Here is a 57671-nt window from a genome sequence, read left to right on the forward strand (position 1 = left end):
ATAAAGCAAAAGTCCAGTTCTCTTCACAGAGAGCTGGACTTTTTACTTTTTGAAAAGCCGCCCTCCTAGGCAGCAAGCCTAAGAAGGAACAACTCCAAACCTAACACTTTATCGATTTTCCCCGTTTTCATTTGGAAATCGAGGTCCGCAAGCTGCGACATAATTCTGCTCAGCTTCTCAATATCGTATTTGCGCGCCTGCCCTTCAGCCACCTTCACGGCAAAGGGATGCAAACCGATCTGTGAAGCCATTTGCTGCTGGGAATAGCCTTGTTTACTTAGCTCCTTCACCTGCAGCATGATGCGGAACTGTCTTGCGATGAGCGCCGCGATTTTGATTGGCTCCTCACGCTGCTTCAGCAGCTCCTCAAGAATAACGAAGGCACGTTCCAGCCTTACATTTACAATGTCTTCTATAAGAATGAAGACGTTCTGTTCTGTACTGCGGGCTACCAATTGATCGATTACATCAACCGATGCTTCCGCACCGACTCCAACATATAAAGAAATCTTCTCAATTTCTGCGGATAAGGATTGCAAATTCCCGCCGGTGTATAAGATCAGTTGATCGGCGGCTTCCCCCGTTAACGTAAACCCCAGCTGCTGAGCTTGTTTGGCGACCCATTGCTGCAATTCTTCTGGGCTCAATGATAGGAAGGGAACCGCCGCTTCAAGGTCCTTGAGTGCCTTCACTATCTTCTTACGCTCGTCCAATTTATCTGCATCTACTGTAAACACCACGACGGTATGTTCCGCTGGAGATTTCAAATAATCCGTCAAACGATCCAAGTGATGTTCAATCTTCGAACTTTCCTTCGCCCCTGTGAAAAACAGTGCATTCTTCGCGATAACTAGCTTCTTCGGAACCATAAAGGGAAGGGTCTCCGCATCCTCCAGCACCGCAGCGAGACTAATCTCACTCAAATCAAATTTACTCACTGCAAACTCTTTGTGCTCGGGTTCAATGAGCAAATCCGTTAATACCTGAATAAATTCCCTCATCTTATATTTCTCAGGACCGTAGCACAAATAAACCGGTGCAGGGCGCCCTGCTTGTATATCTTTCAATGCTCTCTTTGCGTCCATAGCTAGCGTTCACTCCTTGCTTACATTTTACCAACAACAAAGGGATTACGTCAAAGCCCGAAGACCTTGAAGTAATCCCTTTGTTTGTCTATTTAAACACCGGTTAAAGGCTCTAGAAACCTTATACCGTGTGGACACCACCAAAGTATTGCCGCTTCCTTATCCTACAGCATACGCTAGAACCGTCACATTGGTGCATTCGTATCACAAATTTACTTAGCTACTTCCTCTTTCGCATTTAAATCAATGAGAAAAGTGTGAAGTGAGCCTTCGCTTTGAACTTGATAAAATATTTTGTCGTCCTTAGACCATTCTACTAGCGTGATAAGATCACCAGACTTCCAAACTTGCTTGGACGCAAAAACCACTTCGTGGGTAGAGCTGTTTCGGATCACGACATGCTGCTCTTCAACAACAGCCTCGAAAGCGCCCGTTGCTGATTTTAACGTATTCGCATCGATAGGTGCTGTCAAAGAATATATGCCTCCAACATCTCCACCCTTTTTGGCAACTGGCGTAGGAGTTGGATCCGTCGTTTTCAATACCTTTTGCTCTTCCGGCGGGTTATTTGGAGTTACATTGCTGGCCGGCGGATTCGTCGATACAGGGTCCGATTCCTTCTTCACATTAGTCCCAGCGGAAGCCGAATCTTTCATCCGTTCAGGCTCTGAGGTAGAAGGCGCCTGACGCAAACCATCCGTACCTTTCGTCGTCCCAGATGTACTCAGCGTTTGTGGCTCCTCCAGCTTCGCATCTGTTGTAGCTTGCGGCCCCACTAGCCCATTTCCCGTCGTTGAATCCGGCACTGCTTTCTCTTGCCCGAATGACTCAGCGGCCGGAGCATTAGGTGCCACCTGTTTCGCGTCTGCACTGTCTGCTGCCTTTTTCTTGACAGTATCTTGTGCGGCATTTGGATCGGAGGCTGCCGTACTGCGCATTTGTCCGGCACTCTGATTCTCAGATGCAGCCTTTGGCTGCAGCAAACCATCTGCTTGATCCAGTATAGGATGCTTCAGATTAAATGCGAAGAAACCAAGGATGAGACCTGCGGCAACGACACCACCAGCGAATTTCCAGGAGAACTGTGATCCTAAACGGCGTGTCCAAGGGAGTTTGGGAGGCTGCACAGAAGCTGTCTGGTTAGCATGGGTGCCGAAAGCAGCCACCTTGTCGGTAATGGACGCCGCGGCATGTCTATCTATATCAGCCAGCTGCGGCATGATAGCATCGACCAAACTGTATGGAGGAACGACCTTTGGTAACTGGGTCAGTTCATCGGACAATCTTTGTAAACGTTCAAACATCTGTGCACAGTCCAAACAATGCATCAGGTGAGCATGAAGTTCAGCTTCCTCTTTTGCATCTAAATCCCCATCCAGCTGTCTTTGCATAAATTCCATCACCTCTTGACAATTCATCCCCGAACACCTCCTTTCTGATATTCTTGGAGCAGCGACTGTAATTGCTGTCTAGCTCGAAATAAGTAAGACTTCACCGTGTTTAACGGTAAGTTAAGAGATTCTGCAATTTCATGATACGAAAAGTCCTGCAAATAACGGAGAACAACAACAGATCGATGGTGTTCGGGAAGCTTTTCGATTGCTTCTCTAATATCTTTGGCTAAATAGCCAATTAACATTTCCTGTTCAACATTATGCTCTGCTGTAAAGGTCATATCATGCTCATCAATCGAAACCGTTGGTTTCGCTTTGCGAAATTTATCGATGCAGATGTTCGTTACAATCCGCTGTACCCACGTCTTGAAGAGCGCTTTTTCTTCATAGGAATTAATTTTTGTATAAATCCGAAGGAGTGCCTCCTGTGAAGCATCGAGGGCATCCTGTTCATTATTCAAAATATAATAAGCGGTTCGGTAAACGTGAGACTCAATTTCTCGCAATAGGGTAATGAGAGCATCACGATCACCGGCTTGTGCAGATCTTACCAGTTCGGGTGCTACCACTGGGATCCCTCCCTCTTGCAATCTTACAGACGCAACAACGTCTCATAAGGTTGCAACTCTTTTAGAATAAAAAAACGATGGCAGTCTTGCAACTACCAGAATAACAAACTTCCTGAAATAAATACACTTGTTATTAGACGTATGCTAGACCGATTAGTTTCACGTTCTCCTCACAAACCGTCCTCCCCTCTCTCTCATCAATCAAATTACTCTCCATTGTAAGCTTTTTTAAAAGAAGGGAAAGTACTATGTTTGGATAGTACCGCCTAAGAAATTGCCATAACCGATTAATTCTAACGGAAGTGGTAAATATTACAGATGAGCTATTCGAAAGTGGAGGGGCTGCATCATGTTCAAACAATTATTTGGCAGAAGGAACCGAACCCCTCAGGTTCATCCCCAGCCAAACACTTCAGATTCCAGTAAACCGTTATCTTCGTCATTGCAAGAAAATTTGACTACTATTCAGACGATCCTACACCATCCAAGCGATCTACTCGTTAGACAGTTTACAATTGGTACAGACCAATATCCGTGTGCAATAGTCAGCATTGATGGTTTGGTCGACATAGCGATGATTAATGAGCAATTACTAAGCCCGATGCTTCATTCCTTTGATCACCCTGTTACCTCATCTTCGGAATTAATAAACGTACTAAAGCAGCAAATCCTAACGGCTTATGAGTTAGAAACAGTTGAACTTCTGGACGACGCTTTAATGGCCATTCTATCTGGCGATACACTTCTTCTATTCAACAATCTTGCACAATGCATCATCATTTCCAGCTGCGGTTGGAAAACTCGTTCGATTGAAGAACCACAAACAGAATCGATCATTCGGGGACCAAGAGCAGGTTTTACAGAAGACATACGTACGAACACCGCTTTGCTTAGAAGAAGAATTAAAGAAACCAACCTTGTTTTTGACACCTATCAAATCGGGCAAAGAAGTAGACGTGAAGTGATCGTCACTTATATCGCTGACATTGTGCATCCCGACCTTGTGAAAGAAGTTACTCGCAGAATAAAGACCGTAGACATAGATGATATCGAAGGGTCCGGTTACTTGGAGCAATGGATAGCAGACAGCTTCCTTAGTCCATTTCCACTCATTATGAATACAGAACGACCTGATCGAGTATCTGGCGCACTTCTCCAAGGTCGAGTTGCCATTCTTGTAGATGGAGACCCCTTTGTCCTCATATTGCCGATTACATTCGCTTCAAGTTTGCAGTCGCCCGAAGATTACTATCAGAATTGGCTCATCTCGACGCTGACTCGGGTTCTCCGATTAATATCAGCTTTCATAGCTACCTTTTTGCCAGCTCTTTACATTGCTTTGCTCGAATTCCATCATGGAATGATCCCTTCTAAGTTAGCTTTCTCCATCGCAGGAGCTCGGGAAGGCGTGCCATTCCCTGCAGTCGTTGAAGCCTTTGCCATGGAATTCACGCTCGAACTTCTTAGAGAAGCAGGACTCCGACTGCCCAAACCAATTGGCCAAACCATTGGGATCGTAGGCGGTTTAGTTATTGGAGAATCTGCTGTGGCTGCCGGCATGGTCAGTCCCGTTATGGTTATTGTTGTAGCTGTTACAGCAATATCTTCTTTCTCGCTGCCTTCTTATTCGTTTGCCATTTCACTGCGCGTCATGCGATTCAGCATTATGTTGGCCGCAGCTTTTTTAGGCTTATACGGGATCATCTTAGCCTACATCATGATCAATATCCACCTGGTAAATCTGAAGAGCTTTGGCGTTCCATACTCCACCCCTTTTGCGCCAATTTTATTACGGGACTGGAAAGATCTCATTTTAAGATCACCCCTGCAATTCGTAACAAAGCGGCCAAAAATGATGCAAACTAAAAATGATCAGAGAATGAAAGGAAGGAGAAACAGAGGATGAAATCTTTTGAATATGGCGATAGTGAGATCGGTTTCGTGGATATAGTCATCACGATTTCATCCATGATTATTGGCGTAGGTATACTCTTTCTGCCGAGGGCACTAGCAAAAACGGTACAATCATCTGATGGGTGGGTATCCATGCTTCTTGCAGGTCTTCTTGCGATCGGCTCAGCATGGTTGCTAGCCAAAATTGCGACTCATTTTAGCAAACAAGGTTATTTTGCTTATGCCTCAGCAGCCGTTACGAAGCCTATCGCCCTCATTGCCATCCTTTCTCTCACCCTTTACTTTATCCTGTATAGCGCCTATGAAGTTAGGGCTATTGCTAATATTTCCAAACAATATCTATTTGAGCGGACTCCTGTTGAAGCGATATCCTTAACCTTCTTACTGGTCGTCGTATATGCCGTTTCTGGCAGCCGAGTCGGTATTATTCGTCTTAATATTTTATTTTTGCCCATTGTTATCGTCATCTCAATTGTCGTACTCACTTTTAGCATGGGTATATTTCACCTGGACGATTTAAAACCGTTTTTGATCTCGGATTGGAAAGGTTTGGCAAAGGGAATGCAAACCAGCGCATTCTCACTCTTTGGTTTTGAAGTCATTTTAATTTACATCACCCTAATGAATCACCCAAAGAAAGCCCCCAAAGCGGTTGTCTTCGGTGTAGCTATTCCAGTTGTACTATATACAGTAATCTACCTTGCTTGCGTTGGTGTATTTTCACATTTCGCCCTTCAACAAATCACGTATCCCGCCATTGAGCTTGCCAAGGAAATGCAAATTCCAGGCGCATTCTTTGAACGGTTTGAATCTATATTTTTTACAATTTGGATTATGGCTGTCTTCACTACGACCATTATGGCCTTTGACTGTTCCATCTATCTGCTAATGTCTGTCTTTAATAAAACAAAGAAAAAAACATGGGTGTTCATATTAAATCCGTTCATTTATATACTTTGCATGTTTCCACGAAACTTAGCTGATTTCGATGAAATAAGCAGTATCATTAGTTATATCGGATTAATTGTCGCCATTATGTTTCCTATCCTCATACACGTTGCTGCCAAAATTCGAGGAGTGAATAGTGATGCTTCTTAAAAAAAGGAGCTGCTGGGCCAGTCTAATCTGCATCCTCTTCCTTTTAACAGGCTGCTGGGATCGTATAGAAATTGACCAGCGGGGGTTTGTAGTCGGTGTTGCGATCGATTACAGCAATACCCAGAAACACAAATTCAAAGGAACCTATCAGATTGTCGTACCTAGTGGGCTGAAACAAAGCAGTCAAGGAAAAAGTGGATCTGGCAGTTCCAATAAAGCCTACTTTAATTTATCCACAACCGAAAACTCCATGCCTGCCATTAGCTCGAAATTGGCAGGCAGGACGAGTCGCTCCCCTTATTTTGAACATCTAAAAATCATTATCATTTCCAGCGAATTAGCCAAAGACGATAAAATTTTCGCCGACTTGTTGGACTTCTTCTTACGAAATAGTGAAATGCGAAGAGGCGTTCAAATATTAATTGCCAATGGAAAAGCCTCGGATATATTAGATATTCCTACTTTTAATGAACCAACACCTATCGATTATATTACATCTATTGCCAGAAACGATCGAAAAACCAATTACATGTTACCCGAATCACGAATAGGTGACGTCCATGAATATTTGGTCAAGTATGAAAGCTTTGCTATTCAAACCGTTAAATTGGAAGAAAAAGGGGTTGCGATGACCGGATCCGCAATATTCGATGGTCATACCAAGGAAATGGTCGGATTCTTGACAGGTGATGAAACACAAGGGTTGAACTTCGTCACTGAGCAAGTGAAAGGCGGTATCATCGAAGGTAAGATTAAGGATCACACCTTTGCCTTCCGAGTGGAAAGAGCGAAAAGTAAAATTACAATGCAACAGCTTAATCCAACAAAGTTCAGGTTCAACATTAAACTCGCAACTGAAGGGGTTATTGATAAAGCGATTTCCGATTATGATACCTCTAAATCAGAAACAATTAAAAATTTGGAGAAAAGCCTGGAAGATGCAGTCCAAATCAATACCCTCAAAGCAATTAAAAAACTCCAACAAACTTATAAAAAGGATGCATTGGGGCTGGGTGCTTATCTATTTCAAAATCATTATAAATTATGGAAACCAATCGCAAATGATTGGGATCAGGGATTAAATATATTCACACAATCAGAGATTAACGTGCAGACAGAAGTCATTATAAGGCGAATCGGAAATATAATCAAAACGACAAAGGAGTAATGCAAGTATGTGGTTTTCTCTCATTGGAAGGTTCCCTTCAGGGATGATACTGATCTGTACCATTCTCTCATTCGTCATTCCCTTCGGTGTTCATTGGATATATAAAGAGCTGCATGCGCATGGGGATCCACCGTGGAAACAGGAGCCTATAGCAGAAGAACACAAAGATCAACAATCTAACAACTCTGGATAGAGGCCATTCAGATGTTAATTAATCCATTATTTTAACACGGGAGTAAATCCCTTCTTTGCGGACTTCAAGTTGCACTTCCCCCATTTGATCTGTTCGCAATACCTGCACCTCATTTTCATCCAAACGCCTTAATACATCAGGTGATGGGTGACCATAACTATTCATAGCTCCTACGGATATGACGGCCCAGGAAGGCTTCCAGAAGTCGAGCCACCCTGGTGTCGTCGATGTTTTGCTGCCATGATGAGCAATTTTCAGTACATCGACCTTGTGATTATGTTGTTCTTGATCAATTAACGAAGGATGTTCTTTTAAATAATCAACCACAACAGCTTCAGATTCTTTCTCCATATCCCCCGTAAATAACCAACGTGTACCTTGCATCTCGAGCAAAAAAACAACAGACTGCGCATTCTGTTCTTTGACAATTTCGATGAGCCGATTATCTTTTTCCAAAGGATACAGGACCTGCAATCTAGTAAGCGGATCGATCTGAATCCAATTGCTTATGTTCGCAGGCAAAAGCGGCACTTTTCGCGTTAGGAGGGTGTCAAACAATTTCTCTATGCTTGCCCCTGGCTTAAGTGTTCCATTAAAGAGAAACTGTTTGACGGGCATTTGCGCAATAACAGCCTGCAGACCGCCACTATGATCCGCATCTTCATGTGTGAGAACGACGAGATCAAGTTGATGAACACCACGCTTCTTGAGCAGCGGAACGAGCAGCTTTTGGCCAACTTCATAAGGATCCTTGCGAATTTTCCAAGCTTCACCAGGTTTCCTAAATGTAAGAGTCCCTCCACCATCAACCAGAATATGTCGACCATAAGGCGTCCGAATCAGTATAGCATCACCTTGACCAACATCGATAAATTGAACGAGACCGGATCGGTTGAAGCGCTCAGGCGAATACCCCATCCAAAGCAAAAGCAGGAAAGCTCCTGTCGCACATACTAACCATTTTGATAAGTTCACATTCTTTTTGCCTTTGACACTTACCAAAATAATCGGAGGCCTCCCTTCAGCTTTTTGAGACAAGCTCCGACATAATCCATATATCAAAATAAGAAAAGCATAATAAAAGGTAATCCAGGGTAAGCTTGGCGACGGCCACAGCATCTTAAACTGCTGTAAATGCTGAAGCTTGTCTGTCATCCAGAAAATCACTTCGTTTAACCAAGAAATAAGCAAACCGATGCTTTTTCCAGCAGGAACATAAACCATTCCCATAACTAAAGCAAGCAGGCCAGCTGGGAATACGATCATGCTGATAACAGGAACCAAGATGGCATTAGCTAGCCAAGACAATAAAGAAAACTGATTAAAATAATAGATAGATACCGGAAAGGATACCATTTGGGAAACAAGCGTGATGGAGGCCGTATTTCTTATAATTGGGGAAGAAATCCACGGAACGAATAAATCATTGACTCTTTGTACCCCAACTATGAGACCAAGAGTAACCAGAAATGAAAGCTGAAAGCTGACATCCAGCAGGAAGTATGGATCCCACAAAAGCATGCTCCATGCGACAATCGCCATAATATGCAAAACATCCTTAAAGAGCCCTCGCCGTGCTGCATAGAGGGCAATTATAGACATGAGTCCTGCCCGAACAATGGAGGGGGAAGCACCTGTCAGTAGGATATAGAATGGCAATAACCATATACAGATAAGCAAATAGGTCTCCTTTGCCAGCTTTAATCGGCGCATGATCCATATACATACACCCAGGAATACAGCAATATTCAAGCCGGATATGGCCAAAATATGGGTCAATCCCAGCTCCGAAAATTGCTGGAAGCGCTCGGGATCGAGATCGTCCGTCTGACCGATCAGCATGCTCTTCATGAACCCCGCCTGCTGCGCGGGGAAGATAAGGTCCATGCGCCTGCTGAGGGCGCCGCGCAGCTCGTCGTTCCAGCGCAGCACCTGGACGACGCTTAAGCGCGCAGCCGCAGGCTCGACCTGCGCCTGATCCACCCCTTTGGCTGAAAGCAGCCAATGGGTGTGGTGAAGGCGCAGGTATCGGCGGTAGTCGAAGCCGCCGAAGTTGCGGGCTGGGGACGGGCTGCGCAGCGTCCCGTGCAGCGTTAAGGCGTCGCCTCGGCGCCAGCCCGACGCCACCGCCTGCTGCTCCTGCTGGAGCAGGCGCAGCGAGACCTGCACGCTTTCCCCGCCGAGCGGGAAAGCTTCTGCGCCCCAGAAGCGGATGGATTCCGCTTCCATCGTGAAGCTGGCCCTGTCGCCGTCGACGGTGACAGGGCTGGAGAATCGGCCGAGCAGCGTGACCTCGCTGCCGTCCAGGGTCTGCTGCTGCGCCAGCGGCAGCAGCGCAGAGACATTGCGCTGGTCGGTCCATTGGAAGTAGGCATAGGCTACTCCGACCAGCAGCAAGGCGCACAGCGGCTGTCTGCCAGGCAGCCGCAGCGCATAGATGACGATAAGCGCGGCTAACAGCAGCGCGCTCGTCATCAGAGATAACCAACGGAGCTCGGTATAGAGCGCCAGCATGTAGCCAGTTATCCACAGACAACATCCTATAACAACTGGTCGTTTCATTAGCATTTGTAAATACATTTGCTTCCCCCTCCTCTTGAATGTTATAAAATCAAATTGTATTCATTTACAGTAGTTACGTAATTGAAGAAACCATCTGTACATTGAACTTCATCATTCATCTTTCATCCTTCATCCTTCATCTTTCATCATTCGCCTTCATCCTCATCCTTCATCTGCGCCATTGGATTTTTTACAATGCTTTTCATACTCAGGCTTCGAAAAACTGCTTCTGTTGGAGTAATTCCAATAGAAGTCTCTTAAAAAGCCAATTTTCAAGGAAAATCATAAATTCCATTGGATTATTCCAGTGAAAGCACAATAACCCAAGTCAGAATAGCCATTACACTGTATTTACTCCAATGAAAATGTAGGTACCGCACAGCTACCGCGCCTTTGATATACATACTTTTTCCAAGCTGCATAAACAAACAAAAAAACCTCTCCCCAGAGCAGCCCAAACGGCTGCTTCTAGAAAAAGGTTCTTCCTCTTGTTTCAGTAGACATATTTAATTCACAACATCAGATACAGTGCCTGGCGGAGGTTCATATCCTTCCATTCTACGAAAAACGATGCCTCTGTCCTCCATCAAATGGCTTACTTTCTCATGATCCTTAGGGTATCCCCGATGGAAAACGATTTCCATCACACCGCTATTGGCCAGCATATTAGCACATGTCCAGCAAGGCTGATCTGTAACGTATACAGTTGATCCTTCGCGATCTTCTCGATCAGTAAACAACAGCAAATTTTGCTCTGCATGAATCGTTCTAATACACCGCTGTTTACGAATAACTTCCTCGGTATCATCCACCACTTTAAGCTCAATTTCTTCTACAAGCATACAGCCTGCCTCTGTGCAATCGGGTACACCCATGGGCGCACCATTGTAAGCTGTCCCAAGCAGCTTCTTACCCTGAACCAACACTGCCCCCACATGCCGGCGGTTACATCTTGATCGTGTTGATGCCATGTAAGCTATATCGAGGAAATAAGTATCCCAATCTTTACGGTTGCTCATAACGGATAGCTGACTCCTCCTTCCGAAGACCCATATATAATCATCGGATCCCCTTTTTTTCATTTCTAGTATTCTCTCATATTTCCTAGCAAAATAAAAGAAAGGAAAGGACTATGATGAAGTTACATAAAGAAATGCTTTCAACTTCTCAAGCATTTTCTCCCCAATGCCCTTCACCTCTATCAGCTCTTCAATCTGGCTAAATCGCCCCTTCTTCAATCGATAGTCCATTATAGCCTTTGCCTTGCTCTCTCCAATACCCGGTATCTCATCTAACTGTTCGAGCGTAGCAGTGTTAAGATCCAATCGACCGTTAGACCGCGCTGCTGGCAAACTAGCTTCCGGTTTTTCATTAGTTACAACAGAAGGCGCAGGTATTGTTGCTTTCGGTTCTGTTTCACTTGTTACTTTCGGTTCAGTGGCTCTCGTTACTTTCGGTTCTGTGTCTATTGCTGCTTTCGGTTCTTTGCCTACAGTCGATTTCGCATCTAATTTTCCTGTTAGTATCGCCTCAGGTTCCGGTTCATCACCAGTATGAGAAATCATAGCCTGCATCTGAGTGTTCATAGGCATAAAATCTGTCTTTATCATAGATCTGCCTCCACGAAGGAATGGCCAAACGACAAAAGCAAATAAACAGATCACTGCCATGACGAGCAGTATCCTTCCTCTTTTGTAACCAAAAAAATCCACGAATTCCCTCCTAAGAGTTTTGCTTTTAGCAAAACTAACTTCGTAAGCATAAACTTTTGAGTTTTGCTTTAGCAAAACTAACTTCGTAAGCATAAACTTTTGAGTTTTGCTTTAGCAAAACTAACTTCGTAAGCAAAAGCTTTCCGAACATAATTGCTGACGTATGAACATATACATGAAAAAGCATCTGAATGGCATTTAAAACTGACCCCGTTCAATAAACTATGAAAGAAAGTGACTGATTTTTTCGGGAGGGATTACTGGATGAAAGCAGGGTTCATCGGTACTGGGAGTATGGGAAGTATTCTGATTGAAGCATTCATTCATTCTGGAGCTTTCAATCCGGAGCAAATTATAGCGGGAAATCGAACAATTCGTAAAGTTGAGCTTCTAGCGGAGACATATCCTGGACTTCATGTTGCCGGGTCGAATAGAGAAGTCGTACTGGGGAGCGATCTCATCTTTCTATGTGTGAAGCCGTCTGAATTTAAGAATGTTATTGATGAAATCAAAGAGGACGTGCTTCCCTCTCAACTCATCGTGTCCATTACAAGCCCTGTCCTGCTCAAACATTTGGAAGGTCTTCTGCCGGCGAAAATCAGTAAAATTATTCCAAGTATCACGAACTACGTGTTAAGTGGTGCTACACTATGTATTCATGGGAATCGAATGCAGCCTGAAGACAAAGAATGGCTTGAGAACCTATTTGCGCATATTTCCTCACCTATTCGTGTATCCGAAAATTATACGCGGATCTCTTCCGACATATCCAGCTGCGGTCCCGCTTTTTTAGCCAAATTCCTGCAATCTTTTATTGATGCAGCTGTTGAGGCAACCGGTATTTCTATTGAGGAAGCTACCTTACTTGCAAGTGAAATGACGCTAGGCACAGGAAAGCTGCTTACAACCGGAGGATTTAACCCTACTACCCTGCAAAAACGCGTATCTGTTCCCGGTGGAATAACAGCGGAAGGATTACGTATTTTGGATGATGAGCTTGCGGGGATATTCTCACGAGTCATTTGCGCTACACATGCCAAATATGAAGAAGACATTGAGAAGGCTGAGCTGCTGTTTACTTAGAAGCAGTAGCCTTCCCAAATTGCCAACTTCCCTTGCTATCCTACGACAATATTTACTAATTTGCCTTTTACAACAATCAATTTGCGAACGGCCTTTCCGGCGGTCGCTTCTTTGACTTTATCGAGATCAAATGCGATTTTCTCCATCGCTGGTTCATCTGTATCCTTTGAAATCAGCACACGATCAACAATTTTACCATTGACCTGTACAACAATCTCAATTTCATTGTCGACTGTCCACGCTTCATCGTAGGTTGGCCACGGCTGGTAGGTAATTGATTCTGTGCCGCCTAGCTTCTCCCAAAGTTCCTCGGCCAAATGCGGCGCAATTGGAGATAACATCTGAACGAAATTTTTCATCGCTTCAAGCGGTAAACGCTCTGTTTTATAGGCTTCGTTAACGAAAATCATCATTTGACTGATCGCTGTATTAAACCTAAGGGCTTCGAAATCCTCGGTTATTTTTTTGATCGTCCGGTGCCAAGTACGTTTGAACGCATCACTGCCCAATGTTTCGTCGGCGCTGATTTTAGCATTTATTTGACCATTCTCGTCAACAAACAGCCTCCACACACGATTCAAATAACGATAGATACCATCCACACCTGTTGTATTCCAAGGTTTTGTAGCTTCAAGCGGCCCCATGAACATTTCGTAAATACGCAGTGTGTCGGCCCCTTGATCGCTGACGATATCATCCGGATTTACAACATTCCCGCGAGATTTACTCATTTTCTCCATGTTCTCACCAAGAATCATCCCTTGGTTTACGAGCTTATGGAAAGGCTCTTTGGTATGAACAAAGCCAAGATCATAAAGCACCTTATGCCAGAAACGCGCATACAGCAAGTGAAGAACAGCATGTTCCGCTCCGCCGATATAAAGATCTACAGGCAGCCATTGCTGCTGAAGCTCATGCGAACAAAACTCTTTATCATTACGCGGATCGATAAAACGCAGATAGTACCAGCAGCTGCCGGCCCATTGCGGCATGGTATTCGTTTCACGGCGAGCCTTCATGCCGGTTTCCGGATCAATCGTGTTTACCCATTCGGATACGTTCGCAAGTGGTGATTCTCCTGTACCTGATGGTTTAATTTCATCAACTTGTGGAAGTAATAGCGGCAGTTGATCCACAGGAACAGGCTTCATAGTGCCATCTTCAAGATGAAGAATTGGAATCGGCTCTCCCCAATATCTTTGACGGCTGAAGAGCCAATCTCTTAAACGGTAGGTTACTTTGCCGCGGCCTTTGCCGTTCTGTTCCAACCAAGCGATCATATGACTGATCCCTTGTTCGATGTTCATGCCATTAATCGGACCGGAATTGACGTGTTCGCCATCCCCTGCATAAGCTTCCTTCTCAATATCTCCACCTTGCACGACTTCGATAATCGGCAAATCAAACTGTTTAGCAAACTCCCAGTCCCGTTGATCGTGTCCCGGAACAGCCATGATGGCTCCCGTACCGTAACCTCCAAGCACATAGTCAGCAATCCAAATTGGCACTTTCTCGCCATTAACCGGATTGACAGCATACGCCCCTGTGAAAACACCTGTCTTGTCTTTTGCCAAATCCGTACGCTCAAGATCGCTTTTGCGAGAAGCCTTTTCTTGGTATTCCTTAATGGCAGCTGCTTGATCTCCTGTTGTAATTTGCTCTACAAGCTCATGCTCAGGTGCCAGAACGCAGTACGTAGCGCCAAACAATGTATCTGGACGTGTAGTGAACACCGTCAGACTCTTCTCATCGTATCCATCAATGGCAAATTGGACTTCTGCGCCTGTTGATTTACCAATCCAGTTGCGCTGCATATCTTTGATACTTTCGGACCAATCCAGCTCCTCAAGATCTTCAAGTAGACGTTCAGCGTACTCGGTAATTTTCAGAATCCATTGACGCATCGGCTTACGAATAACGGGATGGTTACCGCGCTCGCTAAGACCGTCAATCACTTCTTCATTTGCAAGAACAGTACCCAGTGCAGGACACCAGTTTACGGGCACTTCATCCACATAAGCGAGTCCTTTATTGTACAACTGGATAAAAATCCATTGTGTCCATTTGTAATACTCAGGATCTGTTGTACTAATTTCACGATCCCAATCGTACGAGAAGCCTAGTGATTTAATTTGACGACGGAATGTATCAATGTTCTTCTTGGTGAATTCTCGCGGATCATTTCCCGTATCCAGTGCGTACTGTTCAGCAGGAAGTCCGAAAGCGTCCCATCCCATTGGATGAAGTACGTTAAAGCCTCTCATCCGTTTGAAACGTGAAACGATATCAGTCGCTGTGTAGCCTTCCGGATGTCCTACATGCAGACCAGCTCCAGATGGGTAAGGGAACATATCCAACGCATAAAACTTCGGCTTATCCGAATTCTCAAGCACCTTAAACGTTTTCTTCGCATCCCAATAAGCCTGCCATTTCGGCTCAATTGCTTGTGGATTATAGCCCTGCTGCTCTTTTGTTTCTTTGGTTTCTTTAATTTCCTGTGTCATGTGCAAAATCCTCCCTGTGTACAGCCATCCTCTTCATGATTCAAAAGCGCTATAAGCGCCAAAAAACCCCTCATCGCTAGCGGATATCGCTAGGGACGAGAGGTTAGATTCCCGTGGTACCACCCTAGTTAACACAAGACATTCTTTGCCTGTGTTCACTCTGCCCCTTAACGCGGGTGAGACGATCCAGCTAGCACCATATATAGGGATCTTTGAGCGTAGCTCAAAGTCTCTTCACTTTAAATGGTGATTTACCTTCTAGCTCCAAGGCGAGTTCACAAGACTGACATCTACCGGCTTCCACCCTACATCCGGCTCTCTGAAAGATGCTGTACAAGCTACTATTCCTCTTCTAAGCTTTAATCATCTAATTAGCTTTGATTATATGTAAAATAATGCCGCACTGTCAAGCCGCTATTGACTTCATTGCCGTTATTTCTTTGCAATAAAGAAAGCTCGCTCCGTCATAGAGGTAGGTTGCTCCCAAGTAAAGTCGGCGGCCATATGTACCTCTGCGAAACCGACAGCAAGCAGCATTTGCTTAAGCCATTGCAAAGAATAAGCCCGCTGCTGATGAGTTTCATCGATGCGTCGGAAAGTATCCTTTCCGCTATCTTTGACAAATATGGTCAACTCGTGCTCAATCTGCACTCTCTCTTCATCCAACTCGCTTGTCCAAATGTAAGCAACATCTTCTTCATTCAGGAAAAAGGGCTGAGATTCCGCATAAGCGAACAATTGCTCAGGAGTATGCACATCGAAAAGGAAAAGCCCGCCTGACTTAAGCCCCTCAAAAGTTTGACGGAAAGCATCAACGATATCTTCTTCCTCTAACAAATAGTTGAGACTATCACAGATCGAAAGCGCCACATCAACTTGTTCACCGAGGTCCCATTCACGCAGATCCTGTTGTACCCAATGAATGGCGCCACCGCGCAGTTGACTTTTGTACTCCCCCGTTTTTTGCTCAGCGACTGCCAGCATGTCTTCAGATAAATCAATACCCGTCAGCTGGTACCCTTCCAAGGCTAAAGGAATCGTTAAATTCCCAGTACCACAGCCCAGATCAACAATTGTAGATGGTTTCATACTAAATCGTTCGAAGCTTTCTTTCACGAAACGAAGCCAATCTTCATATGGCATGCTATTCATCAAGCGATCATAGGTGTATGCGAATTTTTCGTAACTCATGCTAACCTTGCGTCTCCTCTTGCTTCAGATAGGTCCAATCATCTTCCTGATAGATGAGCCCGTCCTTCATAAGCTTGCCTAACGCGCGTTTGAAAGCCGCTTTACTAAGGCCAAACCGATCCTTGATGACATCTGCCGACGTTTTATCCGAAAATGGCATCGCATTCCCTGGTCGTTCTTGGAGGACACTCAAAATGGTCTCTGCATCTTCATCGCGGCCTTTTTCCTTCGGGAGCCGCATCGACACATTGACCCGCCCATCCTCTTCACGAACGAATGCGACTCGTACTTCAACCAGCTCGCCTACACGCAGCAAGCGTGTCCGTTCCGGAGCAGCAATAAGTCCAATAACACCATAGCCAAGGACTCCTGCTTCGCAAATGACAAAGGTGCCAATTTGAAGCGGTCTGTACACACGTGCTTTGACCCACTGATTACTCCAACTCGAGGGTGCACGAACGCAAAGAGGAGCCAGATCCTCTTCCAGAGCCAGCTTAGCGATTAAACGTCCTTGCCGATCGTGAGCTAATGTGGCAAATACCTTATCTCCTACTTGTGGACGCAGCTCTTCTAGCTCCGGTACATGTCGGTAGGGAAGTAATAGGTTGCGACCCAGTCCCATTTCCAGAAAATATCCAAATCTAGGGTGAATATCTACAACTTCCAGAAGTCCTACTTCGCCCATGAGAAGAAGCGGACGCTTCATTGTTGCCATCAATCGATCCTGCGTATCGTGGAACATAAAGGCTTCAACATGATCTCCTGGTTGTATCTTACCTACGATTTCTGAATAAGGCAGAAGAACATCCTGCTGGCCGTCAGTAAGGAAATAACCGTTAGGAGGAACCTCCCTCGCTACCTCTAGGGTAACAAGGGATCCTGCTTCCATTCTCATACGCGCTCCACAACTTTAGCATCGGACCAAAGTCTTTCGATATTATAATATTCACGATCATCGCGGTGGAAGACATGAAGAACAACATCCCCTAGATCAAGCAGAACCCATCTTGCTGTATCAATACCTTCGTAGCCTCTGATATTAACGCCAAGCTCATGTGCTTTTTTTCTAGCCTCGCTGGCAATTGCTTGCACTTGCGTTTCCGAATTCCCGTGACAAATAACGAAATAGTCGGCGATTAGGGATACGCCTTTCAAGTTCAGGGTTACAACATCTGCCGCTTTTTTATCTTCAGCAGCCTCAACAACAAAAGCCAAAACTTCTTCTGGGTTTTTACTCATTCAATCAACCTCCAGGGTTATGTGTTTATTTGTGTAATCAAATCGTTCCGTGTAAAAATAGTAAGCGGATAAATCCGTTTGCCTTTGGCAATTAAAAAGCTAATCGTGGAATCAAAACCGGCGATCAGCGCCTTCTCTAAGCTTTGCTCAGCGATTTCGCGAATGATATCCACACCCGGAAAGTCGCGTCCAGGCTCCATATAATCCGCTAAACATACGATTTTGTCCATTAATGTCATCTGAACACGTCCGGAGGTGTGATACCGAATAGCATCTAGTATCTCCTCATCATGGATGCCAAATTGCTCCTTAGCAATAAAAGCTCCAGCATGGGAATGCCACAGCTCCTTATCATAGTCCAGCAAGTCTTGGGGCAAATCGTTCTCGCGGATAATCTTAGCTTGCTCCTGTACGGGCCAATACTTGCAATAATCGTGCAAAATGGCCGCAAGGTCGGCTTTGACCGGGTCTCCACCAAAGCGTTTCGCTAAAATAACGCTAGTTTCCATGACACCGAGTGTATGCAGCCAGCGTCGCTCAGGCATTTGTTCCTTTACCGCCGCTATCAGTTCCTCACGATTCATACAAACGGTTCACCTCCATATAACCATTCACCGCATCTGGGACAAGGTAACGGACTGAACCGTTCCTTTGCCTTTCATTACGAATGGCTGTTGACGAAATTTCAACAAGCGGCATGGGTACAATCGTAACTCGATTACGAATGTTACTAGGCATTTGCGACAAGTCAAGTTCATAGCCAGGTCTGGCTAATCCAATAAAGCGAATATGCCGCACGATGTCATCAATGCGATGCCACTGCGGCAAATATTGAACCATATCGGCACCTATAATATAAGCAAATTCCGTACCTGGATATTCCTTGCTGAGCAGCTCAATCGTATCGATACTATATGATACGCCGCCTTTGCTGATTTCGATATCCGTTGGACGAAAAAAAGGATTGCCTTCCGCAGCAAGGCAAACCATCTCCCAGCGCTGCTTCGTCGTCGCTTTTGGCGCATTTGGCTTATGCGGCGGTACATTTGCCGGCATCAACCACACTTCGGTGAGATCTGCTTCCACCCTCGCTCTCTCCGCCGCGATCAAATGACCGGTGTGGATAGGATCGAAGGTGCCACCCATTATTCCGACAAGCATACTTCCACCTCTTTAGCGCGGCAGTTCAATCTTCTTCTTGTCACGCGATTCTTTGTAAAGCACGACGATTTTACCGATAACCTGCACGAGCTCTGCGCCAGACTTTTCGGATAATTCAGTGCCGACCTCGTCGCGGTCTTCTCCACTGTTGTTGAGTACAGTAATTTTAATCAATTCACGTACTTCCAAAGCTTCTTGAATGTGACGGATTAAATGATCGTTCACGCCGCCTTTACCTACTTGGAAGATTGGATCTAAATGGTGCGCCATTGAGCGCAAATAACGTTTCTGTTTGCCTGTTAACATGGATGTCCCTCTATTCATTCTTATTCAGCTAACGACTGTTCTACCACCTGTCTCATCGCCGCAACGGGCGCAGGGGTACCAGTCCAATATTCAAAGGCAAAAGCACCTTGATAAATAAACATACCGAGTCCGCCATGTATGCGTGCTCCTCTTGCTTCCGCTTCACGAAGAAATCTTGTAATTCGCGGATTATAAATGAGATCACTGACCAGATGATGCGAACGCAGGAGTTCAAGCGGTAATGGAAGTTCTTCAACATGAGGATGCATGCCGGCCGAAGTTGTATTCAGAACGAATTGGACCTCATCTACAACATGTCCTAGCTCATCCATGCCAAGTCCAATCGCTTCGGTGTACCTACTAATCGTGTCGGCAAGCTCCAAGGCGCGTTCTTTGGTACGGTTCGCGATGTAGATACGGCCTGCTCCTTCTTTGGCAAGCGCATAGGCAACGCCTCTCGCCGCTCCACCAGCCCCAAGGAGAAGAACACTTTTCCCTTTCAGTTCAATACCCGTCTCTTCCTTGAGCGATCGCACATAGCCAATACCATCCGTATTGTAACCGATGAGCTTGCCAGATTCATTAACGATGGTATTCACCGCCCCAACGATGCTAGCCCCTTCATCGATTTCATCTAAGTACTGCATAACTTCCACTTTATGCGGAATCGTTACGTTGATACCTCGATATCCTAATGCCCGTATCCCGCGAACAGCATCCCCAAGTTCTTCAGGACGAACGTGGAAAGCAGCATAAACGGCATTAATACCCGCTTCCTGAAAAGCCCGATTCAACATAATTGGGGAACGGGAATGTCGTATCGGATCTCCGAAAACCCCATATAGAATGGTATGACTGTCAATCGTCGTCATCAGTTTCTCCATGTTCTCCTCTTGTCCCCCTAAATCAACGACTCACGCGTGATAACCTTAATCCCCTTCGGCGCATGAACGGCAAGCTGTGCTCCAGCTAAGCTGTTCACTTTAATCCAGCCTAAACCAGAGATTAACACATCCATCTGTTTCCCCTTCGGAATGTGCAGCGGATGCTTCACAAGCTTAGGCAGCTCGTCCAAGTCCGCTAGGTTAGGTGGCGCAAGCATGACACCTTTATGTTCTTCATACAAATCATCAGCCTTTTCTAGCTTTGTACGATGAATTTGAATGGCATTGGACGTGTAGCAAGTGAACGATTGATGTTCACCACTAATAAAATCAAATCGAGCTAAGGCGCCAAAAAATAACGTTTGCGCTTCGTTTAATTGAAACACCATCGGCTTAAGCGGTTTGTCAGGCATGATTCTAGTTAAATCACGCTTTTTCACGACTTCAGTTAAACGATGAGTGTGCACGATTCCTGGTGTATCAACAATAAACCGACCATCATCCAATGGGATTTTGACCAGATCCAGCGTCGTACCCGGGTACTGTGACGTCGTAAGCTCCGACTCCAGATCACTATAATCACTGATTAAGCGGTTAATAAGCGTCGATTTACCGACATTCGTTGCACCGACCACATAGACATCCATGTTGCCGCGATATTCCTGCACAGCTGTAATAACACGATCGAAACCAATGTTTTTCTTCGCGCTGCATAGGATGATATCAACAACCTTGAGGTTCTCCTCTTTGGCTCTGCGCTGTACCCAGTTAATGATTTTGTTTGCGTTCGTCACTTTTGGCAGCAAATCAATCTTGTTTACGACTAACAGAACAGGATTCGTACCCACAAAGCGTGCAAGACCGCTAATCATACTGCCTTCAAAGTCAAAAATATCTACGATTTTCACAACCAGAGCTTTTGTTTGGCCGACATGTCCTAATAATTTAAGGAAGTCGTCCTGCTGCAGTGTGATACTCGAAGATTCATTATAATGCTTGATGCGATAGCAGCGTTGACAAATAACCGGTTCCTTCTGCATCGCTTCAGCCGGGATAAAGCCCAGCTTACCCTTTTCTTCCGTTTGCAGCAATACGCCGCATCCCGCACAATGATTAATCGTTTCTGTACTCATGAATCCTCCTATTTCTTCATCCTTGCTAAAGCCCATTTCTCAATGCGGCGATTGATTTTCGTGAAAAAACCCTCATCCTTAATTGAAATGGGTTGAACTAGGATCGTGTATAGCCCCATCCGATTGCCGCCAAGCACGTCTGTTAACATTTGATCACCAATAACAGCTGTTTGTCTGGCATTCGTACCAAGCAGCTTCATGGCTCTGTGGAATGAAACGTTCGTTGGTTTCTTTGCTCGGTGAATGAAAGGAATGCCAAGCGGCTCCGCAAAGGCTGAAACCCGTCCATGATTATTATTGGACACGATGACGACCTTGAAGCCCATTTTTTGCAAATGATTCAACCACTCTATTAACTCCGGAGTCGCATGCGGATCTCGTGCGCCTACGAGTGTATTATCGAGATCTGTTATAATACCACGAACACCAAATCCCCATAGGTGATTGGCATCAATATCATAGATCGTATGTACAGACTGTTTGGGCACTAGCTTGTTCAGCAAACAAATTACCTCCAACTGCTTCCTCGCAAAGCGGAGAGACTTTGAACTTCATTCAAAGATCCCTAAGCGGAGAGACTTTGAACTACGTCCAAAGATCCCTAAGCAGAAAGACTTTGAACTACGTTCAAAGATCCCTATATTATATACGTGACTATACCATAGTGATCCACTTGTTGCAAAAAGAAAAGAACATATTTTCCCACTAGGAACGGGCTGGAAGCGGCAACCAGTTCAATACGTTTTGAATTTTACGATCCCAATAGCCCCACTCATGTTCGCCTGGCTCTTCTTCATAGGTCAGATCCATACCCAATTCACGGCAATAATCTCGGAATCGAATATTATCTTCATAAAGGAAGTCTTCCGTACCGCAGCATTGATAAAGTTTAGGGGATTGTCTAGTCGAGCCTGACAGCTGATCAGCCAAATAAAACAAATCATTCCCGCTGCCTTTAATCTTGGACACATCGCCATAAATCAATTTGAAATCGTCTGGAAAATTCAATGCTCTGTCCGATATATCTAATGCCCCTGATAAACTTGCCGCTGCTGCAAACCGATCTGGATGTGAAAGTGCCAATTTCATCGCGCCATAGCCACCCATGGACAGGCCTGCCACATAATTCAATTCTCTTTCCTCAGCTAGTGGGAAAAATGATCGTGCTAAAGCAGGCAATTCTTCACTAATAAACGTCCAGTATTTCGGCCCCAACGCCATATCGGTGTAAAAGCTGCGATTGACGGCAGGCATGACGACCGCTATCCCCAATTTCGAAGCGTACCGTTCAATCGAGGTTCTTCGCATCCAAATCGTATGATCATCAGATAAGCCGTGCAGCAGATATAGCGTAGGATGCTTAACCCCATAAACCGCGGATGCCAACCCGATTTGATTTTGAGCGGCTTGCGGCAAAATGACGTACATGGATGCTGAAACACCAAGGGAATCTGAATAAAAATGACAGTCGATAAAAGCCATAAATAATAATCTCCTCTCATAGGAAAACCACCCCCTCGAAAGGTGAGTGGCTTCATTGTCCTATTTCATTTGTTCTTTTAATCGAATAATAGATTGACTAACGGTTTGGTAGTCGCCTTCAGTGGAATTCTCCTGACTGTACTTCGCGCGCTCAAACAGTTCGAGCACCGTTTCCAGCTCTTTTTTCATCCACTTACTTTGGTTCGACCACCTTGCCGTCGCTTCTCGCATTGTTTCGTACTCGTGTCTCGTGTAGCCCTTACGACGGCTTAGCCGCAGCAGTTTTTCGAATTCAACGATAATTTTCTGATTAAAATTAACGACTTGCCTTTTCTTCCTGCGGGTTCGCCATGCTCGCCAATTGTCGCTTTTCAAGATAAAGAATAAAACAACTGCAACAACTGCGGCAGCTACTACACTGCTTAATGTCAACCACAACCATGTAAGGCTCGGAGCCTCTTTTGTTTCTTCTGGCAAAGTAACAGGGTCACTTTCCGTTGATAGATCAACGGGTGGAGGTGTTTGCTCTGGGAACACGTTCGGCAGTTTGAAGCCTGAGGTCGGTTCAAAAGGTATCCAGCCAAAGCCTTCAAAGTACACTTCAACCCACGAGTGAGCGTCTGAATTTCTAACCGTATAGGTACCTGCTCCATCCGTATCGATTTCAGCACCCAGTTGACTCAAAATACCTAAATCCCTAAATTCCTCAGGAATCGGTGAAGTGCCCGATGAATAACCTTTCACCCAACGAGTTGGAAGCCCAATAGAACGGGCTAGTACAGCCATAGACGATGAGTAATAATCACAATACCCTTGCTTCACTTCAAATAAGAAGCGGTCTACGAAATCCTTGCTCTTGCCCTTACTTTCATCTGGGGTATTTGTATACGGATAATGATCCGATAAATACTTCTCGATAGACTTCGCTTTGTCATAAGGATTCGTCGCTGACTTGGTAATTTCAACAGCCAACTGCTTCACTCGTTCAGGAAGGTCAGCAGGCACTTGTAGATACTCCGCCCACTCCAGTTGATTGGCATAGTCTGATTTGACTTCTCGCAATAACGCTTCTTCTAGAATAGGTTCCTGGGTAACAATTGTATAATCTTTAGGATAATTATTTCTTCCTACATAGCGCAGCTCTGACTGACGTGGAGACCATATCAGGCGTTGAAACGGGTTCTCACCTTTATTCACTTCCACAATCTTCTGGATGGCAAATCCCCCGAACAAGACGGGAAATGCTTCCTCTCTATCCATGACAACCGTTTGTGTCACTTCTTTGGTTTTTAAAAGTGACAGATCAAATCGCGGTTCTAGAGGCAGCGGATTACTGTTCACACGATAGACTGGCAATTTACGCTCTACGGGGCTAAGCTCCCAGCCTTTTCCGTTATATAACGATCTCGTTTCGCCTCGGAAATAGGTTCTCTTACTCGTTTCAACAGTCATAACCGGCGTGTAATCATAACGAAAACCGCCGCCAAGCCGGCTGTCATCCCGACTATAGCCGGAAGAAGCATCGGCGTTCGTAGATGATGTGATGCTGACTCCTTTTCCAAGTAGAGGGATAGTTTCACCACGGCTTACTTTCCAAGCTGTGTAAGGATCCGTTAATATCGGATTCACAGTTGGCGCTAGTAGTCCAACTAGAAAAGTGACACCAACAATCAATAGAACTGGAACAATGAGGGTTGACGGGTAATCCGTAATCGTTTCCCAAATAACCGGAGCCCGCCTCTTTAGTTGACTAAAATGCTGCACCATCAACAGTGAGAATCCGCAAAATATGACCATAGCTACTTGCGGCCACAAAAAGATCATACTGAAGGAATCACGCATAGCAAAAAATAAGATACTGACAAAAATAAGGACAAATACACGCAGTCTTGATTGGACAGACCACATCGCAAATAAATAAGTAATCCATGCAGTTAAACTAAACCAAATGTACGGCTCCAACTGCCCTGCATTCAGAGCAATCCATTTCACTGCATCTTTCCATGCCGTCACATTAACCGCAACAAAATGATAGTTCATACCAATTCCGTGCAGCCATATAATCAAACCGAATTGAATCAAGGAACGCCAGCCGCGATGTAAGTGCGGTATGAGGTAAGTAACCGCTACAATTAAGAGGGTTCCCGTCACAAAGGCGACCGTTTCAGGCAACCAAAGTCCATCTTCTTTCATGATCCAGATAACAAATTGATAAAGAAAAATACCAGTAAGAATTGCAGTTACTCGCTGTGACCAATCTGTTAGTAAAATCCTTTTCCATAATACGCTAGGCATAACGTTTCGCCCCTCCCAACAGGTTAGGCAAGTCCGTTAACTGACTAACCTCATAACCCATATAGCCTTGTGAGCGAATCGCCTTTATCCAATCCTCCTGATTGCCTTCAATGTCCACTCCTTGCGGTTTGAATGCATGGTTGGACTTCGCATGAACCCAGATATGGCATGGATTCATCTGAAGATGTTCCAAGTGATGAATCACCTGAATCATCGCTGAGCCCTTTTGCGGAGAAATAAGTACAAAGAAGCAGCCTGCTGGCCATTCCCTTGAGCGTTCCTTGATGATTTGGTGAAGAGAGTGATAACCATCTGCCTCTACACCAACCAAATGCTGTATGATTTGCTTGTGATGATTCTGACTTTGCTTCGGTTCAAAATACGTGGATTCCTTCCCAATCGAAAGTAATCCCAGTGCTAAGTCACGACTCGTTCCATAGCGAAATAAGGAAGCTGCGACAGATACCGCCAGTTCAAATTCGGCAGCGTCCCGATAGGCACGGGCATTCCGATCCAATAGAATAATCGTCTTGGGAAGGGATTCTCGCTCGAATTCCTTGGATTTCCATGTACCTGTCTTCGCAGTGGCATTCCAATGTATACGTGATAAGCGGTCTCCATAAATATATTCACGGACACCATTAATTTGCGTCGTTTCACGATGTGCTCGTGTCGTAGTGGAGTGATGCTGCATGCCTTTTAGCATTTGGTGAAATTGCGCCCATTCCCGAATAGCAACCGTTTGTGGATACACAGTAATCGGCTGCTGAAGCTCTAAACGGCCCTTATGCTGAAAGAAGCCAAAAATATCCTCGGTTAAGCACTCCGTTTCACCAAACCGATAATACCCTCTTCTTAATGGTGGAGTACTGTAAAGTAATTCGCCTCTACGTTTCCAATCCGGAACAATGGAGCCTTCGAAAATGGTCTCTTCCCCATTCTGTCGAACAAGCTGATCTTTAATCATCATATAAGGAATAGGCCAGTACCCCGGAATCTGCACGCCAATTCCAATCTGCAACGATTGCCCAGCTTCTATTTGAGTTTCTTGCCCAACATTCGCAAGCTTGCGTGTACCTTGCGCACGTTTAATTCCACTCCAGTTGCCAGAGAGTAAATAGGCAGACAATAACGTGATAATAATAAAAAGCATAGAGGCCAGCTTCCCACCTTGAAACAACAGGAACAATAAACTAGCTGTGAAACAAGAAATAAGAAGCCATAGAGCTGCCGGAAACCGGGGAAGTTCCCCGAATCGTTTGAATACCGGTCGATTCATAGGCTCACTTCTCCAATCGAACCGGCACGCGTACTTGCTCGAAAATCGCGCCGAGAACTGAGGAAACCGTCGCTCCGTCCATACGGGCTTCGGAATGAAGAATCATTCGATGACCAAGAACATAAGGAGCAAGGTATTTAATATCATCAGGTATCACATAGTCTCTTCCATGGAGGAATGCAAAAGATTTGGAAGCTAAAACCAATGAAAGCGTTGCCCTTGGACTAGCTCCGAGGAATACGGCCTGATGTTCACGTGTTTTTCTAGTAATGGTCACTAAATAATCAGCTACTGCTTCATCCAAGTGGACATGACGAACCTGTTCCTGGATGGCTAGCACTTGAGACGTATCCATGATAGCCTGCAGCGCCTCCATCGGATGCACTTTGCTTTGGGATATAATCATTTGCTTCTCGGCGGCTTCACTCGGATAACCTAGACTAAGCTTCATCATGAATCGATCAAGCTGCGCTTCAGGCAAAATATATGTACCTTCGAAGTCAATTGGGTTCTGGGTCGCCAGCATCATAAATGGGGAAGGAAGCTCGTGTATATCACCATCGACGGTGATATGTTGTTCTTCCATTGCTTCCAGCAAAGCAGACTGTGTTTTGGTTGTTGCCCGATTAATTTCATCGACAAGTAAAATATTCGTCATAATCGGTCCTGAACGGAACAGGAACTTCTCTTCTTTGGGATGATATATAGAAACACCTGTTATATCGGAAGGTAACAAATCTGGATTACATTGAATACGGCGAAATTGACCATCTATGGATCTAGCAAGTGCTTTAATCAGCACTGTCTTGCCAGTACCCGGCACATCTTCAAGCAAAACATGCCCACCGGCCAGCATCGCAGTTAGCAACAATTCAATCTCAGAGCTCTTGCCAAGAATGCATGATTCCAAATTCGATTTCAACCTAGCTAGAGCTTCTACATGATGATGGGTGGCAGTTTCCATGTGTGATCCTCCTTAGAGTTTTGCTCAGCAAAACTTTCTTCGAAAGCGCTACTGAGTTTTCGTAAGAAAACTTACGTCTTGAGCGTATGCTGAGTTTTCGTAAGAAAACTTACGTCTTGAGCAGTTGCTGAGATTTCAGAAAATTTACGACTTAATCATTAGCTGCATTTTTCTTGGCAAATTGCGTTTTTGCTGCCATTTATGGTGAAAATACTTCCATAAGTCCGTATTCCTCAAAAATGATAGGAAAATGAGCGTAAATCTAGTTTACAGTAAAGTTTTTCGTCCGTATACTTGTAAATCCTCTAAATTTATTTGTTAAATTTAACCATCCATAGCGGTATACGATGATAAGCAAAAAAAAGAGATCCTCAGCAACGTGCTGTGAATCCAAAAGTGATTGCTGTCTCAGTACTACCAAAAGAAAAACGGAGACATTCGGAAGAAAAATGGGCTCAGAGGGATTTTTGTCGATGTCGAATGACATCCCTTAAACCTCCAATTGTGCATACTCTTAAAAAGCTTGAGGTGTGTTACGAATTACCAGACAAATACACTTGTAATAATAACCAAAAGAATGAAGAGAACCAAGACAACAGCCGTACTTGTACCCACACCACCGGTATAACAACCTCCTGCAGCATAACCCATTCCATCTCGCTCCTTTCTGTTATCAGATGGTCTATTGTTTTTCAATGGCATTTGAAATGTATGGACAAATATCAGATAGTAAAAGCCTGTTTTGAGTTTATAATTGATAAGAAAAACGGCTTACGTCGTCCGTGGTTGAGAGTGTTTATAAAGATTGATGCAAATCAATCTACGCTCAAGTCACGTAATGCTGCAACATTCGCATACTTATCCGTGTAAAGCGCGGGATGAATGATGTTGTAGAACGTGCAACAATTGCTACCTAAATCTCGCTTTTTCCATTAGTTGTTGCATAATGTACAACAATTTGGTCCTAAAAAGGCCATTTCGCAACACCTGGGCTAAAAATGTTGTACAAACTGCAACTTCAAGTTGCAAAATAGCTTTTAGGCGTGCAAATTGTTGTATAAAATACAACATTGGTAACCACTATAGCCCATTTGCCCTAACGAAAGCTGAATGACTCTAAAATCGGATTTTTGGAGTTTTGTTGAGAGACATAATGAATCAATCGACAGTCTCCGTAGAAAAGCATAGTTACTTATCTAATGTCGAAAAAGCCCCTTCGGAAATACCGAAGAGGCTTGCTCAAGCTTTCATCTTATCCTTTGGGTTTGACAAATACAGCAGCTATGAAGGAGAAGATAATCGCCGCGGATACCCCCGCGCTGGTCACTTTAAAAATACCGGTGATGATCCCTATATAGCCATCCTTATGAAGTTCTTCTAACGCCCCGTGCACCAGGGCATTGCCGAAGCTGGTAATCGGAACGGTTGCACCCGCACCAGCAAATTCAATGAACGGATCATACAAATTACAGCCGTCTGCTATAGCGCCCAGCACGACAAGCGTGCTCATGGTATGAGCGGGCGTCAACTTGCCCACATCCATCAAAAGTTGGCCAAATACACAGATGGCTCCGCCAATCAGAAAAGCCCAAAAAAAGTTCATGCGTACAACCCTCCAGACTCAATTGAAACAGCATGTGCAATGCAAGGGATGCTTTCCCCTTGTTGGAAAGTAAGCGGTGAGAGCAAAGCTCCGGTCGCTACGACTAGGATTCGCTTCAATTCGCCACTCTTTATGCGCTTTAGAAGATGACCATAAGTCACGGTTGCAGAACAGCCACAACCGCTTCCTCCCGCTTGGACGGTCTGCTTCTCGCGATCATAAATGATCAATCCGCAGTCGTCATATGTCGTTTGATCAATTGGAAACTTATGCTTATCGAATAGTTCGCGCGCAATGTTCACACCCACTGTTGCCAAATCACCAGTGACGATTAGATCGTAATAACTAGGCTCAATGTTCAATTCTCGGAAGTGAGTTTGAATGGTGTCTACCGCTGCCGGCGCCATCGCAGCGCCCATATTAAACGGATCCGTGATGCCCATATCAACGATTCGTCCGATTGTGGCCGAGGTGACGACGGGGCCGTCACCGGTCTTACCCAGCACGGCGACCCCAGCGCCAGTGACTGTGTATTGAGCTGTCGGCGGCTTCTGCGATCCGTATTCCGTCGGATAACGGAACTGCTTCTCCGCCGTACAGTTATGGCTGCAGGTGCCGGCCATCACGTAGTTGGCGGCCCCCGAGTCCACTAGCTGCGCGGCTAGTGCGAGCCCCTCCATCGATGTGGAGCAAGCACCGAATATGCCGAGAAACGGAATATCTAGCGTGCGCACAGCGAAGGTATTCGAGATGATCTGATTCATTAGATCGCCTCCAATGAAGAACTGTATGTTGCCGCCCTCGAGCCCGGCCTTAGAAAGTGCTCGCTGCGCAGCTTCCTCTAGCAGCGCCTTTTCGGCTTTTTCCCACGTTTTTTGACCAAGGGTCAAATCACCGTGGACGATATCGAAATCTCCACTAATTGGCCCCTGGCCTTCATCAGGTCCAACAACCGTCCCCGTCGATAGTATCACAGGGCGATTCTCAAAGACCCAGCTCTGATGTCCCTTCAGCATACGGTCAACCCCCACCCGAAATAATAAGATGAACGATACCTACAACAAAAGCTGCGACGGTTCCGAATACAATGACGGAGCCAGCTAACTTGAACATATTACCGCCTACTCCAAGCACAAGTCCTTCTGCCTTGTGCTCAATAGCTGCTGAGCATAACGAATTTGCGAAACCTGTTACAGGAACGGAGCTTCCCGCTCCGGCCCATTGGGCCATTTTATCGTACACACCGAAACTCGTCAGTATGACGGATATGATAATTAACACGGCAACCGTTGGATTCCCTGCTGTTTTTTCGGTAAAACCAAACCAATTAACGAACATCTCCATGAAACATTCACCAATTAAACAGATTGTCCCTCCAACGAGAAAGGCTCGCATGCAATTTATTAGAACGGGTCTTTTTGGCTCTTGCCTCTTCGCTAATTTCTGATACTCCTGCTGCGTCATTGTCAAGTTCTTTTTCTTGTTGTTAGCCATGTTTTCCCTCCTGCTTCCTTAATGCCCTAAGTTCTTAAAATCATATGCAGATCCTGAATGACCTTCGTTAACTGTACCGAACATGCCTCGTACATCTTCTTTGCTTGCGGATGACTAGTCGTCAATGAAAATAGTTCAAGATCTGCCTCACATTTCTTCAAAGTGGCTAATAAGGCAGGCCTTTCACTCGGTTGAGGCACTTTTAATTTATCATCATAAAGATCGACCGTTAATTCGCCATGCGTGTCTACTTGTGCGAGGAACACATTCTCCTTCGTTACTCCTAGCTTATCCAGTTCCGTATGTAGCCATCCTCTTCCTCTCCCTGTTGCGGCCAAGGGTTCATCTTGAATGACGCCATCCATGATGACGGACTGCGTCGGTTTCTCAATGCTCAGCTTCATGCCCAAATGCTTTGGTGTCAGAGGCTGGAGTTCACTTTTGAGTAGAACACTTAAATCACCACTAGCCTCAAGCATAGCGAATTCAACATCTGCCATCTGAAAAACACTTTTGGTCCGCAGCTGCGCCAGCAGCTCATCCCCCGTGTAACGTTCTTTTTTCAAATTGTCCTCAAGAATTTTGCCATCTTTAATGACAACAGTTCCTTTGCCCTCAAACCAAACCCGTAGTGTCTTACTTTTGAGCGTCAGAATCTCCAGTGTTAAAGGGATGAGAACCCAGACGAGTATAGCAGTGACCCCATGCCAGAATCTGAAATCCACATCCGTGGAAATAGTCCCAGCTAAGTCACCAATCGTAATTCCGAGAACATATTCAAAAAAAGTAAGTTGAGATATTTGTTTTTTACCAAGAATACGCGTCAGTACAAACAAAAAGACTAGGGCAAAAAACGATCTGACTACGATACTCACCCAATCTGCCACAAGCTTTCCCTCCCCTTCCTAAAGCTCGAAACAACCTCATTATGTGCTATTTTGACAGCAAGTATGATCAATTTGAGTTGGATTTAAATGTTAACGATGCGAGTGAAAAAATAAACTTGCAGGATTAAATTTACACGAGTAAAATATATTTTATAATAAGTGGATAAAGAGTAAATTGCTCCTTATCCCTTTTATTTTCAACTAATTTTACACGAGTAAATTACAAGGAGGAAGATGAGAATGACGACAGTGACTCTGGATATCCCTGAGCTCTCACGACAATTTGAAAATGATGGTTACTTACTGCTTCGCAATGTACTATCAGAAGAAAGGATAGCAGAATTGAATAGAACCGTTGACGGCATCCTTTCCGATGAGCAAGAGTCGTTATCTTACAACATTTACAATAGCGTAGAACGAGCCCCCTCTATTTTGTCCCTAATGGACAATCCGGCACTTCTTCCGCTTATCGTTAATCTGATGGGTTATAACATCCAACTTCATATCTCCCATCTAACCGTGCGCAAACCAAATCCAGATGATCTCAAGACGGAGACCAACAGCTTCATTAACTGGCATCAGGATGGACCAGCGCCCAAATTCCCAAGTATTAATGGATTAACATCCACCTACTACATGAAAGTTTGTTATATTTTGAGTGATATGTCAGAGCCAGACCGCGGGAATACGAAAATCATTCCGGGCAGTCATAAGTGGCCAAATTACCACCCTATTCAAACCGACGTGAATGTCCCTTTACCAGGAGAAATGCAGATTTGCGGTAAGCCTGGTGACGTATTCATATTTGCACAAAATCTTTGGCATGCCGGTTCTCCGAATCGCTCCGACTTCACACGTCGCCAATTATTTATCGGTTATAGCCCGATTTGGATGAGGCCTATTGATTACCATACTGCTTCTCCAGCTCTACTCGAAGGGGCAGATCCGATACGCCGCCAACTGCTTGGGGCAATTAGTGAAAACTATTTCAAATTCTACGTTCCGGAAGAGTCAATGGTCCCGCTTAAAAAGCTATGGTTAGGCGATGCTGCTACGAAAAGTGAGTACATTTAGATTTGTCCAAATTTATGATACCCTTGAGGAAACAAGAAAAGGGAGTTCCTTATGATTACCAGGAAAGAAGTCGCAGACCGGGCGGGTGTTTCGGTAGCTGTCGTTTCATATGTGCTTAATAATCGAAGCATCGTCAAAGAAGAAACAAGGCAAAAAGTACTTGCGGTAATCAATGAGCTAGGTTATCGTCCTAATCAAACAGCCCGCAGCCTCAAAACCAGGAAAACAGGGCAAATTGCTGTCCTGGTCCATTTCGTGGGAAATCCATTCGAGGGTGGATTGCTATTGTATATTGAGAAAAAAGCTAAACTCAGCAATTATTCTGTTTTTTTCCATTCCTTTGAACCTGCTCGTGAAGAAGAATTAAAAAATACACTGATGGGGCGTGTGGATGGCATTCTTCTGCTCGGCCAAACGCTAAGTGAGGAAAGTCAGGCATTTTACAACTTGATGGAGCTCCCCGTCGTATCACTGATGCATCCAGGTGTTTCCATGCCGAGCATCCCTGTCGTTGATGTGGATTGGATAGCTGAAATGCGGCGGTTAATTGTTCATCTGCGTGAACAGGGGCATGAGCAGATTGCCTTTATGACCGCTGGCGATCCGCAGGATCCGATTGCTCATCGACTCTTTGCTTTCCGGGAAGCTATGCGTCTCGAAGGATTGAAACTGCCGGAGCCATTTATTCTCGAAGGAGCCGGACGCTTTGAGCGAGCTTTCGAAGCGTTAACCACAAACCTAACGCATGGTTTTGATTTTACTGCTCTCATAGCAGCAAATGATTTAATGGCGGCGGGTTGCCTCGCAGCTTGCCGCGAATCCGGCATTCTTGTCCCACAACAATTGGCAGTCGCCGGGTGCGAAGATATTTTAATGTCTTCGCAACTCTCGCCAGCTTTGACATCTATCTGTTATCCACGGATGGAGGTTGGCTTGGTGGCGACAGAACTTCTGCTATCACTCATTGATGGGGATAATAGGAAGACACCACAACTGGAAGGCAAGCTTTCAGTTAGAGCTTCTACAGTAGAGAATCCTTTGAATGTCAAATCAATATAGCAATTAAGATGTACTATTCAGCTAACCGCTATGAACAATATTTATTGGAATTAATTGTTATATATCTGGGTGAAAAATTAGGGCATATTAAAGATCGCAATCAATTGAAAAACGATCAATTTGCTTGCTATCCTACACAAATCTTAAAAGAAGAGGTGCACAACATGACAGTAGCTTCTCAAGTAAAAACAACATTGGCGTCACTTAAAAGTGCGCAGGCAAGCTTAGAAACATTTGCTCTAGGCACGCAAAATCAAGAAGCCAAACAGTTGTATGAAGCGGCCGCCTTATCAGCTCAAGACATCGTAAATCAAGTAGCCTCCCGTGTGCAGCAATTGGAAAATGAAGAACCTCAGTACAAAGGCTTCTAGTTAACAAACCAAACCCAGCCGGCTGCGAACACTCGCGGACGGCTGGGTTTGCATTAGAACATACTAACGAGTATCAGAGTAAGTAAAACGAACAGAATTAATATAAGCAGTATCAGCTTATCTTTTGGCATTCAAGCCGCCCCTCGTTTCGGATGAGATTCCTATCTATTCCAATGGTTGACCGGATGATTTCCTAAGCTCGTTGGCCAAACGATGAAATTCTACTCTTGCTTCAGCATCCTCGGTTGCCAAATAAGCCGCAGACAAGAACGCAATGATTTTATTTGCATCTTCCACACTTAACATAGATTCAGCACCTCCCTGAAGTCGGTTTATTTACCGGTCCAATAATCGAACGTCATCACGTTGTTTTTGAAAAAGGAATAGGGCATATAACAATAGCCTTGGTCTCCCCATGCTTTCCCCCATGAATTCCGCACGATGACTGTTCCCTGTCCCTTCTTCTTACCATCCTTATATCCGACGGCTAATAAGGCATGCCCGCCTAACAATCGCTCTTTTTGCCGATTCGGGTACGGAATCCTCCCTGTTTTTGCCGCCAATGGACTTTCGAAGGATTGATAAAGCCAGATTCCAAAGACAACAGGCTGGCCATCAGCTAATGCAGCTTTGATCCCTGCCAAATCATGAATCCGATGATACCCCTCGATACGGTAGGCTCCTGCTGCAGCTTCCGCCTCAGAATCAGGCTTTACTTTAAATTTGGCTATGCGATAAGGCCATTCGGCTTCCGGGCATACCCCTATTTTATGCAGCACCTTCATGCCATCACGTACTGAGGCTCCCGAGTCCCAGTTAATCGTTCCTTCTAATTTACGCTCATGCCAATAATGAAAAAGGCGAGATAGCCGTATCGTTGAATCTCGCTCTTGACGAAGCCAATACTCACGCAGCCCGCTTACAATGGCATTCGATGTGCAAGAGCCTAATTTCCCCTGATTTACGATAGGAGACAGCTCCTTGCGCAAATCTACTTTGCGAGGTAATTGCGATTCCCGAATATAATTGACGCTTTTGTAAAAATAATCCCGAAAATCTCTCTGGTCCCGTTTAACCGTGTATTTACGCATCCCATAGCCTCCCACGGTATGTTAGCAGAATTGTACTCCAGTATATTCACCCATAGGCTTCAGCGTGCAAAAAGCACGCATCCCTATGGAATGCGCGCAGTTTGTTGTAGATTACTTTCTCATTACTTTTTGATAAATTTTCAAGTAATTTGTTGTCATTTTGGACGTTGTAAATCTACGAATAACATAACGGCGAAGCTCGGCTGGATGCGGAAAATTCCCTTCTTTTACCTTTGCAACCATCTCAGAAACGGAATGGCAGATTAATTGCGGAAATCCCGCCATAACCTCGGGTACCGCCCCATTTTTCAAGGCGATTACTGGGGTACCGCAGGCCATAGCTTCAATCATGACTAGTCCGAAGGGCTCTTCCCATAGCGTTGGAAACAGCAAGCAGCTTGCATATTTGAGCAGCTTCTGTTTGCTTTTGCCTCCTACGGGGCCAACAAAATGGATATGGGGATTCCTTTTGATGCGAGGAGCAATTTCATTACGAAAAAAAGCTTTATCTTTAATCGGTCCAGCAATAATAAGTTTTTTATTCGTTCTCTCCGCAATCTCAATGGCGTGCAGGACTCCCTTCTCTCTCAGAATTCGCCCCATAAATACCATGAAATTGCGTTTTTTGTCACTGAATTCATATTCGTTTGGGTTAAGTCCATTATACACATAGTGCCCGCGATCTTTGCCCATCACCTTTCTAGCTCGTTTAGAAACATATACAGGATGTCTCACTCGCTGTTTTACAGGGAGATGCAAGGTACACACCGTAGGAAAATTATGATTGCTCCGCCCGAGTGCAGAACTGAACGTATGATCATGAATGACGTCAACATCCCGCGGCATCTTACTTAAGACATACCTTGCTATTCCTTGGTCACGAAGACCCTTTGGGTATGGAATAAGCTTAGCACTAGTTCGACTGCCCCTTGGTGCAAATACGGTGACTTGATGTCCTCTTTGCACAAGGTTTTCGGTCAATTCATGCACAACTTTCTCCGTTCCCCCCTGGTTCGTGGGTGGCAGTTTCTGTGCATCTGGAAAGTTAGAAATCACCTGCACAATGTGAAGACGTTTCATTCCCCTATCACTCCGTTTCTCTTAACATGTTCTCTATGTGCTCGCGAAGCCATGGCCTCAAATTAGCTCTCTTTTTCGCTTCTGAATGACCGCTTTTCGAATCTTCAAACATATCAGCATCTCTCAAATAAAAATTACTAAGCTTTATGTTCAAAATATGCAAAACAGTTTGGAATGCCACGGACATGTATCTTTTTCACTCAAAATGTACTGGTTAAAACAGGTCATAGGCACTTTGTAAATTTTCAGTTATGATGAAGGTGTGAACATGATTAATTGACAGAAAGGAACGATCACCATGACGATGACATCATTCACGAAAATGCTGCTTGGTTGCACCAGTCTCTTATTCATGCTGACTTTGGGGACTCAGACGACGGAAGCCAGAGAAAGTCAATTTACTAGAAATGGAACAGGGCCCCTATATTGGAGCACTTATGAATATCAATACACACGTAATGCCCCTATGAACGAGGCAGAATGGAAAAAAAACATTGATTGGATTGCAAGCGATTACAAAACATCGGGCTATGACATGATAGCCTCCGACGGTTGGATTGAAGGTGCTCAGCTCACAAATGAGAACGGTTACATTATATCCCACAATGATAACTGGCAGCACGATTGGGCTTATTGGTCAACCTACATTCAAAATAAAGGCATGAAGCTCGGGGTTTACTATAACCCCTTGTGGGTAACGCGGAGCGCCGCGGCAGATCCATCGAAAACAGTCGTCGGAACGAATTACAAAATTAGTGAAATTGCCAGCTCCGCAGATAAATTTAATGATGATTTGTATTGGGTAGATGTTACGAAACCCGGCGCCAAGGCGTATATTCAAGGGTATGTGAATTACTTCAAACAGCTAGGTGTTCCCTACCTGCGAATTGATTTTCTGTCATGGTATGAAACGGGAACTGATAAAGGCAAGACGATTGGGGTTAATCATGGCTCCGAGAACTATCAGACGGCTCTAAAGTGGATGCAGGAGGCAGCCGGCGATGATATGGAACTAAGTCTCGTAATGCCTCATTTGAACAATCATGCTGCTGGCGAACTGCCGTATGGTGATATGGTCCGAATTAATGAGGATCTTGCCCATGGCGGTTGGGAAAACTTAAGCGGTCAACGTCAAAATTGGGTGAACAGCTGGTCGCAGTGGGCCAATCCATTCCAAGGATTTACTGGATTTTCTGACATCGCTGGCCGCGGTTCCAATATGATTCTGGATGGGGATTTCATCCGCATGAATACCTTCAATACGGATGAAGAACGCAAAAGCATCATTCAATTATTCACCATGGCGGGTTCACCGATAGCGATCACGGATCAATATTCTACGATTGGCAATTCCGGCAGTTTTTACAAAAACAAGAACATGCTTGCGCTCCATAATCAAGGGTTCGTAGGCAAACCTTACTATAATAATGGGAATTCATTTAGCAGCGATCCAGGGGCAAGGAATTCAGAAAAATGGCTTGGACAATTACCAGATGGCAGCTGGGTTGTAGGGTTATTTAATCGATCTGATGAGACAGCCACTCGTTCGGTCAATTATCTGAAAGATTTGGGACTAACTGAATCAGCGAATACAACCGAGCTCTGGACAGGAACTAGCCTTGGCAAGCTTACTGCGTACAACCCGACTCTTGTGAAACATGCATCAAAAGTTGTGAAAATCGAACCAGAAGGCACGAAAGCGAGTTATGCTGCTGAGGTCGCTACTTGGATGGGCGGTACGCATTTTAACAATAATTATGCGGGTTATCAAGGGTTTGGTTTTGTGGATGGGTTGGGATTGACGGGGGCTAAAATCGTCTATGTAGTCCAAGCAAATGAAGAAGGTGATTATGCGCTTTCCTATCGTTATGCGAATGCGTCTGGGATGAACAGCACTCTTCATGTAAGCGCAACCGATGATAAGGGAGTTGTGGTTCAACCATCGCGGGTAGTTTCGTTTGGTTCGACTTCAGCTTGGCAGACATGGATGAACCAAAATGATCGCATTCATTTGAAAAAGGGTGTGAACCTGATCACCTTAGAACGCACAGCCTCAGATACGGGTGAGATTCACCTGGATGGTCTTGTGCTCGACAAGAATCGGTTAGCCGACATTGACTCTTCGCTCATGCAAAATGGGGATTTTGAAAGCGGTGACATTCGAGGCTGGTCGGAATGGCATCCAGCAGGTCAGACAGCAAAGTACGGCGTCGATTCCTACGATGCATATAAAGATAAATACAAGCTCTATTTCTGGGACACCAAAGCCTATAAGCAAAGCATTCATCAGAAATTAACTGGACTTCCGAATGGATCATATACCGTCAGCGCATGGGTCAAAGAGACGGTATATGGAAATAATCCGACGACAGTCCGGATGGAGCTTAGTAAGCATGGTGCAAAGACAATATACAAGAACATTAGTCCGACCAAAGGGTATCAACGCGTTCAAGCAACCGTTAACGTAACGAATGGTCGCTTGGATATCGGCTTCTATGTGGATTCACCGGGTCTAACTTCTTTGCAAATCGACGAAGTTTCGATTGAGAAGATGGACTGATTGAGCAGGAAAAAAGGAGCTCGCCAGCTAAAAACTGGCCTGAGCTCCTTTTTTAATTTTGCTATTTGAAAGACCTACTTTTAGACGGGTTGTCCGTGATAGGCTTTTACCTGTAATGGAGCATTGAGGAAATTTCCAGCTTTACCCACGAAAGAAGTGAAGTGATCACTAGCATTATGACTGGCAATTGCTGCTTGATCTTCCCAGACTTCAACCATGGTAAACTTATTTACAATTTCTGTATCTTTGTGCAAATCGTATGAAATATTACCATCTTCAGCTCTTGAGGCAGCTATTAAAGGTTGAATCTCGTTTAGAAATGCTTCATGTTTTGCTGGATCAACATTGAAATCTGCATGAATAATAATCATTGGACGTTGGTCCTCCATTCTTCGATTAAGTAGTGACTAGCTCCATTGCGTGATGGTTTCGATGGGAAGACGTACGGAGATGACCCCCATCATCTGCTTTACCGATTGAAATAAGCATAACAGGAACATAACGATTTTTATCTAAGCCAAATGCTTCGGCAATTTTATCTTTTTCAAAGCCACCGATTGGATTTGTATCATATCCATGAGCGCGCGCTACAAGCATCAGCTGCATAGACACAAGACCAGCATCAATAAGAACCGTTTCTTTATTCACAACCGGATCAAGAGCTGCGAAGTGTGGTTTTATTTTAGCAAGTGTCATTTCTTTTACCTCTAAAGGCATGTAACCCAACTCGACGGCCTTGCCGAAAATTTCATCGGCGTAATCCGAATTGTTTAAATCACCAAATACAGCGATCACAGCTGATGATGTTTCGACTTGAACTTTGTTAAATTTAGCAAGCGGCGCAAGTGTTGCTTTACCTTCGGCACTTTCGATAACAACGAATCGCCAAGGCTGCATGTTTATGGAAGATGGCGCGAGTGTTGCTTCTTTCAGGATGTCTGTCATCTCTTCACGACTAATTTTGACGGATGGATTGTACTTTTTTATGGAACGGCGTCCTGTAATAATTTCTTTAAAATCGTTCGTTGTCATAGTGTTATTCATTTATCATTTCCCCTTTAATATTGGCTAATATTCGTTAACATGCGTTGGAGCATATCGGAGAGCATATTGCGCTCTTCTTCGTTAAAATCTTTAAGCATTTGAGTAATGAATTGTGCTTTTTCTTCTTTAAAGGAAATGATTTCTGTTCGTCCATGATCGGTAAGACGTACGAGAGTGACCCGATTATCACCAGGATTCATACGCCGTGAAACCATTCCGTTTGCTTCAAGTTGTTTTAAATGCCGTGTAACGGCTGCGCTGTCAATGTTAACCTCTTTTTGAAGCGTTGTTTGACTAATTTCATTCACCTGATAAAGCTGATGTAAAAGACGAAGCCGCGACGGGCTAATACCCGTACAACGTTCAAATTTAGTGCTTATTTGTTTATTGAGGCTCAGAAATTTATCAAATAAACCAGTTTCGTTGACATCGGATTGGGTCAAAATATACCTCCTTGGAGACTAGTTGATAAGTCAATTGTTGATGCATCAATTATTGATATATCAACTAATATAGAGAAACTTCGTTAAAATTTCAAGTGTTCCCGAAAAATTAAGCCTTAGTAAATTGTGGAATTCTGCATCATTGCTGACTTTCTATAGCGATGAATAGCATCTTCTCGAGTCATATATTAGAATGGTCAAATCTACCGAATTTACACCAAACAAATAACCCCGCCAAGTGTGACTTTCATCACTCAAGGCCGGGTTAATATTTATTAGCTACTAACGAAGATAACGCATAAGCGGCTGGATATTTTGCTTCTTTATACTGTCTACGACCAGCTTGGCAACGGCAATACCGCCTCTTTCCTGGAAATGAGTATTATCCTCTGCGCCTTTGGGGAAGTTAGGGAACTCACCTGGCCACGCCCACATGAACAATGATTTCGTTTCCTCCGGACCTATTGCTTCAAACAATTGCATGCTCTCTTCTGCCAAATCTATCATGGGAACGTTCTCTTCCTCGGCAAGCTGCTTCATCGCGGTGATATAGTCACCATGCGTATCTATGATTTTACCAGCACTGTCAAAAAATCTTCGCTGAACTGGCGTTACTAGTACCGGGGCAGCTCCCCGCAATCTCGCCTCTTGAATGTAGATGTTCAAATGCTCTTTATACGTTGTAAAAGGGGAAGTAGCCCGCTCCGCATCCAGCTTCTGATCGTTATGCCCAAACTGAATGAACAGGTAGTCATTCGCATTCATGTGGTCAAGGATGGGTGCCAGGCGTCCTTCCTCCAAGAAGCTTTTGGAGCTGCGGCCTGATACCGCATAGTTGGCTACAGCAGCGTCCGCTTTTATAAAAAGCGGCAGCATTTGTCCCCAGCCTGTGTACGGATAACCATCTTGCGGTTGGTCGGTAACGGTGGAATCACCCACGATATATAAGGTAGCCGCTTGCGGTGCTGAGGTGATTTCCAAAGCATTTATTCGCGGGGCAACGCCAGAGAAATCAAGCTTTAGCTGTCCATCTGCCACATGAGCGGTAAAGCTGCTAGTTACAAACTCTCCTGCTGCCGTCAGAACATCGGCCAATACAAGTCTTCCAGGCCCCACCTTCAATCCTGTGCATGTTGCAGTTATCAGGTCTCCCATAAGTGTCTGAACCGTATAGCTGCCATTCGGCACATCCACTACGAAGACAGCACCAACCGGAATGCAAAAATCTTGACGAAGCGCCGCGGGAAGCCCACGATCTCGTCCAAACACAGTTGAACCATCCAGAAAGCCGTAGCCCATTTTTTCATTGTAATACGTTTGACCGCTAACTCTCGTATACCCTTCTTTCAAATAGCTTGAACTCATTTCTGGACCGAAATCAAACCTGAAGTGTACGCTCATAAACGTTTACCTCCTACCAATCTTTGCGATTAAGCAAGGATGCTAAGAAAGTAAGCCCTAACCCTTGTCCCCAGCCTTGAATCCGTTTGTAAGGAACCCCTTTGTAGCCCTCAATATCTCTCATTACCGCTGTTCCGGCTGAAACATGAGTGACTGTCCCATCTTCCGTGATGCGTGAAAGTATGCCTTGAATTGATTTATTCGTATATTTGTTGTAAAGAGGACCTGAACTGATAAGCGCCGCCGCGATACCCGCAGAACCGCTTGTTTCCAAATAAGCATCCTTGTCCGTCAATACGGTATGCCAGAGTCCACTCTCATCTTGCAAGCGGACAAGTGCGCTCAATTGATCACGCAGCGAGCCTTCGAGAATCATAAATGAAGGATGTGTCACATGCACCAGTCTCAACGCACGAGCCATCGTGATCGCTGCCCAAGCATTGCCACGGGCCCAGAATATGCCTGACATATGATTTTGTGCTAGATGATCCCAGCCGTGGTAGTAGAGATTAGTTGTCATATCTTGCAAATAATTCTCGTGACCGTGATATTGCTTCAGCCCATCTTCGAAATAATCGTCACGCTTTAGCACGGAACCGATCCGCAGAAGGAAGTAACCTGCCATGAACATGGTATCCACCCAAGCCTGCTGCGGAAAGTTATAGGTTTCCGAGTTCACCGTGTGCTGGAAAATGCCTTCTCCGAAGCGCTCAGCCTCATGCTGAAGGAATTCAGCCATTTGGGTAGCTATATCGATATACCGATCTTCGCCGGTTTCTTTATACAGTGTCAGCAAGGAGTGTCCAATTGAGATCCCATTAACGGACAGCTTAGGCAGGCCATCCTCCAGCTTCTCATCGATCCAATCTTTCAGCAGCTGCAGATATTCCTCCTTGCCCGTTGCTTCATAAGCTTCGGTTACGCCGTAGAAGGCTACACCGCCCGGCCAATCCCAATTAAAGTCCATCCGGAACGTTCTATGAACAACTCGGTCAATCACCTTGCGAATTTCATCTGGATCGAATTGTAAGGCTGGCATCTCTTCATTTCCTCCCTGTAGTTGGCTATTTTCTATGTTTGTAATCATCTTTTCTTATCCTTTCAAGCCGCTCGTCGAAATCCCGTCAACAATATACTTCTGGAATATGATGAAAACAACGAAAATCGGGACAAGTGATAACGTCGACATGGCAAACATGCCACCCCAGTTATTCAACGACTCGCTATCCAAGAAAAGCTTTAGGGCTAAGGAAACCGGATATTGACTCGGATTGTTCAAATAAAGCAGCGGCGTATAGAAATCATCCCATCTCCAATAGAAGGAGAAGATTGCCGATGTCACGAGTGCCGGAACAATTAAAGGTACGATGATTTTGTAAAAGATACTGTATTTACTGCAGCCGTCCATTTTCGCAGCTTCATCCAATTCCGGAGGAATCGTACGAATAAACTGCATGATCAAGAAGATGAAGAACGGAATCCCAAAGAACTGTGGCACAATAATCGGTTTAAAACTGGATAACCAGCCTATTTTGGCAAATAAAATATATTGAGAAATAATCGTTACGTCTTGAGGAAGCAGCAAAGTAAGCATAACCGCTGAAAACCAGAATTTGCTTCCGGCAAAACGAATCCGGGCAAATCCATATCCTACTAAAGCGGAGGAAACCACCGCACCTATCGTTGAAAGAATAACAATAATGAACGAATTTTTCATGAATGTAGCAAATGTATTGCCTGCAAACCCTTTCCAGCCTGTCACATAATTGTTCCACTCGAGCCGACTTGGGATCAGACTGGTAGCCGTTGTATAGATTTCATCATTCGGCTTCAATGAGCTGGCGACCAGCCACAGGATCGGATAAATCGCAGTTATCGCGATGATACAAACGATGAGATGATACAGCAGCGTTTTCACATTTTTGACCCGTAAAACCATTGTTTACCCCTCCTAGCTTTCGTAATGAACCCAATATTTCGATGTTTTGAAAATTACTAAGGTAATGAGTCCAATAAGGATCAGCATGAACCAAGCCATGGCAGAAGCGTAACCCATTTCGAAGAAAACGAATGCTCGATGGAATAAATAGAGTGAATACAGCAAGGTATTGTTCAATGGCCCGCCCTCCCCATTGGAAATAATGTAGGCCGGGGTAAAGGTTAAGAAGCCTGAAATCGTTTGCAGGATTAAATTAAAAAGAATAATCGGACTTAACAAAGGCAGTGTGATGTGAAAAAATTTGCGAATCGGTCCAGCGCCATCTACACTTGCAGCCTCGTAATAGGTTCCTGGAATATTCTTAAGTCCTGCAAGAAAAATCAGCATAGAGGAACCAAACTGCCAAACTGAAAGCAGTACTAACGTTCCCAGCGCCGTTGCCGGGTAACCAATCCAAGATGTACTGGTGTGAATGCCGATGTTTCCTAGAAAAGCGTTGATTAGTCCCTTATCTCCGAATATTTGTCGCCACATAATGGATACCGCTACGCTGCCGCCAATTAATGACGGTAAGTAATATGTGGCTCGGTATAAGCCAATTCCTTTTACCGCGCGATTCAGAAGCATGGCGACAAGCAATGCAATAATGAGTCGCATTGGAACGGACGTAAGTACATAGGTTAGTGTCACTCGGATGGAATCCATGATTTTGTCATCATCCATGAACATTTTCTCGTAATTGGAAAGTCCCACCCATCGTGGAGCCGATAGCAAATCGTACTCGGTAAATGAAAAGTACAGCGATGAAAACATCGGAAACAGCGTGAAGATCAGAAAACCCAGGATGAAAGGTGATATAAACACATAACCGACTATGTGATCATTTTCACGTAGTTTCATAGTTCCACTCCCTTACGTTCGTCAATTTCTGTTTATTTGGGGAGGGCGGCTTGCATGAAGCTACCCTTTTCCCCCTTTGTAAAGCTGCTTAATAAGTTCTTATTTCTTATTTTTGGCGAGAATTGCGTTAGCATCGTTCATAAATCTGGCTGCCGCCTCCTCCACCGTGAGCTTCCTGTACAAGATTTGCTCTTGCATATCCCGAAGCAGCTTGCTTACTTCTGCAGCCCCTAGCGGATCCGGTGGATCCATAACACTGCTGTTCAGCTGCGCCCAAGCGACGTAGTCATAGACTTTCTGATCAGCCTCTGTCAGTGTGGGTTTCAGACCTTCTTTAACAGCAGCCGAAATCGGAATCCCGCGGTCTCCATTTATGAGCTTATTCGCTTCCAAATCATTAATAATCCATGAAATAAATTTAGCTGCTTCCGTTTTCTGCTTCGAGTTTTTCGAAATTGAGAATAGCATGGTTGGCTTCAAATAGAGTCCTTGCTTCCCATTTGGCCCCGGCAGCCCAATCATGCTCAATGACTTCTTAGAGGCCTCCTGCAGAGTCACGAATTGATTCGACCACGCCATCGTCATGAACCCATCACCGAGGGCAACCGGATTCTCCTCCGGTGTCAATTTGGTTAAAGACTCTTTATCCCAGTTCCGCATGTAACCGGCATCGTACCATTTGAGATACATCGTGAAGTAATCTATAAAATATTGGGGATCGCTATAACCAAGACTCGTACCATCCGAGCTAAAATAGTGCTGATTTTGCGTACGCAAGTAGTAAGGAAAGAACTGATCGAACCGCATATGATCGAGCACTTTACCTTGCCCCTTCATTTGCTTAGCGATTTGCTCCAGATCAGACCAAGTCCAGTTCACAGGAATCGAAGCGATACCGGCCTGCTTCAGCAGCGCTGCATCGAAGGTCGCTCCCATCGCATTCACCCCAAGAGGAACACCATAAAGCTTGCCACCAATTCGTCCAGAGTCTATTGTTTCCGCTGAAGCTGAACGAACATCTAGCGTTCCGTTACTGGTAAGCTCTGTTAAATCTTCCAGCTGATTCTTCGAACTGTATTGATTTAAGTACGAGATATCCATCTGGATAATATCCGGTAGTTGGTTGGCCGCGGCTTGCGGTGCCAGCTTTTTCCAATAATCATCGAAGCCGGCATACTCCGTATCGATCTTCACGCCTGGATTCTGCTGTTGGTATAACTCTATCAGCTTCAAAGTGTAGTCATGTCTGGCTTGACCGCCCCACCAAGCGATTCGAAGCTTAACGTCATGCTTGCTTTCACTTTTCGCAGTTTCTATCGTTCTTGATGTCCCAGTTCCCCCATTCGCTGATTGCTGACTTGAGCTGCATCCGATTATGGTTAACAACAACATGACTAGGAGCAGGACTGGTATTGGTATGCGTTTCATAGTTAGCTTCCCCCTATGAGTCACCTGCGCTCCACACTTCTTATTATCAGCTTGGAAGAGCGAAAGTTGAATCTAATTTACCGCGATAAATGTTCAAAAAACAGTGAAAACAAGATTTATAGCGTCAACTTCTTATACTCGGAAGGAGCGCAGCCTGCAATCTTTTTAAACACTTGGGAGAAGTATTGCGGATTGTCGCCAAAACCCAGCTGTTCCGCTAGTTCGAACATTTTAACATCATCATGATGTCTAATAATCTCCATTGCTTTCTTAATCCTGACGGTGACCACATAGTTAGAGAAACGTTCTCCCGTCTCTTTCTTGAACAATTTCCCCAGATAATCCGGGTTCATATACAGCATCTGATGGGCTACCCAATTTAGAGAAAGTTCCGTGTTGGCTAGCTCCACATTAATAATATCAATAACCTTCTGAACGACTTGCGAATGTTTATTTTTATTTTGTTCGAAGTTAATTAGCGTGATTTCGGATGCGATTTGCTTCAGCAAATGGATGCTTGCTTGCAGGGTTTCCAATTGAGATATTTGACCGATCAGCCCCATGTAATGATTCATTTGCTCTTCCGCACATAGTCGCGTCATGGAAATAAAAATTTGAATAACATACGACTTGGTCGTTTGAATATCAAGTCGGGAATTGGCCAGTTGATCGTGAAACGCATCAATGCTCACTCCTGCTTCCTCCCAATTGCCTGCCCGTATCGGGAACAAAATCCGATCTTCGTCATAGACGAAATCAGTTTTGCTCAGCAGGGTGGAATCTAGGATATCACGCATCGTAATCAGACCGCCTTCACCGAGATAAAAGCGATGGCCCAAACAATCAAGCGCTTGCAAGTAAAGGCGTCTCGCCTCTACGATGTCTCCTGATTCACTTAAAGCGACAGTCGTGTCAATTTTGTAATAGAGCATAAAAATGCGCCGTATCTCTTTGATTTGCTCTTGTAATCGCTCCATATCTTCCTGATCCTCAATCATAATCAGAATTTGCTCGGCAATGGTTGAGCTTAGAAGAGGTTCATCGAGAATATCCTCAGCAATATTTTTCACGGCAAAAAGATGCTCATATTCGAACTTGTCTTCCAGACGGAAAAGCAATAAACGCACTTTCTTCCCGCTAACCTGCATACCAAATAAATCCTGATAATAATCCCAATCCCGGCTTCCATAGGATTTGTTCGTCACGAACTCCTTAAGAAACTGTTCCTTCACATGGGGCAGTACCTTCCGCAAATTCGCCTTCATCGACTGAATAAAGCCTTCCTTGCTCTCTTCCTGCTTATATTCCGCAGCAATTTCGCTTAATGCCTTCAGAATACTGTTCTCGTTGCATGGTTTTAATAAATAATGCTTCACCCCATATTGCATGGCGATTTGGGCATATTCGAATTCATCGAATCCAGAAAGCATAATGAACCGGATGTGCGGATGGGTTTCTTTTACTCGGGCTACAAGCTGAAGTCCATCCATACCAGGCATGCGAATATCACTAATAATAATGTCGGGTGTATGTTCACACACGAAGGCGTAGGCTTCAACACCATTTCGCGCAGTTCCAACTAACTGTGTATCCACCGAATGCCAGTCCACAATGGAAGAAATACCCTCCAGAATCATCCGTTCGTCATCTACTAACAGCACTTTATACATAAGCAGTCACCCTCTTTTCGTAATAGGAATACGGACTGTAATTCGAGCACCGCCGCCCGCGCGATTATCCACTTGGACTCCGAATTCATCGCCAAAAGAAAGCTTGATCCGTTCATCAATGTTTTTTAGACCGATACCTGTACCTCTGGATTTACGTTCTCCTGTCAGGATCTGCTCTAAATAGGCTTCATCAATTCCGGGTCCATTATCTTCCACGATGAGTAAAATGGATTCGCCTTCTTCTCGACCGATAATTTGAATCACACATGGTTCTAGCATGACTTCTACCGCATATTTAATCGCATTTTCCAAAAGCGGCTGCAGCGTCAGCTTCGGTATACGATTAGTTCTTAATGGTTCCGGAACATCGAGTCGAAAATCGAGCCGTTCTTCAAATCTGACCCTTTGAATCGTAATATAATGCTGCACAAGCTGAAGTTCATCTTCCACGGTGATGATATCCTGCTTCAAACTAATCGACGAACGAAGCAAATAACCGAGTGATTCAACCATTTGGGACACTTGCTTCTGTCCATTCATCTTTGAGATCCAGTTGATTGATTCTAGCGTATTGTACAGAAAATGCGGATTAATTTGCGCCTGCAGGGAACGAAATTCGGTTTCTTTGATGATCAACTGTTTGGTGTAGTTCTCTTTGATCAGCTCTTGAATACGTACTAGCATCATGCGATACGTACGCTGCAGCATGCCTACCTCATCCATCTGCTGGGATAATGGTGCGATCGTCGGCAGTTCGGACTTCTCTAGATCACTAATTTGTAGGCCGCGCATGTTGGTAATTAAGCCTTCGATCGGGCTTGTTACGCTTCTTGCAACCGTCATCCCAAACCCGACAAGGAGGAAAAAGCTAAGCAGGAATGCGGCAATCATCCAGTTTTTCATCAAAATAATATGATAAAAGATGGTTTGGAAGGGCAGGGTATTGTAATACGTCCAGCCCAAATAATCAGAGTGAATATGAGAAACGAAATATTTCTCTCCGTCTTGTTCCATAATGCGAAAGCCCTTGGATGCCGACTCCGCTGGATTGCCCTCACTAAGCAAGGATTTCATACTAGCTGCGCGCGGGTATACTAAATTCCTGTCTGATACAATGACGAGTTCGCCGTCCCTCGTTACAGCTTCTCTTGCGTATTGGTTAACAATTTTGTCTAAATTTACATGCAGCACCAAGGTGCCCAGCTTGTTTAGTTCCAATTTTTCGAAGGAACGAATTTGCCTGGCAGCAATTAAACTGTAATCCTGAGCGTCCGGGTTCACCCACCCCAGAGTGCCATTACCTCGGTCAGCCGTCGATTGGATAAGGTCTCTCCGCTCTGATGAGAGCGTTGTCAAATTTCCGCTGGAATAGCTGCTTCCCTTCACATCGGTTATATCTGCCGCAATGATATACGTCTCAGTATTAATGTATTGCACAAGCCGATCCACAAGTTTAGCACGTGATTGGATACGATTGTAATCAGATTCATCTGCGTTCATCACGATTAAATTTTGTTGGATTTGTTCATCCGACATGATACTAAAGGTCAATCGTTCCACTTTGTTTAACTCGTTCTCAATCAAGGTGGATGAAAGATTCAGAACCTGAGATGATTTCTCATAAATTTGCTGATCATAAATCGAATAGGCAATCTGGAGCCCCACCAATGAGATGCAAGAGCTGACAGCCATAGATATTGTAATGAGTAGAAACAGCTTCGCTTTAATACGCAGATTTCGTATTTCATTAAACCACTTGCTTATGCCTGATTTCATGCAACGTCACCACTTTTCTTCGCTGAATAAGGTTCATGTTGGAGAGAGTCTTCGTGATGGATGTTCCAATTCCCTTTAAGGGTAATAAAAAAGGATGCTGGGATTAAAAACCAGACATCCTCTTCTGTTTATGAAATTAGGCACTCTCCAACGAATTCTAGCGTTTACTTCTCTTCAGTATCCGAACTCCGTAAGGCTGAAGCAGCAAGCTTGAACTGATCTTCACAGACGATGCTGAATCCGAGGCTAGCATGTCCGTATATGCTTGTTCATCTAATGTAATGGTGTGGGTTTTACTGCTAAAATTCATGAGGAAGATGAACTCATTCACACCGTCCGTACGAATTTGAGCTGTTACCTCTGCAGGCAGCTCTGTCTGTAAAGCACCATCGATCCCCGTTTCTTTAAGGATCTGCTTATAGAAGCTGCTCTGGAAAGTTTGATCCGTACGAGCTGCGATATAGTAAGCTTTGCCTTTACCAACCGCATTGACTGTGAGCGCAGGCCGGCCTGCATAGAAGTCATCACCGTAGACGGCAAGAGTCTCTGCACCTTCTGTATGAATCAGCTCGCACAGCTCACGAACCTCATATTCACCTGTGATTTGAAGCGCGTTGCCCTCCGTGAAAAGGACACGATTCACCTCATGATCATGCAGTCCGTCGATTTCCTCAGACCAGATGCCCAGCGTTTTGCGAAGCGGTCCTGGAAACCCGCCCTGGAAGCAAAGGTCATTCTCATCCACGATGCCAGACCAATACGTCGTGACGAAAGTTCCCCCATTCGCTACAAACTGTTCGATTCGCTCTCCGACACTCGGACGTACCAAATATAACAATGGCGCGATAACAAGCTTATATTTGCTAAAATCACAGTCCATATCGATGACATCAACAGGAACGCCTTGTTCCCAAAAGGCACGATAGTGACTTAAAACCGTTTGTTCGTATTTGATCCCCATATTCCGAGGACCTTGCGAATCCTTAACGGCCCAGCGATTTTCCCAGTCAAAAATAATGGCTGTTTGAGCGGGCACTCGTGTCCCGATGAGATCAGTCAGCTTCTCCAAAGCGCCACCAAGCTCAGCTACATCTTGAAAAACTCGCGTATGCTCATGACCAACGTGATCAATCACCGCACCATGCAGCTTTTCGCTGGCTCCTCGGCTTTTGCGCCACTGGAAATATTGAACGGAGTCAGAGCCATGTGCCACTGCTTGCAGGGAAGACAGAAGATGCATGCCCGGCTTTTTCAGCTTTGAGACAGGCTGCCAATTCGTTAAGCTCGGTGTACTCTCCATTAGCAGGAAAGGCTTACCGCCCCCAAGCGAGCGAAACATATCATGATTAAGCGAGAACCATGCGGCTAGATTGCTCTGATCTGCCGTATCATGCCAAGTTGGATAAGCATCCCATGAGATAACATCCAGTACATCGGCGAACTTCCAGTAATTAAGACCTTCGTAAGCGTCCATGAGATTCGTCGTTACGGGCAGCTCGGTATTCTCCGCCTTCAGTGGAGCGATTTCATGACGGCAGAAATCAACCGTTTGATCTGTCACGAACCGTTTCCAATCTAAATTCATCGCATGGACCAGATTCTCGCCATGCGGTGCAGGAGATTCAATCTGAGACCAATTCGTATACGTATGGCTCCAAAATGAAGTCCACCACGCCATGTTAAGCGCATCCAGCGTTACGTATTTGCGCTTCAGCCATCCGCGGAAAGCTTCCTGACAATAGTTACAGTGGCATTCCCCTCCATATTCATTGGAGATATGCCAGCCCACTACGGCAGGATGCTGCGCATAGCGCTCCGCTAACTGCTTATTCATGATCGTGACTTTCTCCCGATAGACCGGGGACGTATAGCAATGATTATGACGCGCACCGAATAAATTGCGCACCCGGTTAGGCCCTACCCGCAGCACTTCCGGGTATTGCTCCGCCATCCATGCTGGTCTGGCGCCACTCGGAGTAGCCAACCAAGCATAAATGCCGTTGGCCGCGAATTTGTCCAATACACGGTCGAGCCAATCGAATGTGAAAACACCTTCCTCCGGCTCAAGCGCTGACCAAGCAAAAATGCCGACAGCCATCACATTACATTTGGCCAGCTTCATCATGCGAATATCTTCTTCCAGCACATGTGGATCGTGCTGCCACTGATCAGGATTATAATCGGCACCGTGCATGAAAACGGGTAATTTCGGGCTTATTGGCGGATATTTCTGTGACAAGATGATCACCTCTAGGATAATGTATGGACTCATATTAGGTTCATTGCATCCAAGTTTAACAGGTTCACCACCACAAAAATACCCGACAAATTATCGATTTCCCGTCATTTCTTTCGATTTAAGTACGAACCATTAGCGATCCTTTTGGACGCCCTTCATATTTGGCCCAAGCAATGTTGTATTTTGTACAACAATAAGTTAGCTAAGCCGCGTTATACTCTCGATTGTTGTAGTAAATACAACAATTTCTCCCTAAAACAGCTCTATAGAAGGAAATAAGGCAAAATTGTTGTACATCATACAACAATGACAGCTTAAAAAGAAGAAAACAACGAAATTGTTGTACTCCGTACAACAATCGCTCCTATTACCAAAGAAAAGACGGTCAGACTAGACTCCTCACTCCCCTACTCGCTCAAACCAGAAACCAATAATTAGGAACAGAATCACTTAACATTAAGAGTAAACAAAAAGAGCCTACCCGCAGGTAAGCTCCACATGAATCAATAAACTTATTGTTCTTCGTAAATCACGACGGACTTCGTTTCTTCTTCCCATTTAACCGTAGCTTTTAGAGCTTCGCTAATGAAACGAACCGGTACAACCGTGTTGCCTTCAACGATGGCTGCAGGAACTTCCAATGTTACTTCTTTACCGTCTACAGTAGCTTTTGTGCTATCGATAAATAGCTTCACGGTAATTCCGCCACGAGTAACTGTTACCGAACGTTCTTCGGCGTTCCATGTTACTTCGGCTTTTAGCGATTCGGAAATCGCACGGAATGGTACCAATGTGCTGCCATCTTTAATGAAAGGATTAACTTCCAAAGTAGGCTCCTCACCATTTACATACAAAAACACGCCTTTTTTACCTAGCTTTTCAAAAAGCTTGCCCAGCTTCTTATAGGAATTCAAGTTCTTTATGTTTACTTTTATTGCTTCCTTTTGAACATATACCGCATCGGTTACACTACCCTGCTCGTCCAAAACATCGGCAACAGCAGAAAGTGCAACATCTCGATCTTTAATCGCATCAAGTTCAGCCTTTAATTCGTCGCTAATGTGAGCACCGTAGTTAGTCAAAAGTAGATCAGCAATAACAGCTCCGGCAGGCTTATCCTTTACATTTTCAAGCGCATTAAGAAGACCATGAAAGCCGTTTTTACCATGGTTACCATATGTATCGGTGGTTACAGTTGCATCCTTATCTTCTTTAACTTTCACATTTAATTCTACTGCTGGTTTGGACGAATCCGCTTTATCAGCATTGTTGCCATTCTCGGATTTTGCAAATGCAGATCCTGTCATAAGGCTAGTTACAACAATACATGTAGCTGTGATCATCCAGGGCTTGTTCATTTTCATAATAACGACTCCTCAGTTGTTGGGATTTATTAACTCTCTTACATATTCGACATCTTTCCTATTTTTGGAGGGGTCAGGTACTTTCAAAGCTAATTTAAAAAAGTCCACCTCCTGAAATCAGGAAGCGGACCTCTCTTTAACTTATTTTTTCGCAATCAACGGATTAGCTTGATTCTGCATTTCAGCAACAACTTTTTCGATACCAGCTTGCTTCAGCTTATCATTAAACACTTTCAGACCATGCTTATCATCGTTAGGATCAACCAAACCGTAGAAGAGCGGTTTACCGTAAGTCTCCATAACGTTGCTAACTGCAGCAACTTCATTTTTCACTTTGGTATCATCAAACGTAAATGTCTCTAAAGGATGGTTGACAGTCACTGTCTTTTTCCAGTTTTCTGTGAATTTTTGCGTTTCAGCAGCTACCGTGGAATCCAAACGCTCATGTAAGGAGTTCCATCCCCATGGATCCGTACCGGACGGTGGGAAATCAGCAGAAGCAGGAAGCGGTTTGAACTGATCGTTGCCTACAGGCTCGTAGTGCTTGCCTTTAATCCCATAGTTCGTCAGGTCATGAATTTCTGGATCATAACGAAGTAAGTCAATCGCCATTAAACCACGTTCGTAGTTTTTGGAACCTGCATGGATGGACATCCCATTATTGATGAACGGATTGGAGAGACGTTTTTTGTCTGGACTCAGATCATACAGCTCTACTTTCCAATCTGGATGTGTTGTTTGCATTTCGGATTTTGCACGCAATAATGTTCCTAAATTCCATTCTACGGAAGCTAGCTTACCATCTTTGAATGCTTGTGTTTTGTCGACTTTATTGGCAATGGCATCTCGGGACCAAGCACCTGTTTTTTGGGTATCATTCATTTTCTTAGCAAAATCAGCGAACTCCTGCGTATCTACATAGTTGAATAGCTTGCCCGAACCATCCGTTACTTTATAAGCAACTGGCAGTTGCGGAACGACGAAGTTCCACTCATTCGGTTGAACCAACTCAATAGCATTAAACTCACTTACACCGATACTCGGTTTGAAATCCTTCTCTTTCTCCGCAACCGTTTTCAAATAAGTCACATAGTCATCATACGTTTTCAGCTCCGGCAAATTGTACTTTTGACGCAAGTCGCCACGGATACCGACCATATGGTAGCTGTACTCAAAATTGTTTTGTGGTACCATATAAATTTTACCGTTGATTTTCGCTTGCTCCCAAGCTACTTTTGGCTCTTCCGCCCATGTTTTTGGGGCAAACTTCTTAATCATATCCTCTGTCAATTCCATATAGCCGTTTTTCGTAGCTTGCTGCGCATAGTAGGACCATGTCGCCGAGAAGACGAGATCGAAATCCTCATTAGCTGCGAACATAAGCGGATATTTCTGTTGATACTCGCCCCAATCTAGGAAGCTAACATCCAGCGTTGCATTAATCTTTTGCTTCATTATTTTATTAACTTCACCATAAACCTCATCAAAAGCTTTTGGCTTGGAACCAAGCAAAACCATTTTCAGCTTTACTTCTTTACTTGTATCAATACCATTGCTTGAAGTTGCGGAAGCGCTTGCTTGAGGTGCCGCAGACGTAGCTGGTGTTGGTGATGCATCCTTCGTACCGCAAGCCGTCAGAACAGTACCCATCACGAAAAGTGATGCTAGACTGAGTTTAGCTAATTTCTTGGTGTATGCCATTTTTTTCTCCCCTTATAAAATGATAGATAATTTATGATAACCGGGAATTTGAATTCCCGGGGTTACCCTTTTACTGCTCCAACAGTTAAGCCTTGCACGAAATAACGCTGAACGAACGGATATAAGAAGATGATCGGTCCTGTGACAAGAATGGCGAGCGCCATTTTCAAACTTTCACCTGGCAATTCCGTAACCTGCATGCCTGTAATGGCCATAACCTTGCGAATGCCTTCGAGATTGCCCAGCATTTTATAAAGTAAATATTGCAGGGTATACAGTTTCTCATTCTGTACAAACAGCAAAGAGTTAAACCAATCGTTCCAATAATTCAGTGCGGTGAACAGTCCAATCGTGGCCAATCCTGGTTTGGCTAGCGGTAGAATTAAACGGATAAAAATCGTGAAATCCCCTGCTCCATCAATCTTCGCAGATTCCGTAATGGCGTCTGGTATGCTCCGCAAAAACGTTCTTAAAATAATGATGTAGAAAACGTTCAAGAGCGGCGGTAAAAGCAGCGACCAGAAGGTATTCTTCATGTGTAAATAGTTAACCATTAAGATGTACCAAGGTACAAGTCCACCATTAAAAAGGGTTGTGAAGTAGAAAAAGAAGGAAAATCCGCCACGCCACTCAAAATCCTGACGTTGAAGAACATATGCAGCCATCGCTGATATGAATAGTCCTACAATCGTCCCCGTTACGGTTAAAGCAATCGTCAACAGATAAGAGCTAACAAATTGCTGTGGATGTTTGAGCGCAAAGGCATAGGCATCCCAAGAAAATTCCTTGGGCCATATTCTAAAGCCATCACTCGTAATCGAGGATTCGCTCGTTAACGAGCCGCTAATAATAAGGATAAAAGGGATTAAACAAGCCAAACTGATCAAACTGATAAACACATAGCCAATGACATCCAGCATCCGCTGATCGATGTGACTCTTTTTAACACTCGTCGTACTCATAGGTTCACCCCGCAAATTACATTCTGTTTAAAATAAGGCATTCTCTTTATCCGATTTACGTACAAGGAAATTCGTTACCATAATGGTCGCAAAACAGAGGATGGATTGATAGAATCCAATCGCGGAAGACATCCCGATTTCATTGTTAACCAATAGAGAACGATACACATACGTGTCAATGACATCCGTCGTTTGATACAGCAGACCATTGTTGCCCACGAGCTGGTAGAATAGTCCGAAATCACCGCGGAAAATACCGCCAATCGCCAGTAAAACAAGAATGGTTATCGTTGGACGTAAGGACGGAAGTGTAATGTATCGAATCCTTTGAAACACATTGGCGCCGTCAATTTCAGCTGCTTCGTACGTTTCTCGATCAATACTAAGGATTGATGCCATGTAAAATACAGCGCCATAACCAACCGCTTTCCACGCTGAGAAAAAGATCAGAATATACTTCCAATATTCAGGAGTGGTGTAAATATCAAGCTCAGGAATATGTAGGGAGCGAAGCAGTGTATTCACAGTTCCGTGCTCGTAATTGAATAGATTGTACGCTACGGCACCAACCACGACCCAGGATAAAAAATACGGTAAAAACATAAGAGTTTGCGCCGTTTTGCGAAACAGTTTCGAACCGATTTCGGCCATCAGGATCGCCACCACAATTTGCAGCAGATTGTTAATAATGATAAAAGCCGCATTGTAAAGCATCGTGTTCCTCGTAACTCTAAACGCATCACCTGTCATGAAGAAGAATTTGAAGTTATCAAATCCTACCCAAGGCGAACCCATAATGCCCAAATCATAGCGGTACTGCTTGAACGCAAGCACGATACCGGCCATGGGCACATAGCTGAAAAGCAAAAAGTAAAGGACTGCCGGAGCAATCATGAACAGCAGTGTTTTCTTAGACTTGAGTCGATACAGGAGTCCTGTTCTCATCTTTATTCGTTCCCCCATCCGGTTCTAGTTGTCTCTCCTGTTACTAAATTAACAGGTTCCATGCAGCGTAGTAACCCGACAAAATATCGATTCCCTGTAACTTTTGCAGATAGCACCTAAGTTAGTGGCTTTGCTGTCTAATATGCGCTAATCTTAAGCTACATCTAGGATAAACGATTCCGCCGTCCTCCAGGACGAGCGCGTTTGTCAAGGTTGATGCAAAGCCAAAGTATAAAACTTATACTTTCTTATCAACTCTAGAGAAGCTTACGCTTACATCATAAGATTCTTCGAAAATTCTTGGGGGCGATTTTAACTATGAAACTTCTTTTCGCAGAGGATGAAAAATTCACGAGAGAAGGTATTCGTAAATCCATTGCATGGGGAGAACTCGGGATTACTGAGCTTGTCGAGGCGGTCGATGGTCTAGAAGCGGTGGCTATTGCTGAGCAATTTCATCCCGATATTGTGCTGACAGATATTCGCATGCCGCGCATGGATGGCATTGAGCTTGCCACGCACCTTCGCCGGAAGTATCCACTGTGCAAAATTGTTTTTATGAGCGGTTACGCAGATAAAGACTACTTAAAAGCAGCGATATCGTTGAAAGCGGTCAGCTATGTAGAGAAGCCGATTGATATCGAAGAGCTGGAAGAAGCGTTGCGTAATGCAATAGCCATTTGTTTGGAAGAGCAGCGGCATTTGGCGAACGACGCAGTAGCCAGAGATAATAAGAGCTACATCAAGCAAGAAGCAGCGCTCCAGCTCATTCGCGGGGGGTTTGACGAGGAATTGCTAGTTAAGCGACTGTTGGCCGTTGGTTTCGAGGCATCTCTTCACGCCCCGGCAGTTACGATCATGGCCAAGCTAATCACGCCGCAACCATCCAAAGAAATCATCAGTTCCATTATTGAGTCTGCGCTGACTGATTGCGAGCCCCCATACTTATATGCACTGAAAGATGACAATCACGTCATCCTGCATTTATTTTCGAGCGGCATAGAGCCTTTAGAAAGTAGTGGATTGCATCACGTTTGTTACGAGCTCTCTTCTGCTTTAAAAAAGGAATTTCATTCCTTCTCCATTGCCGCGGGAAAAATAGTACCTACAGTTAAACGGCTGCAGGAGTCGTATACAAGTGCTGTCCTTCGTCTTCAGGAGTCATTTTTTCATAAACCATGCTCCGTCATTCTGCATGATAGCCATGGCAGTGAAGTGCATTCTGAGCATTATCAGGTGCCGACTGAGTTATTCAACAGGTTCCAAGAATCACTTGTTGAGGAAAACTTTGAGGAAATTTCCCGTTTACTGAATACGGTTACCACGGATATTCATCAGCATCCTGGAACGCTAATTGTCAGCGTCAAAGAACTCTATTATCGTTTTGCTTTGGAAATGGACAAATTTGCTCGCAGCCGAAATGT

General features: G+C 44.6%; 51 protein-coding genes, 1 pseudogene and 1 other annotated feature (1 of these 53 cut by a window edge). Of the genes and pseudogenes, 9 read left to right on the forward strand and 43 right to left on the reverse strand.

Features of this window, described 5'->3' with window-relative positions; genetic code table 11:
• Positions 1–65: 65 nt before the first annotated feature.
• The 3 genes from holA to AC58UU_RS08740 all read right to left on the reverse strand — a co-directional run bounded on the left by holA (position 66) and on the right by AC58UU_RS08740 (position 3048).
• Positions 66–1085: a DNA polymerase III subunit delta gene (gene holA, locus AC58UU_RS08730; protein WP_497314729.1), complete on the reverse strand. Its 1020-nt coding sequence runs from the start codon at positions 1083–1085 to the stop codon at positions 66–68.
• Positions 1086–1297: 212 nt separating this feature from the next.
• Positions 1298–2503 (reverse strand): anti-sigma factor, encoded by a 1206-nt coding sequence (locus tag AC58UU_RS08735; RefSeq protein WP_497314730.1) that lies wholly within the window; start codon positions 2501–2503, stop codon positions 1298–1300.
• Positions 2500–3048 carry an RNA polymerase sigma factor gene (locus AC58UU_RS08740; protein WP_056838612.1) on the reverse strand — a complete coding sequence of 183 codons (549 nt, stop codon included), beginning with the start codon at positions 3046–3048 and terminating at the stop codon, positions 2500–2502. Before AC58UU_RS08740 ends, AC58UU_RS08735 begins: the two co-directional genes overlap by 4 nt.
• Before the next feature lie 349 nt (positions 3049–3397).
• Here AC58UU_RS08740 and AC58UU_RS08745 point away from each other — a divergent pair, with 349 nt between their 5' ends.
• The 3 genes from AC58UU_RS08745 to AC58UU_RS08755 are packed head-to-tail and all read left to right on the forward strand — an operon-like array spanning position 3398 to position 7228.
• Positions 3398–4954, forward strand: a complete 1557-nt coding sequence (locus AC58UU_RS08745; RefSeq protein ID WP_497314732.1) for a spore germination protein — start codon at positions 3398–3400, stop codon at positions 4952–4954.
• Positions 4951–6060 carry a GerAB/ArcD/ProY family transporter gene (locus AC58UU_RS08750; protein ID WP_497314734.1) on the forward strand — a complete coding sequence of 370 codons (1110 nt, stop codon included), beginning with the start codon at positions 4951–4953 and terminating at the stop codon, positions 6058–6060. The genes AC58UU_RS08745 and AC58UU_RS08750 overlap by 4 nt, the downstream gene beginning before the upstream one ends.
• Complete coding sequence (locus AC58UU_RS08755; protein ID WP_497314736.1) at positions 6050–7228, forward strand: Ger(x)C family spore germination protein; 1179 nt, start codon at positions 6050–6052, stop codon at positions 7226–7228. Before AC58UU_RS08750 ends, AC58UU_RS08755 begins: the two co-directional genes overlap by 11 nt.
• 211 nt (positions 7229–7439) lie before the next feature.
• On the opposite strand, the gene AC58UU_RS08760 is transcribed toward AC58UU_RS08755, so the two are convergent.
• The 3 genes from AC58UU_RS08760 to AC58UU_RS08770 form a co-directional block, all read right to left on the reverse strand.
• The gene (locus AC58UU_RS08760; protein ID WP_497314738.1) at positions 7440–10001 is read right to left on the reverse strand and encodes a DNA internalization-related competence protein ComEC/Rec2; all 2562 of its coding nucleotides are present in this window, start codon (positions 9999–10001) and stop codon (positions 7440–7442) included.
• Between the two features lie 488 nt (positions 10002–10489).
• Entirely contained in the window at positions 10490–11002 is a 513-nt protein-coding gene (locus tag AC58UU_RS08765; RefSeq protein WP_047672253.1) for a deoxycytidylate deaminase, read from the reverse strand.
• Between the two features lie 111 nt (positions 11003–11113).
• A complete protein-coding gene (locus AC58UU_RS08770; RefSeq protein ID WP_497314740.1) occupies positions 11114–11695 on the reverse strand; it encodes a ComEA family DNA-binding protein in 582 nt (193 codons plus the stop codon).
• Positions 11696–11959: 264 nt separating this feature from the next.
• Here AC58UU_RS08770 and comER point away from each other — a divergent pair, with 264 nt between their 5' ends.
• Positions 11960–12778, forward strand: a complete 819-nt coding sequence (gene comER, locus AC58UU_RS08775) for a late competence protein ComER (protein WP_497314742.1) — start codon at positions 11960–11962, stop codon at positions 12776–12778.
• Between the two features lie 35 nt (positions 12779–12813).
• Here the strand turns inward: comER and leuS are convergent, their stop codons facing one another.
• The 19 genes from leuS to AC58UU_RS08870 form a co-directional block, all read right to left on the reverse strand.
• Positions 12814–15282, reverse strand: a complete 2469-nt coding sequence (gene leuS, locus AC58UU_RS08780; RefSeq protein WP_497314744.1) for a leucine--tRNA ligase — start codon at positions 15280–15282, stop codon at positions 12814–12816.
• Positions 15283–15370: 88 nt separating this feature from the next.
• Positions 15371–15646 (reverse strand) — a binding site (T-box leader).
• A gap of 68 nt (positions 15647–15714) precedes the next feature.
• Positions 15715–16473: a class I SAM-dependent DNA methyltransferase gene (locus AC58UU_RS08785; protein WP_497314746.1), complete on the reverse strand. Its 759-nt coding sequence runs from the start codon at positions 16471–16473 to the stop codon at positions 15715–15717.
• Between the two features lies 1 nt (position 16474).
• Positions 16475–17368: a CvfB family protein gene (locus AC58UU_RS08790; RefSeq protein ID WP_497314748.1), complete on the reverse strand. Its 894-nt coding sequence runs from the start codon at positions 17366–17368 to the stop codon at positions 16475–16477.
• Positions 17365–17712: a ribosome silencing factor gene (gene rsfS / locus AC58UU_RS08795; RefSeq protein WP_497314750.1), complete on the reverse strand. Its 348-nt coding sequence runs from the start codon at positions 17710–17712 to the stop codon at positions 17365–17367. Before rsfS ends, AC58UU_RS08790 begins: the two co-directional genes overlap by 4 nt.
• 17 nt (positions 17713–17729) lie before the next feature.
• Positions 17730–18296, reverse strand: a complete 567-nt coding sequence (gene yqeK, locus AC58UU_RS08800) for a bis(5'-nucleosyl)-tetraphosphatase (symmetrical) YqeK (RefSeq protein WP_497314752.1) — start codon at positions 18294–18296, stop codon at positions 17730–17732.
• Positions 18286–18873 (reverse strand): nicotinate-nucleotide adenylyltransferase, encoded by a 588-nt coding sequence (locus AC58UU_RS08805; protein ID WP_497314753.1) that lies wholly within the window; start codon positions 18871–18873, stop codon positions 18286–18288. The genes yqeK and AC58UU_RS08805 overlap by 11 nt, the downstream gene beginning before the upstream one ends.
• Positions 18874–18885: 12 nt before the next feature.
• A complete protein-coding gene (gene yhbY, locus AC58UU_RS08810) occupies positions 18886–19179 on the reverse strand; it encodes a ribosome assembly RNA-binding protein YhbY (protein WP_029193567.1) in 294 nt (97 codons plus the stop codon).
• 20 nt (positions 19180–19199) lie between these two features.
• Positions 19200–20063 (reverse strand): shikimate dehydrogenase, encoded by an 864-nt coding sequence (aroE, locus tag AC58UU_RS08815; protein WP_497314755.1) that lies wholly within the window; start codon positions 20061–20063, stop codon positions 19200–19202.
• 17 nt (positions 20064–20080) lie between these two features.
• The gene (gene yqeH / locus AC58UU_RS08820) at positions 20081–21196 is read right to left on the reverse strand and encodes a ribosome biogenesis GTPase YqeH (protein ID WP_497314757.1); all 1116 of its coding nucleotides are present in this window, start codon (positions 21194–21196) and stop codon (positions 20081–20083) included.
• Between the two features lie 8 nt (positions 21197–21204).
• Positions 21205–21699, reverse strand: coding sequence for a YqeG family HAD IIIA-type phosphatase (locus AC58UU_RS08825; RefSeq protein ID WP_497314759.1), 495 nt, complete (start codon positions 21697–21699; stop codon positions 21205–21207).
• A 202-nt stretch (positions 21700–21901) separates the two neighbouring features.
• Entirely contained in the window at positions 21902–22678 is a 777-nt protein-coding gene (locus AC58UU_RS08830) for an alpha/beta hydrolase (protein WP_497314761.1), read from the reverse strand.
• 60 nt (positions 22679–22738) lie between these two features.
• Complete coding sequence (locus AC58UU_RS08835; RefSeq protein ID WP_497314763.1) at positions 22739–24973, reverse strand: transglutaminase TgpA family protein; 2235 nt, start codon at positions 24971–24973, stop codon at positions 22739–22741.
• Positions 24966–26252 carry a DUF58 domain-containing protein gene (locus tag AC58UU_RS08840; protein ID WP_497314765.1) on the reverse strand — a complete coding sequence of 429 codons (1287 nt, stop codon included), beginning with the start codon at positions 26250–26252 and terminating at the stop codon, positions 24966–24968. Before AC58UU_RS08840 ends, AC58UU_RS08835 begins: the two co-directional genes overlap by 8 nt.
• A gap of 4 nt (positions 26253–26256) precedes the next feature.
• Positions 26257–27216, reverse strand: a complete 960-nt coding sequence (locus AC58UU_RS08845; RefSeq protein ID WP_497314767.1) for an AAA family ATPase — start codon at positions 27214–27216, stop codon at positions 26257–26259.
• 540 nt (positions 27217–27756) lie between these two features.
• Entirely contained in the window at positions 27757–27867 is a 111-nt protein-coding gene (locus AC58UU_RS08850) for a YjcZ family sporulation protein (RefSeq protein WP_497314768.1), read from the reverse strand.
• 601 nt (positions 27868–28468) lie between these two features.
• A complete protein-coding gene (gene spoVAE, locus AC58UU_RS08855; protein ID WP_171643680.1) occupies positions 28469–28819 on the reverse strand; it encodes a stage V sporulation protein AE in 351 nt (116 codons plus the stop codon).
• A complete protein-coding gene (gene spoVAD / locus AC58UU_RS08860) occupies positions 28816–29835 on the reverse strand; it encodes a stage V sporulation protein AD (RefSeq protein ID WP_497314770.1) in 1020 nt (339 codons plus the stop codon). The genes spoVAE and spoVAD overlap by 4 nt, the downstream gene beginning before the upstream one ends.
• A 4-nt stretch (positions 29836–29839) precedes the next feature.
• A complete protein-coding gene (spoVAC, locus tag AC58UU_RS08865; RefSeq protein WP_171643678.1) occupies positions 29840–30313 on the reverse strand; it encodes a stage V sporulation protein AC in 474 nt (157 codons plus the stop codon).
• A 26-nt stretch (positions 30314–30339) separates the two neighbouring features.
• Positions 30340–31200 (reverse strand): DUF421 domain-containing protein, encoded by an 861-nt coding sequence (locus AC58UU_RS08870; RefSeq protein WP_497314772.1) that lies wholly within the window; start codon positions 31198–31200, stop codon positions 30340–30342.
• Positions 31201–31440: 240 nt separating this feature from the next.
• On the opposite strand from AC58UU_RS08870, the gene AC58UU_RS08875 reads away from it, so the two are divergent.
• The 3 genes from AC58UU_RS08875 (at position 31441) to AC58UU_RS08885 (ending at position 33704) form a co-directional block, all read left to right on the forward strand.
• Positions 31441–32274, forward strand: a complete 834-nt coding sequence (locus AC58UU_RS08875; RefSeq protein ID WP_497314774.1) for a phytanoyl-CoA dioxygenase family protein — start codon at positions 31441–31443, stop codon at positions 32272–32274.
• Between the two features lie 51 nt (positions 32275–32325).
• The gene (locus AC58UU_RS08880; RefSeq protein ID WP_497314775.1) at positions 32326–33333 is read left to right on the forward strand and encodes a LacI family DNA-binding transcriptional regulator; all 1008 of its coding nucleotides are present in this window, start codon (positions 32326–32328) and stop codon (positions 33331–33333) included.
• Positions 33334–33497: 164 nt separating this feature from the next.
• Positions 33498–33704, forward strand: coding sequence for a DUF1657 domain-containing protein (locus AC58UU_RS08885; protein ID WP_057303170.1), 207 nt, complete (start codon positions 33498–33500; stop codon positions 33702–33704).
• Between the two features lie 165 nt (positions 33705–33869).
• On the opposite strand, the gene AC58UU_RS08890 is transcribed toward AC58UU_RS08885, so the two are convergent.
• The 3 genes from AC58UU_RS08890 to AC58UU_RS08900 all read right to left on the reverse strand — a co-directional run bounded on the left by AC58UU_RS08890 (position 33870) and on the right by AC58UU_RS08900 (position 35875).
• Entirely contained in the window at positions 33870–34010 is a 141-nt protein-coding gene (locus AC58UU_RS08890; protein WP_497314777.1) for an N-acetylmuramoyl-L-alanine amidase, read from the reverse strand.
• A gap of 26 nt (positions 34011–34036) precedes the next feature.
• Positions 34037–34795: a C1 family peptidase gene (locus AC58UU_RS08895; protein ID WP_497314779.1), complete on the reverse strand. Its 759-nt coding sequence runs from the start codon at positions 34793–34795 to the stop codon at positions 34037–34039.
• Between the two features lie 111 nt (positions 34796–34906).
• A complete protein-coding gene (locus tag AC58UU_RS08900) occupies positions 34907–35875 on the reverse strand; it encodes a glycosyltransferase family 4 protein (RefSeq protein ID WP_497314781.1) in 969 nt (322 codons plus the stop codon).
• 298 nt (positions 35876–36173) lie between these two features.
• Between AC58UU_RS08900 and AC58UU_RS08905 the strand changes: the two genes are divergently transcribed.
• Positions 36174–38435, forward strand: a complete 2262-nt coding sequence (locus AC58UU_RS08905; RefSeq protein WP_497314783.1) for a carbohydrate-binding protein — start codon at positions 36174–36176, stop codon at positions 38433–38435.
• Between the two features lie 80 nt (positions 38436–38515).
• Here AC58UU_RS08905 and AC58UU_RS08910 read toward each other — a convergent pair whose 3' ends face one another.
• The 15 genes and pseudogenes from AC58UU_RS08910 to AC58UU_RS08980 form a co-directional block, all read right to left on the reverse strand.
• Complete coding sequence (locus AC58UU_RS08910; RefSeq protein WP_497314785.1) at positions 38516–38806, reverse strand: putative quinol monooxygenase; 291 nt, start codon at positions 38804–38806, stop codon at positions 38516–38518.
• Between the two features lie 36 nt (positions 38807–38842).
• A pseudogene (locus AC58UU_RS08915) lies at positions 38843–39479 on the reverse strand (nitroreductase family protein).
• Between the two features lie 14 nt (positions 39480–39493).
• Positions 39494–39922, reverse strand: a complete 429-nt coding sequence (locus AC58UU_RS08920) for a MarR family winged helix-turn-helix transcriptional regulator (RefSeq protein ID WP_497314787.1) — start codon at positions 39920–39922, stop codon at positions 39494–39496.
• Between the two features lie 282 nt (positions 39923–40204).
• Entirely contained in the window at positions 40205–41323 is a 1119-nt protein-coding gene (locus tag AC58UU_RS08925) for a rhamnogalacturonan acetylesterase (RefSeq protein WP_497314789.1), read from the reverse strand.
• 13 nt (positions 41324–41336) lie between these two features.
• Positions 41337–42362: a glycoside hydrolase family 88/105 protein gene (locus tag AC58UU_RS08930; RefSeq protein ID WP_497314790.1), complete on the reverse strand. Its 1026-nt coding sequence runs from the start codon at positions 42360–42362 to the stop codon at positions 41337–41339.
• 54 nt (positions 42363–42416) lie between these two features.
• On the reverse strand, positions 42417–43262 hold the full coding sequence (locus tag AC58UU_RS08935) for a carbohydrate ABC transporter permease (protein ID WP_497314791.1): 846 nt from the start codon (positions 43260–43262) through the stop codon (positions 42417–42419).
• Between the two features lie 12 nt (positions 43263–43274).
• Positions 43275–44162: a carbohydrate ABC transporter permease gene (locus AC58UU_RS08940; RefSeq protein ID WP_497314793.1), complete on the reverse strand. Its 888-nt coding sequence runs from the start codon at positions 44160–44162 to the stop codon at positions 43275–43277.
• Between the two features lie 99 nt (positions 44163–44261).
• Positions 44262–45590 (reverse strand): ABC transporter substrate-binding protein, encoded by a 1329-nt coding sequence (locus tag AC58UU_RS08945; protein WP_497314795.1) that lies wholly within the window; start codon positions 45588–45590, stop codon positions 44262–44264.
• Between the two features lie 116 nt (positions 45591–45706).
• Complete coding sequence (locus AC58UU_RS08950; RefSeq protein ID WP_497314797.1) at positions 45707–47260, reverse strand: response regulator; 1554 nt, start codon at positions 47258–47260, stop codon at positions 45707–45709.
• Between the two features lie 6 nt (positions 47261–47266).
• A complete protein-coding gene (locus AC58UU_RS08955; RefSeq protein WP_497314799.1) occupies positions 47267–49036 on the reverse strand; it encodes a cache domain-containing sensor histidine kinase in 1770 nt (589 codons plus the stop codon).
• 157 nt (positions 49037–49193) lie between these two features.
• Positions 49194–51308 (reverse strand): beta-galactosidase, encoded by a 2115-nt coding sequence (locus tag AC58UU_RS08960; protein WP_497314801.1) that lies wholly within the window; start codon positions 51306–51308, stop codon positions 49194–49196.
• Positions 51309–51787: 479 nt separating this feature from the next.
• The gene (locus AC58UU_RS08965; RefSeq protein WP_497314803.1) at positions 51788–52639 is read right to left on the reverse strand and encodes a stalk domain-containing protein; all 852 of its coding nucleotides are present in this window, start codon (positions 52637–52639) and stop codon (positions 51788–51790) included.
• A 141-nt stretch (positions 52640–52780) separates the two neighbouring features.
• On the reverse strand, positions 52781–54340 hold the full coding sequence (locus tag AC58UU_RS08970; RefSeq protein WP_497314804.1) for an ABC transporter substrate-binding protein: 1560 nt from the start codon (positions 54338–54340) through the stop codon (positions 52781–52783).
• 62 nt (positions 54341–54402) lie between these two features.
• The gene (locus tag AC58UU_RS08975; protein ID WP_497314806.1) at positions 54403–55302 is read right to left on the reverse strand and encodes a carbohydrate ABC transporter permease; all 900 of its coding nucleotides are present in this window, start codon (positions 55300–55302) and stop codon (positions 54403–54405) included.
• Positions 55303–55329: 27 nt separating this feature from the next.
• Positions 55330–56247: an ABC transporter permease gene (locus AC58UU_RS08980; protein WP_497314808.1), complete on the reverse strand. Its 918-nt coding sequence runs from the start codon at positions 56245–56247 to the stop codon at positions 55330–55332.
• A gap of 318 nt (positions 56248–56565) precedes the next feature.
• Here AC58UU_RS08980 and AC58UU_RS08985 point away from each other — a divergent pair, with 318 nt between their 5' ends.
• Positions 56566–57671, forward strand: partial view of a response regulator gene (locus AC58UU_RS08985; protein WP_497314810.1) — the 5' portion only. Its footprint extends 469 nt past the window's final position; the window shows 1106 of its 1575 coding nt (coding positions 1–1106); its start codon is at positions 56566–56568; its stop codon lies off the right edge, out of view.

The organism is Paenibacillus sp. JT22N1 (assembly GCF_059692155.1).

What these genes read in the sequence shown, in the direction of transcription:
- holA (WP_497314729.1), bottom strand. Translation starts at nt 1,085, where the DNA reads ATGGACGCAAAGAGAGCATTGAAAGATATACAAGCAGGGCGCCCTGCA.
- AC58UU_RS08735 (WP_497314730.1), bottom strand. Translation starts at nt 2,503, where the DNA reads ATGAATTGTCAAGAGGTGATGGAATTTATGCAAAGACAGCTGGATGGG.
- AC58UU_RS08745 (WP_497314732.1), top strand. Translation starts at nt 3,398, where the DNA reads ATGTTCAAACAATTATTTGGCAGAAGGAACCGAACCCCTCAGGTTCAT.
- AC58UU_RS08750 (WP_497314734.1), top strand. Translation starts at nt 4,951, where the DNA reads ATGAAATCTTTTGAATATGGCGATAGTGAGATCGGTTTCGTGGATATA.
- AC58UU_RS08755 (WP_497314736.1), top strand. Translation starts at nt 6,050, where the DNA reads ATGCTTCTTAAAAAAAGGAGCTGCTGGGCCAGTCTAATCTGCATCCTC.
- AC58UU_RS08760 (WP_497314738.1), bottom strand. Translation starts at nt 10,001, where the DNA reads ATGTATTTACAAATGCTAATGAAACGACCAGTTGTTATAGGATGTTGT.
- AC58UU_RS08765 (WP_047672253.1), bottom strand. Translation starts at nt 11,002, where the DNA reads ATGAGCAACCGTAAAGATTGGGATACTTATTTCCTCGATATAGCTTAC.
- comER (WP_497314742.1), top strand. Translation starts at nt 11,960, where the DNA reads ATGAAAGCAGGGTTCATCGGTACTGGGAGTATGGGAAGTATTCTGATT.
- leuS (WP_497314744.1), bottom strand. Translation starts at nt 15,282, where the DNA reads ATGACACAGGAAATTAAAGAAACCAAAGAAACAAAAGAGCAGCAGGGC.
- AC58UU_RS08785 (WP_497314746.1), bottom strand. Translation starts at nt 16,473, where the DNA reads ATGAGTTACGAAAAATTCGCATACACCTATGATCGCTTGATGAATAGC.
- AC58UU_RS08790 (WP_497314748.1), bottom strand. Translation starts at nt 17,368, where the DNA reads ATGAGAATGGAAGCAGGATCCCTTGTTACCCTAGAGGTAGCGAGGGAG.
- rsfS (WP_497314750.1), bottom strand. Translation starts at nt 17,712, where the DNA reads ATGAGTAAAAACCCAGAAGAAGTTTTGGCTTTTGTTGTTGAGGCTGCT.
- yqeK (WP_497314752.1), bottom strand. Translation starts at nt 18,296, where the DNA reads ATGAATCGTGAGGAACTGATAGCGGCGGTAAAGGAACAAATGCCTGAG.
- AC58UU_RS08805 (WP_497314753.1), bottom strand. Translation starts at nt 18,873, where the DNA reads ATGCTTGTCGGAATAATGGGTGGCACCTTCGATCCTATCCACACCGGT.
- yhbY (WP_029193567.1), bottom strand. Translation starts at nt 19,179, where the DNA reads ATGTTAACAGGCAAACAGAAACGTTATTTGCGCTCAATGGCGCACCAT.
- aroE (WP_497314755.1), bottom strand. Translation starts at nt 20,063, where the DNA reads ATGGAGAAACTGATGACGACGATTGACAGTCATACCATTCTATATGGG.
- yqeH (WP_497314757.1), bottom strand. Translation starts at nt 21,196, where the DNA reads ATGAGTACAGAAACGATTAATCATTGTGCGGGATGCGGCGTATTGCTG.
- AC58UU_RS08830 (WP_497314761.1), bottom strand. Translation starts at nt 22,678, where the DNA reads ATGGCTTTTATCGACTGTCATTTTTATTCAGATTCCCTTGGTGTTTCA.
- AC58UU_RS08835 (WP_497314763.1), bottom strand. Translation starts at nt 24,973, where the DNA reads ATGCCTAGCGTATTATGGAAAAGGATTTTACTAACAGATTGGTCACAG.
- AC58UU_RS08840 (WP_497314765.1), bottom strand. Translation starts at nt 26,252, where the DNA reads ATGAATCGACCGGTATTCAAACGATTCGGGGAACTTCCCCGGTTTCCG.
- AC58UU_RS08845 (WP_497314767.1), bottom strand. Translation starts at nt 27,216, where the DNA reads ATGGAAACTGCCACCCATCATCATGTAGAAGCTCTAGCTAGGTTGAAA.
- AC58UU_RS08850 (WP_497314768.1), bottom strand. Translation starts at nt 27,867, where the DNA reads ATGGGTTATGCTGCAGGAGGTTGTTATACCGGTGGTGTGGGTACAAGT.
- spoVAE (WP_171643680.1), bottom strand. Translation starts at nt 28,819, where the DNA reads ATGAACTTTTTTTGGGCTTTTCTGATTGGCGGAGCCATCTGTGTATTT.
- spoVAD (WP_497314770.1), bottom strand. Translation starts at nt 29,835, where the DNA reads ATGCTGAAGGGACATCAGAGCTGGGTCTTTGAGAATCGCCCTGTGATA.
- spoVAC (WP_171643678.1), bottom strand. Translation starts at nt 30,313, where the DNA reads ATGGCTAACAACAAGAAAAAGAACTTGACAATGACGCAGCAGGAGTAT.
- AC58UU_RS08875 (WP_497314774.1), top strand. Translation starts at nt 31,441, where the DNA reads ATGACGACAGTGACTCTGGATATCCCTGAGCTCTCACGACAATTTGAA.
- AC58UU_RS08880 (WP_497314775.1), top strand. Translation starts at nt 32,326, where the DNA reads ATGATTACCAGGAAAGAAGTCGCAGACCGGGCGGGTGTTTCGGTAGCT.
- AC58UU_RS08885 (WP_057303170.1), top strand. Translation starts at nt 33,498, where the DNA reads ATGACAGTAGCTTCTCAAGTAAAAACAACATTGGCGTCACTTAAAAGT.
- AC58UU_RS08890 (WP_497314777.1), bottom strand. Translation starts at nt 34,010, where the DNA reads ATGTTAAGTGTGGAAGATGCAAATAAAATCATTGCGTTCTTGTCTGCG.
- AC58UU_RS08895 (WP_497314779.1), bottom strand. Translation starts at nt 34,795, where the DNA reads ATGCGTAAATACACGGTTAAACGGGACCAGAGAGATTTTCGGGATTAT.
- AC58UU_RS08900 (WP_497314781.1), bottom strand. Translation starts at nt 35,875, where the DNA reads ATGAAACGTCTTCACATTGTGCAGGTGATTTCTAACTTTCCAGATGCA.
- AC58UU_RS08905 (WP_497314783.1), top strand. Translation starts at nt 36,174, where the DNA reads ATGACGATGACATCATTCACGAAAATGCTGCTTGGTTGCACCAGTCTC.
- AC58UU_RS08910 (WP_497314785.1), bottom strand. Translation starts at nt 38,806, where the DNA reads ATGATTATTATTCATGCAGATTTCAATGTTGATCCAGCAAAACATGAA.
- AC58UU_RS08925 (WP_497314789.1), bottom strand. Translation starts at nt 41,323, where the DNA reads ATGAGCGTACACTTCAGGTTTGATTTCGGTCCAGAAATGAGTTCAAGC.
- AC58UU_RS08930 (WP_497314790.1), bottom strand. Translation starts at nt 42,362, where the DNA reads ATGCCAGCCTTACAATTCGATCCAGATGAAATTCGCAAGGTGATTGAC.
- AC58UU_RS08935 (WP_497314791.1), bottom strand. Translation starts at nt 43,262, where the DNA reads ATGGTTTTACGGGTCAAAAATGTGAAAACGCTGCTGTATCATCTCATC.
- AC58UU_RS08940 (WP_497314793.1), bottom strand. Translation starts at nt 44,162, where the DNA reads ATGAAACTACGTGAAAATGATCACATAGTCGGTTATGTGTTTATATCA.
- AC58UU_RS08945 (WP_497314795.1), bottom strand. Translation starts at nt 45,590, where the DNA reads ATGAAACGCATACCAATACCAGTCCTGCTCCTAGTCATGTTGTTGTTA.
- AC58UU_RS08950 (WP_497314797.1), bottom strand. Translation starts at nt 47,260, where the DNA reads ATGTATAAAGTGCTGTTAGTAGATGACGAACGGATGATTCTGGAGGGT.
- AC58UU_RS08955 (WP_497314799.1), bottom strand. Translation starts at nt 49,036, where the DNA reads ATGAAATCAGGCATAAGCAAGTGGTTTAATGAAATACGAAATCTGCGT.
- AC58UU_RS08960 (WP_497314801.1), bottom strand. Translation starts at nt 51,308, where the DNA reads ATGAGTCCATACATTATCCTAGAGGTGATCATCTTGTCACAGAAATAT.
- AC58UU_RS08965 (WP_497314803.1), bottom strand. Translation starts at nt 52,639, where the DNA reads ATGAAAATGAACAAGCCCTGGATGATCACAGCTACATGTATTGTTGTA.
- AC58UU_RS08970 (WP_497314804.1), bottom strand. Translation starts at nt 54,340, where the DNA reads ATGGCATACACCAAGAAATTAGCTAAACTCAGTCTAGCATCACTTTTC.
- AC58UU_RS08975 (WP_497314806.1), bottom strand. Translation starts at nt 55,302, where the DNA reads ATGAGTACGACGAGTGTTAAAAAGAGTCACATCGATCAGCGGATGCTG.
- AC58UU_RS08980 (WP_497314808.1), bottom strand. Translation starts at nt 56,247, where the DNA reads ATGAGAACAGGACTCCTGTATCGACTCAAGTCTAAGAAAACACTGCTG.